The sequence below is a fragment of the Olsenella uli genome (assembly GCF_901212675.1).
Classification (GTDB): Bacteria; Actinomycetota; Coriobacteriia; order Coriobacteriales; family Atopobiaceae; genus Parolsenella; species Parolsenella uli_B.
Genome location: NZ_CAAKOQ010000041.1, coordinates 1 through 57671 on the forward strand (window position 1 = coordinate 1; position 57671 = coordinate 57671).

The 57671-nt window shown below is 67.3% G+C and carries 48 protein-coding genes, 2 tRNA genes, 1 pseudogene and 1 riboswitch (1 of these 52 running past the window's edge); of the genes and pseudogenes, 17 read left to right on the plus strand and 34 right to left on the minus strand.

Going from position 1 to position 57671, the window contains the following annotated elements; translation table 11 throughout:
• Positions 1-31: 31 nt before the first annotated feature.
• Together EFAMC1_RS06235 and EFAMC1_RS06240 are read right to left on the minus strand one after the other, a co-directional pair.
• The gene (locus tag EFAMC1_RS06235) at positions 32-754 is read right to left on the minus strand and encodes a GntR family transcriptional regulator (RefSeq protein WP_154053449.1); all 723 of its coding nucleotides are present in this window, start codon (positions 752-754) and stop codon (positions 32-34) included.
• A gap of 8 nt (positions 755-762) precedes the next feature.
• Positions 763-1554: a Cof-type HAD-IIB family hydrolase gene (locus tag EFAMC1_RS06240; RefSeq protein WP_187324584.1), complete on the minus strand. Its 792-nt coding sequence runs from the start codon at positions 1552-1554 to the stop codon at positions 763-765.
• A 187-nt stretch (positions 1555-1741) separates the two neighbouring features.
• Between EFAMC1_RS06240 and EFAMC1_RS06245 the strand changes: the two genes are divergently transcribed.
• The 8 genes and pseudogenes from EFAMC1_RS06245 (at position 1742) to EFAMC1_RS06280 (ending at position 11765) form a co-directional block, all read left to right on the plus strand.
• Positions 1742-2422, plus strand: coding sequence for a response regulator transcription factor (locus EFAMC1_RS06245; RefSeq protein WP_154053451.1), 681 nt, complete (start codon positions 1742-1744; stop codon positions 2420-2422).
• A 12-nt stretch (positions 2423-2434) separates the two neighbouring features.
• Entirely contained in the window at positions 2435-3529 is a 1095-nt protein-coding gene (locus tag EFAMC1_RS06250) for a sensor histidine kinase (protein ID WP_261981802.1), read from the plus strand.
• A 190-nt stretch (positions 3530-3719) separates the two neighbouring features.
• Positions 3720-4394 (plus strand): annotated as a pseudogene (locus tag EFAMC1_RS06255) (ABC transporter ATP-binding protein); the annotation flags it as partial.
• A 167-nt stretch (positions 4395-4561) separates the two neighbouring features.
• Positions 4562-7615 carry an ABC transporter permease gene (locus tag EFAMC1_RS06260; RefSeq protein ID WP_154053453.1) on the plus strand — a complete coding sequence of 1018 codons (3054 nt, stop codon included), beginning with the start codon at positions 4562-4564 and terminating at the stop codon, positions 7613-7615.
• Between the two features lie 190 nt (positions 7616-7805).
• Positions 7806-9518 carry an efflux RND transporter periplasmic adaptor subunit gene (locus EFAMC1_RS06265; RefSeq protein ID WP_154053454.1) on the plus strand — a complete coding sequence of 571 codons (1713 nt, stop codon included), beginning with the start codon at positions 7806-7808 and terminating at the stop codon, positions 9516-9518.
• A gap of 2 nt (positions 9519-9520) precedes the next feature.
• On the plus strand, positions 9521-10285 hold the full coding sequence (locus tag EFAMC1_RS06270) for an ABC transporter ATP-binding protein (protein ID WP_154053455.1): 765 nt from the start codon (positions 9521-9523) through the stop codon (positions 10283-10285).
• Position 10286: 1 nt separating this feature from the next.
• Positions 10287-11510, plus strand: a complete 1224-nt coding sequence (locus EFAMC1_RS06275) for an ABC transporter permease (protein WP_154053456.1) — start codon at positions 10287-10289, stop codon at positions 11508-11510.
• 102 nt (positions 11511-11612) lie between these two features.
• Positions 11613-11765, plus strand: coding sequence for a hypothetical protein (locus EFAMC1_RS06280; protein WP_187324585.1), 153 nt, complete (start codon positions 11613-11615; stop codon positions 11763-11765).
• A 182-nt stretch (positions 11766-11947) separates the two neighbouring features.
• On the opposite strand, the gene EFAMC1_RS06285 is transcribed toward EFAMC1_RS06280, so the two are convergent.
• The 4 genes from EFAMC1_RS06285 to tatA form a co-directional block, all read right to left on the minus strand.
• Positions 11948-14584 carry an ATP-dependent Clp protease ATP-binding subunit gene (locus tag EFAMC1_RS06285; RefSeq protein WP_154053457.1) on the minus strand — a complete coding sequence of 879 codons (2637 nt, stop codon included), beginning with the start codon at positions 14582-14584 and terminating at the stop codon, positions 11948-11950.
• A 129-nt stretch (positions 14585-14713) separates the two neighbouring features.
• The gene (gene lysS, locus EFAMC1_RS06290; RefSeq protein WP_154053458.1) at positions 14714-16684 is read right to left on the minus strand and encodes a lysine--tRNA ligase; all 1971 of its coding nucleotides are present in this window, start codon (positions 16682-16684) and stop codon (positions 14714-14716) included.
• Positions 16685-16851: 167 nt separating this feature from the next.
• Positions 16852-17328 carry a transcription elongation factor GreA gene (gene greA, locus EFAMC1_RS06295; protein ID WP_154053459.1) on the minus strand — a complete coding sequence of 159 codons (477 nt, stop codon included), beginning with the start codon at positions 17326-17328 and terminating at the stop codon, positions 16852-16854.
• 112 nt (positions 17329-17440) lie between these two features.
• Positions 17441-17788 carry a twin-arginine translocase TatA/TatE family subunit gene (tatA, locus tag EFAMC1_RS06300; protein WP_154053460.1) on the minus strand — a complete coding sequence of 116 codons (348 nt, stop codon included), beginning with the start codon at positions 17786-17788 and terminating at the stop codon, positions 17441-17443.
• 227 nt (positions 17789-18015) lie between these two features.
• On the opposite strand from tatA, the gene EFAMC1_RS06305 reads away from it, so the two are divergent.
• Entirely contained in the window at positions 18016-18849 is an 834-nt protein-coding gene (locus tag EFAMC1_RS06305) for a spermidine synthase (RefSeq protein WP_154053461.1), read from the plus strand.
• A 119-nt stretch (positions 18850-18968) separates the two neighbouring features.
• On the opposite strand, the gene EFAMC1_RS06310 is transcribed toward EFAMC1_RS06305, so the two are convergent.
• The 3 genes from EFAMC1_RS06310 to EFAMC1_RS06320 all read right to left on the minus strand — a co-directional run bounded on the left by EFAMC1_RS06310 (position 18969) and on the right by EFAMC1_RS06320 (position 20346).
• Positions 18969-19045, minus strand: a tRNA-Pro gene (locus EFAMC1_RS06310).
• A gap of 105 nt (positions 19046-19150) precedes the next feature.
• Positions 19151-20038, minus strand: a complete 888-nt coding sequence (locus EFAMC1_RS06315; RefSeq protein ID WP_154053462.1) for a 4-(cytidine 5'-diphospho)-2-C-methyl-D-erythritol kinase — start codon at positions 20036-20038, stop codon at positions 19151-19153.
• A gap of 8 nt (positions 20039-20046) precedes the next feature.
• Positions 20047-20346, minus strand: coding sequence for a Veg family protein (locus EFAMC1_RS06320; RefSeq protein ID WP_154053463.1), 300 nt, complete (start codon positions 20344-20346; stop codon positions 20047-20049).
• A gap of 347 nt (positions 20347-20693) precedes the next feature.
• On the opposite strand from EFAMC1_RS06320, the gene EFAMC1_RS06325 reads away from it, so the two are divergent.
• Positions 20694-22049 (plus strand): ATP-binding protein, encoded by a 1356-nt coding sequence (locus tag EFAMC1_RS06325; protein WP_154053464.1) that lies wholly within the window; start codon positions 20694-20696, stop codon positions 22047-22049.
• Positions 22050-22179: 130 nt separating this feature from the next.
• On the opposite strand, the gene nagB is transcribed toward EFAMC1_RS06325, so the two are convergent.
• The 13 genes from nagB to EFAMC1_RS06390 all read right to left on the minus strand — a co-directional run bounded on the left by nagB (position 22180) and on the right by EFAMC1_RS06390 (position 34692).
• Complete coding sequence (gene nagB, locus EFAMC1_RS06330; protein WP_154053465.1) at positions 22180-22917, minus strand: glucosamine-6-phosphate deaminase; 738 nt, start codon at positions 22915-22917, stop codon at positions 22180-22182.
• Positions 22918-23139: 222 nt separating this feature from the next.
• The gene (rdgB, locus tag EFAMC1_RS06335; RefSeq protein ID WP_154053466.1) at positions 23140-23766 is read right to left on the minus strand and encodes an RdgB/HAM1 family non-canonical purine NTP pyrophosphatase; all 627 of its coding nucleotides are present in this window, start codon (positions 23764-23766) and stop codon (positions 23140-23142) included.
• A 120-nt stretch (positions 23767-23886) separates the two neighbouring features.
• Positions 23887-24627, minus strand: coding sequence for a ribonuclease PH (gene rph / locus EFAMC1_RS06340; protein WP_154053467.1), 741 nt, complete (start codon positions 24625-24627; stop codon positions 23887-23889).
• A gap of 15 nt (positions 24628-24642) precedes the next feature.
• Positions 24643-25617: a glutamate racemase gene (murI, locus tag EFAMC1_RS06345; protein WP_154053468.1), complete on the minus strand. Its 975-nt coding sequence runs from the start codon at positions 25615-25617 to the stop codon at positions 24643-24645.
• A 113-nt stretch (positions 25618-25730) separates the two neighbouring features.
• Positions 25731-25805, minus strand: a tRNA-Val gene (locus EFAMC1_RS06350).
• A 111-nt stretch (positions 25806-25916) separates the two neighbouring features.
• On the minus strand, positions 25917-27242 hold the full coding sequence (locus EFAMC1_RS06355) for a pyrimidine-nucleoside phosphorylase (RefSeq protein ID WP_187324586.1): 1326 nt from the start codon (positions 27240-27242) through the stop codon (positions 25917-25919).
• A 113-nt stretch (positions 27243-27355) separates the two neighbouring features.
• Positions 27356-27856, minus strand: a complete 501-nt coding sequence (locus tag EFAMC1_RS06360; protein ID WP_154053469.1) for a cytidine deaminase — start codon at positions 27854-27856, stop codon at positions 27356-27358.
• 8 nt (positions 27857-27864) lie between these two features.
• Positions 27865-28785 carry an ABC transporter permease gene (locus EFAMC1_RS06365; RefSeq protein ID WP_154053470.1) on the minus strand — a complete coding sequence of 307 codons (921 nt, stop codon included), beginning with the start codon at positions 28783-28785 and terminating at the stop codon, positions 27865-27867.
• A complete protein-coding gene (locus EFAMC1_RS06370; protein WP_154053471.1) occupies positions 28775-29956 on the minus strand; it encodes an ABC transporter permease in 1182 nt (393 codons plus the stop codon). Before EFAMC1_RS06370 ends, EFAMC1_RS06365 begins: the two co-directional genes overlap by 11 nt.
• Positions 29953-31482 (minus strand): ABC transporter ATP-binding protein, encoded by a 1530-nt coding sequence (locus EFAMC1_RS06375; protein WP_154053472.1) that lies wholly within the window; start codon positions 31480-31482, stop codon positions 29953-29955. The genes EFAMC1_RS06370 and EFAMC1_RS06375 overlap by 4 nt, the downstream gene beginning before the upstream one ends.
• A gap of 90 nt (positions 31483-31572) precedes the next feature.
• The gene (locus EFAMC1_RS06380) at positions 31573-32649 is read right to left on the minus strand and encodes a BMP family protein (protein ID WP_154053473.1); all 1077 of its coding nucleotides are present in this window, start codon (positions 32647-32649) and stop codon (positions 31573-31575) included.
• A gap of 108 nt (positions 32650-32757) precedes the next feature.
• Positions 32758-33477 carry a purine-nucleoside phosphorylase gene (gene deoD, locus EFAMC1_RS06385; RefSeq protein ID WP_154053474.1) on the minus strand — a complete coding sequence of 240 codons (720 nt, stop codon included), beginning with the start codon at positions 33475-33477 and terminating at the stop codon, positions 32758-32760.
• Between the two features lie 3 nt (positions 33478-33480).
• Positions 33481-34692 (minus strand): phosphopentomutase, encoded by a 1212-nt coding sequence (locus EFAMC1_RS06390; RefSeq protein ID WP_154053475.1) that lies wholly within the window; start codon positions 34690-34692, stop codon positions 33481-33483.
• Between the two features lie 1301 nt (positions 34693-35993).
• On the opposite strand from EFAMC1_RS06390, the gene EFAMC1_RS06395 reads away from it, so the two are divergent.
• The 6 genes from EFAMC1_RS06395 (at position 35994) to EFAMC1_RS06420 (ending at position 43726) form a co-directional block, all read left to right on the plus strand.
• Positions 35994-37133, plus strand: a complete 1140-nt coding sequence (locus tag EFAMC1_RS06395) for a PfkB family carbohydrate kinase (protein WP_154053476.1) — start codon at positions 35994-35996, stop codon at positions 37131-37133.
• Between the two features lie 114 nt (positions 37134-37247).
• Positions 37248-38177 carry a pseudouridine-5'-phosphate glycosidase gene (locus EFAMC1_RS06400; RefSeq protein ID WP_154053477.1) on the plus strand — a complete coding sequence of 310 codons (930 nt, stop codon included), beginning with the start codon at positions 37248-37250 and terminating at the stop codon, positions 38175-38177.
• A gap of 136 nt (positions 38178-38313) precedes the next feature.
• Positions 38314-39819, plus strand: coding sequence for a YjjI family glycine radical enzyme (locus EFAMC1_RS06405; protein ID WP_154053478.1), 1506 nt, complete (start codon positions 38314-38316; stop codon positions 39817-39819).
• A gap of 144 nt (positions 39820-39963) precedes the next feature.
• Entirely contained in the window at positions 39964-40803 is an 840-nt protein-coding gene (locus EFAMC1_RS06410) for a YjjW family glycine radical enzyme activase (protein ID WP_154053479.1), read from the plus strand.
• A gap of 223 nt (positions 40804-41026) precedes the next feature.
• Positions 41027-42736, plus strand: a complete 1710-nt coding sequence (locus tag EFAMC1_RS06415; protein ID WP_154053480.1) for a Mur ligase family protein — start codon at positions 41027-41029, stop codon at positions 42734-42736.
• Between the two features lie 72 nt (positions 42737-42808).
• On the plus strand, positions 42809-43726 hold the full coding sequence (locus EFAMC1_RS06420) for an HAD-IIB family hydrolase (protein ID WP_154053481.1): 918 nt from the start codon (positions 42809-42811) through the stop codon (positions 43724-43726).
• A 51-nt stretch (positions 43727-43777) separates the two neighbouring features.
• Here the strand turns inward: EFAMC1_RS06420 and EFAMC1_RS06425 are convergent, their stop codons facing one another.
• From EFAMC1_RS06425 to hcp, 9 genes are all read right to left on the minus strand, one after another.
• The gene (locus EFAMC1_RS06425) at positions 43778-44212 is read right to left on the minus strand and encodes a pyridoxamine 5'-phosphate oxidase family protein (protein WP_154053482.1); all 435 of its coding nucleotides are present in this window, start codon (positions 44210-44212) and stop codon (positions 43778-43780) included.
• A 52-nt stretch (positions 44213-44264) separates the two neighbouring features.
• Positions 44265-45068, minus strand: a complete 804-nt coding sequence (locus EFAMC1_RS06430) for an energy-coupling factor transporter transmembrane component T family protein (protein WP_154053483.1) — start codon at positions 45066-45068, stop codon at positions 44265-44267.
• A complete protein-coding gene (locus EFAMC1_RS06435) occupies positions 45065-46906 on the minus strand; it encodes an energy-coupling factor transporter ATPase (RefSeq protein ID WP_261981804.1) in 1842 nt (613 codons plus the stop codon). The genes EFAMC1_RS06430 and EFAMC1_RS06435 overlap by 4 nt, the downstream gene beginning before the upstream one ends.
• A 5-nt stretch (positions 46907-46911) precedes the next feature.
• Positions 46912-47511, minus strand: a complete 600-nt coding sequence (locus tag EFAMC1_RS06440) for an ECF transporter S component (protein ID WP_261981805.1) — start codon at positions 47509-47511, stop codon at positions 46912-46914.
• A 5-nt stretch (positions 47512-47516) separates the two neighbouring features.
• Positions 47517-47710, minus strand: a riboswitch (FMN riboswitch).
• Between the two features lie 130 nt (positions 47711-47840).
• Positions 47841-49055 (minus strand): iron-containing alcohol dehydrogenase, encoded by a 1215-nt coding sequence (locus EFAMC1_RS06445; RefSeq protein WP_154053485.1) that lies wholly within the window; start codon positions 49053-49055, stop codon positions 47841-47843.
• 411 nt (positions 49056-49466) lie between these two features.
• Positions 49467-50624 (minus strand): pyridoxal phosphate-dependent aminotransferase, encoded by a 1158-nt coding sequence (locus EFAMC1_RS06450; protein ID WP_154053486.1) that lies wholly within the window; start codon positions 50622-50624, stop codon positions 49467-49469.
• A 101-nt stretch (positions 50625-50725) separates the two neighbouring features.
• The gene (locus EFAMC1_RS06455) at positions 50726-51835 is read right to left on the minus strand and encodes a glycerol dehydrogenase (RefSeq protein ID WP_154053487.1); all 1110 of its coding nucleotides are present in this window, start codon (positions 51833-51835) and stop codon (positions 50726-50728) included.
• 305 nt (positions 51836-52140) lie between these two features.
• Positions 52141-52623 (minus strand): peptide chain release factor family protein, encoded by a 483-nt coding sequence (locus tag EFAMC1_RS11460; protein WP_154053488.1) that lies wholly within the window; start codon positions 52621-52623, stop codon positions 52141-52143.
• 103 nt (positions 52624-52726) lie between these two features.
• Positions 52727-54406 (minus strand): hydroxylamine reductase, encoded by a 1680-nt coding sequence (gene hcp, locus EFAMC1_RS06465; RefSeq protein WP_261981806.1) that lies wholly within the window; start codon positions 54404-54406, stop codon positions 52727-52729.
• Between the two features lie 336 nt (positions 54407-54742).
• Between hcp and EFAMC1_RS06470 the strand changes: the two genes are divergently transcribed.
• Complete coding sequence (locus EFAMC1_RS06470) at positions 54743-55462, plus strand: Crp/Fnr family transcriptional regulator (RefSeq protein WP_222838660.1); 720 nt, start codon at positions 54743-54745, stop codon at positions 55460-55462.
• 28 nt (positions 55463-55490) lie between these two features.
• Here EFAMC1_RS06470 and EFAMC1_RS06475 read toward each other — a convergent pair whose 3' ends face one another.
• The 3 genes from EFAMC1_RS06475 to EFAMC1_RS06485 all read right to left on the minus strand — a co-directional run.
• Complete coding sequence (locus EFAMC1_RS06475; protein WP_154053489.1) at positions 55491-56003, minus strand: low molecular weight protein-tyrosine-phosphatase; 513 nt, start codon at positions 56001-56003, stop codon at positions 55491-55493.
• A 172-nt stretch (positions 56004-56175) separates the two neighbouring features.
• Positions 56176-57372, minus strand: a complete 1197-nt coding sequence (locus EFAMC1_RS06480) for a tyrosine-type recombinase/integrase (RefSeq protein WP_154053490.1) — start codon at positions 57370-57372, stop codon at positions 56176-56178.
• A gap of 107 nt (positions 57373-57479) precedes the next feature.
• Positions 57480-57671, minus strand: the 3' portion of a protein-coding gene (locus tag EFAMC1_RS06485) for a hypothetical protein (RefSeq protein WP_154053491.1). Its footprint extends 66 nt past the window's final position; only the last 192 of its 258 coding nucleotides appear in the window; its start codon lies beyond the right edge, outside the window; its stop codon occupies positions 57480-57482.

The window sequence follows — 57671 nt, forward strand, 5'->3', positions numbered from 1 at the left end:
GTGCAAAACGAACACGTCCCCAAATGACCCATTAGCGGCGCTGCTCGTCGATCTGGATCTCGAAGTAGTCCCAGCGCTTGTACATTTCGGTGTACTCGGCCACCTGGTCGCCCTCGAGCGTGGTGAGGTGGGTCTTGTAGATGCACGGTTCGTCAGCCGAGAGGCCCAGGAGCTCCGCCACGCGCGCAGGCGCCCCCTTGAGCACCCGCAGCACCTCGCTCGACGCCTCGCGCGAGAGGTGCAGCCCAAAGTCTCCCTTGAAGCGCTGGTAGATGGACTCGTAGTAGCCGGGCTTCACGTCCGGGCGGACGTAGCGCGCGGGGATGTGCGAGACGTGCATCTGGTAGGCAACGCCGTCGAAGGCGCGCACGCGCTCGATGTCGTAGTAGGCCTCGTCGTCGGCAAGGCCCAGGCGCGCCACCACGTCGTCGGAGCGCCCGTCGCCCTCGCGGCGCTCGAGGGCCACCACCCGCACGGTCTCCACGCCGTCCTTGCCCGTGAACACCTCGTTCTCGCTCAAAAGCACGCTCCGCTTCTTGCGCGAGCGCGAGACGAACGTGCCCTTGCCCTGGTAGCGCACGAGCAGCCCCTCGGAGACGAGGTCGTTCACCGCGTGGATCACGGTGATGGAGCTCGCGCCAAAGCGGTCGATGAGCTCGGTGTTGCTGTAGAACTTGTCGCCGTACTCGAACTTGCCGCTCTCGAGCTCCTCGAGCAGTGCCGTCTTGATCTGCAGGTACTTAGGCGTTCCCATGGAGCTCCCTAGATGAGGCCAAAGTGGGCAAGGGCATGGGCGATGCCGCCCTTGTCGACGTCGTCGGTGATGTAGTCTGCCGCGACCTTGGCCTCGGGCGTGCCGTTGCCCATGGCCACGCCCGTCCCCACGTACTCGAGCATCGTCGTGTCGTTGCCGCCGTCGCCAAAGGCGATGGCCTCCTCGCGCGTGAGGCCCAGGTGGTCGAGGGTGGCCTGGACGCCTCTGGACTTGCTGCTCTCGGCGGGGATCACGTCGCAGAACAGGTCGCTCCAGCGGGCGATGATGCAGTCGGGCATGAGCTCGCGCACCCGGTCGTCGCGCTCGGGCGGGACGAAGGCGCAGAACTGGTAGCAGGGTTCCTCGAGCACGCGGCCAAAGTCGCCCGCCGGGAAGGTGGTTCCCACGAGCCTCTCCAGCTCGGCAATCTTCTCGCTGTGGCGGTTCGAGATAACGCGGTCGCGCATGAGGGCGAGGGCGTCGAAGCGACCCTCGGCCACATGCGCGCAGAAGCGCTCCTTGGACGCGCGGTGCATGGGCGTCTCGTGGAAGACGCCGCCCCCGTCGTAGCAGAGCGAACCCGACAGGGTCACGTACACGTCGAACGCGTCCTCGAGCCCGGGAAAGCCACCCGTGATGCACGGCGGCAGCTGCGCGGGCGAGCGGCCGGAGGCAATGGCCAGGGTGACGCCGCGGCGGCGCAGCTCGATCAGGGCGTCGCGCGTGTCCTGCGGGATGCGGTGGCCCGTCCTGTCGCTGATGAGCGTGCCGTCTATGTCGAAGAACGCAACCTTGATCAAGATGCCTCCCGGCGCGGGTTCGTTAAAGCACTTTTTCACATAGTATACATATTTAGCTTTACCAGCAGAATTCAGCCTTGGGATCCCAATTCCTCATCCGCGCTAAGCTTCTAGTCTAGTAATAAAAAGCAATGAGCTTTCATGGACTCATTGAGGAAAGCGAGTTGAGAAAGGGACGGCTCCACTCATGCACATATTGTTCGTAGAGGACGACCCCATCATCACCTCGGCGCTCTCGGAGCTGCTCGAGGCGGAGGGCTACGACGTCGACACCTGCGCCACGCAGGACGAGGCCATCGCGCGCGCCACTGGAGCCGGCAGCCGCCCCTTTGACCTGGCGTTGCTCGACGTGACGCTCGCCCAGGGCAACGGATTCGCCGTCTGCAACGCCATCAAGCAGGCCTCCCCCAGCACGCCGGTCATCTTCCTCACCGCGTCGGGCGACGAGTTCAACACCGTGACCGGCCTCACCATGGGCGCCGACGACTACGTGGCCAAGCCCTTCCGCCCGCGCGAGCTCATGGCCCGCATCGCGGGCGTGCTCCGGCGCTCGCGCCCCGAGCAGCGAAGCATCGCGCTGGGCCCACTCGCCATCGACCCCTCGCGCGCCCGCGTCACGCGGAGCGGCGAGGAGCTCGCGCTCTCGGCCCTCGAGTACCGGCTGCTTCTGCTCTTCGCCACCAACCCCGGCAAGCTCGTGACCCGCGACATGGTGCGCGAAGCCCTCTGGGAGGACGCCGGCGCCTACATCGAGGAGAACACGCTCTCGGTCTACGTGAAGCGCCTGCGCGACAAGATCGAGGACGACCCGGCGCACCCCCGGCTCATCGTCACCGTGCGGAGCCTTGGCTACAAGAGCTGCGAGTAGGGCGGGACTGCCATGCTGTTTCGCAACAGGGAGCTGAGGCGGGCCCTGCTCGGTGCCGCTGCCGTCGTCGTGGTCGTGGCGGTTGCGGCCGGCTGGCTGGTGGGACGGGTCGTGTGGAGCGGCTCCCGCACGGAGGCGGCGCTCGTGGCCTGCGCTGCGGTGGCCGTCTGCGGGCTTGCGCTCGTGGCGCTCTTCGCGGCCGTCACGGGGCGACGCTACCGCGCGCTTGCCCGCATGGCCGAGCGCGTTGACGAGGCGCTGTACGACGACCGTGCGCCCAACCTCTCCGACATGCACGAGGGCGAGCTCGCGATCCTCGCGAGCGAGGTCGACAAGGCCCTCACGCGCCTCACCATCACGGCCGAGGAGCTCGCGGGCGAGAAGGCCTCGCTCGCAGACTCGTTGGCAGACATATCGCACCAGCTCAGAACGCCGCTCACCTCGCTTGGCCTCACACTGGGGCTTGCCCGCAAGGAGGCGGGTCCGGACGCGCACGCCCAGCTCCTGGGGCGCCTGCGCACGAGCGAGCAGCTCCTCTCCCAGGTGCAGTGGCTCGTCGAGGCCCTGCTCAAGCTCGCGCGCATCGACGCGGGCGCCGTGCGGCTGCGCCGGACGCACGTGGACGCCTCACGACTCGTCGACGCGGCAGCGGCCCCGCTCGCCATCCCCTTCGACCTCACCGACGTGCGGCTCGAGCGCCGCGTGCAGGCGGGCGCGGGCTTCACGGGCGACGAGGCGTGGTGCGCCGAGGCCCTCGAGAACGTGCTCAAGAACTGCCTCGAGCACACGCCGGCGGGCGGACGCGTGCGTGTCGAGGCAACCGAGGACGCCGTCGCCTGCCGCATCAGCGTGAGCGACACGGGCCCGGGCATCGCCGAGGCCGACCTTCCGCACGTCTTCGAGCGCTTCTACCGCGGCAGGGCGGCAGGCGCGACGGGCGCGGGGACGAGCGAGGTCAACCCCACGGGCGTGGGCATCGGCCTCTCGCTCGCGCAGAGCCTCGTCACCGCGCAGGACGGCCGCATCACGGCCGGCAACGTCCGTGACGCAGCCGGGCGCGTCACCGGCGCCCGCTTCGACCTCACCTTCTTCAAGACCGTGGTGTAGGGACGGCAATACCAGCATGCCCAGAGCCAAGGCCCGGTGGCGCGGAAAAGTGACGGGACCGTCACGGACGGGTCAGGCTGAAGCAAGGCTGAGCGTGCACTATGGTTGTCAGACCCGTAGGCGCCCAGACTCGGCGGTGTCCGGCGGGTCCCCCGACACGCCCCCAGGCCCACACCCGAAGGGACCCGCCATGGATATCCTCAGCGCAGAGCACCTCACCAAGGTCTACGGCACCGGCGAGCAGGCCGTCCGCGCCCTCGACAACGTCTCGCTCTCGATCGCAGCCGGCGAGTTCGTGGCCATCATCGGCTCGTCGGGCTCGGGCAAGTCGACGCTCATGCACCTGCTCGGCGGCGTCGACCGGCCCACCGAGGGTACCGTCTACCTCAACGGCGAGGACATCTACGCCCGTTCCGACGAGCAGCTCGCGGTGTTCCGCCGCCGCGAGGTGGGTCTCGTCTACCAGTTCTACAACCTCATCCCCGTGCTCGACGTGGAAGAGAACATGACGCTGCCGGTGCTGCTCGACGGCCGCAAGGTCAACCAGAGGCGCCTCGAGATGCTCGTTGACTCCCTGGGCCTGCGCGGCCGCGAGCACCACCTGCCCAACCAGCTCTCGGGTGGCCAGCAGCAGCGCGTGGCCATTGGGCGCGCCCTCATGAACGCGCCGGCCATCGTGCTTGCCGACGAGCCCACGGGCAACCTCGACTCCAAGAACTCCGCCGAGATCATGGCCCTCCTGCGTGCGAGCAACCGGCAGCTGGGCCAGACGCTCGTGGTCATCACGCACGACGAGGACATCGCCCTCACTGCCGATCGCGTCGTCGCCATCGAAGACGGCTGCATCGCCAGCGACGAGCGGCGCGGCGGCAGGCGCTTCGCGAGCGTGGCTGCCACGGCGCCCGCGGGCCACGCCGGCATGCCGGAGGGCCCGCGGGCCGGCTCCGAGCTGGGCGCACGCCTGCGTGCGAGTACGGCGGGCACGGCGGCAGCGCCCGCGGACGCCCCCGCCCCGCGCGAGGAGGCCTAGCCATGGGCATCCTCACCCGCTTCACGCTGCGCACGCTCGCGAGGAACCGGGCCCGCACGCTCGCCACCATCATCGGCATCGCGCTCTCGTGCACGCTCGTCACGGCCATCTTCACCACCGTCACCTCCATCGGCGGCGGTCTCCTCCAGCACACGCTCGAGGCCGACGGCTCCTGGCAGGTCACAAGCCCTCGCGTCTCGGAGGCAAAGCTCGCCCAGCTTGCCAACAACAGCCACGTCACCGACCTGGCAGTGGGCCGCGAGCTTGGCAGCGCCCAGCTCTCCGGCGACCTCGCCAACACCCTGGGCACCTTCCTCACGGTCAAGTCGCTCCCCGTTACGGCAAGGGGCGACGCCCAGGCCGTGGGCACCAGGTACACGGGAAACGTGGGCCTCGCGCAGGCCCCCGCGATCAGCGCGGGCCGGCTTCCCGAGACCGCCGACGAGATCGCGCTGCCCCAGGGCATGCGCACCCTCACGCCCTCCGGCACGGGCATCTCGGCAGACGCCCCCATCGACCTGGGCTCCACCGTGACGCTCGAACTGGGAGACCGCATCTTCACCGATGACGAGACGGGCGCCACCTCGACCCTCTCGGTCATGGACTCCCACGCCACGGCCGAGAACGGCTGGGACACGGGCACCGAGGCGCTCGAGAACCTTCGCACGCGCACCTACACCGTGGTGGGGTTCTTCGCACCCGACAACTACTCTGCGTACTTTGGCAACTACGAGGCCTCGGCCGCCGGCACGGTCGCCCTCACCGGGCCCTCGCCCGCAGGCACCGCCGAGGGCTTCGCCGCGCCCTACCTCAGCACGGACTTCACGAGCTACGACGACCTCGAGGGCTGGGCGAACACGCTGCTCGCCGGCTCGGTGGCCTCGCGCAAGGGAGGCTCTGCCGCGGGCACCTCCCAGGTCGACCCTGACTCCGCCGGCTACCTGCTGCACAACGACCTGCTCCGCTACCAGGGCATGACCGACGATCGCGCCATCTGGAGCACCCTCTGGACGCTTGCCGCCATCCTCACGGCCGTGGTGATGGTCGCCTCCGCCTCGCTCATCTACACGAGCTTCGCCATCTCGGTGACCGAGCGCATGCGCCAGTTTGGCCTGCTCTCGGGCATCGGGGCCAGCAGGCGGCAGCTGAGGCACACCGTCCTGGCCGAGGCTCTCGTGCTGGGTTGTGTGGGCATCCCGCTGGGGCTTGCCCTCGGCATCGCCGGCACGGCAGCGACCCTCTCGCTCACGCAGGACGGTTTCGCGGCAATCCTGGGCACCGAGATCGGCATCACCCTCGTGGTGCAACCGCAGGTCATCGCCCTGGCCGCGCTCATCGCCCTCGTGACCCTGCTCGTCTCGGCCTGGATACCGGCGGCGCGGGCCGGGCGCGTGAGCACCGTCGACGCCATCCGCCAGACGCGCACGGTGCGCGAGCGCGGCCTTGCGAGGCTGCTCCGCCGCTGGCGGGGGCGGGGTGGCCCCGGCAGTCGCCTCTCGCTCGCCCTCTTTGGCGTCTCGGGCCTCGTGGCGCATCGCAACCTCACGCGCTCGAGCTCGCGAGGGCGCATCGTGGTTGTGTCGCTCGCCGTCTCCGTGGCGCTCGTCATCGTCTGCGGCGCCGTGGACGCCTACCTGCAGCCCATCGCGGGCCTCACGGGCTCCGACGCAGCCCGGGAGCTCGACGCGGATATCGCCGTCTCCGCCAACGCCAAGGACGGCGACGACGCGGCCACCTTCGCGGAGCGGTTCCAGTGCTTCGCGAGCGAGGCCTCGGCCGTCGAGGGCGCCACCCAGCGCGGCACCTTCCTGTCCGGTTACACGGGCATCGTGATCCCAGCGCGCGCCCTCGACGCGGGCGCGATCGGCGAGATGAAGAACGTGAGCGGCTTCTCGGATGACTGGGCGGGAGGCGGGGGCGCCTCCGCGAGTTCCCAGTCGCCCTACGCCGAAAACGGCGACTACACGGGCTCGGCCACGGTCTACTACATCGACGACGCCAGCTGGGCCGCCTACGTGGGCGAGCTGGGGCTCGACGCCTCCCAGCTCTCAGACCCCGCCCACCCCAGGGCCATCGCGCTCAACGTGTACCGCAGCGACAACGGCCAGCGCTACCTTGACCTTGCGCCCTTCTCGGAGGCAACCACGCTCGACGCCTACCGCACCGTGGACGCAGGCCTGCCCGTACGCGACGGATACGTGCCCCTCGGCATCTTCGAGGACACGAGCGGCCAGCCCGTGGTGCGCTACTTCAAGCTCGCCGACGACAGGGGCGCCAATCTCGCACAGGACGATAACGGCTCCTTCGTCTACGAGGACGTCCCCGTGGCCGAGGCCGGCCTCACGCCCCAGCCCATCGAGGTCGCCGCGCTTGCAGACCGCGTGCCCGACGTCCTTGCCTCGGCGGGAGCCGTGGGGTCGTTTCCCTCCCTCGTCATGCCCATGAGCGCCCTCGCGAAGACGTCGCGCGCCTCGGGCGGCACCGTGAACGTCGCCCACGGCCAGCTCTACCTGGGCGCAACCGACCCGGACGCGACCGAGCGGGACGTGAACGCCCTCGCGAGCCTGACGCTGCCCAGCGGGGACGGGGCAATGCGGACCTACGTCTACAACATCGCCGCCGACCGGCAGGCCAACGTCGACGGCGGCAACCTCGTCAAGCTGTTCACACTGCTCTTCAGCGTCATCACGATGCTCATCGCACTGGCCAACGTGTTCAACACACTCACCAACTCGATCATCCTGCGCACGCGCGAGTTTGCCGTGCTCAGGAGCGCCGGCATGGGCGAGCGGGCCTTCGTGCGCATGATCGCCTACGAGTGCGTGAGCTACGCCTGGCGCGGGCTGCTCGGCGGGCTGGTCCTGGGCCTGGGCGTGTCGTGGGCCATGTGGCAATCGATGCAGTACTCGTTCGCGGGCCTTGGCATGGCCATCCCCTGGCCCTACATCGGGGCAGCCGCCGCGGGGGCGCTGCTCGTGCTGGGGCTCTCGGTGCTCTATGCCCTGCGCCGCACGCACCGGCAGAACCTCGTCGAGGCGCTGCGCATGGAGTCCTAGCGGCCACGTTCCCACGTGCAGGCGCCGGGCCATCTCTGCCACGCCGCGACCTTGCAGACAAGACTCCGCGATCCTCTGACCAGCCCCCGACGGAGCAGCGCCTTTCGCGGATTGCCCCTCCGGCCAGGGCCGCCGGACCCAAGTTATCAGATAGCCTCAAGCAACCGACCGCCGACGAGAGGGAGACCCCATGAGACTCGGCAAACGCCATCATCACGAGAGCGACCCCGCAGGCGAGCCCGTCGGCATCGAGGGCCTGAGCCTGGACGACACGAGCGACGCGGATGCGGACCAGGGCGGTGCCCCCGCCAAGGGCGACACCGCAGGCCGCGAGCTTCCCCCGGGCGTGCCCGACCTCGAGGTGCTCCATCCCAACCCCTACCTGCCGGGAGGCGTCGCTGCCATAGGCGGGGGCACGGATGCCACGACGCAGCTCGACCCCGCCGAGCAGGAGGCCTACGCCCAGCTCAAGCGCATGCGCGCCGAGCGGCGCAGGAAGCGCCTCATCAAGCGCGGCATCGCGGCCGGCATCGTCGTGGTCCTCGCGGCGGGCTTCCTCGTCTGGCGAAACGTCTCCGCCACGCAGGCCGTCCCGACGGTGCAGGTAGTGACGCAGCCGGTCACGCGCGGCCCCTTCACCTCCAAGGTCACGGGGTCGGGCTCGATCAAGCCCATCTCCTCGACCGTGGTCTCGCCCGTCATCGACGGCACCATCGAGAGCGTGAACGTGGTGACCGGCCAGCAGGTGGCCGCGGGCGACGTCCTGTTCACCATCAAGAACGACGACCTCGACCGCGCCGTCTCGGAGGCCGAGCGTACCGTGCGCAGCGCCCAGTCGGCGCTCGACCAGGCAAAGCGCGGCGTCTCCCAGGCAAACCAGCAGCTGAAGGATGCCAAGAGCACCAAGGCCACGGCCGAGAGGGCCGCCAAACAGGCGCAGTCGGCCGCAGCGTCGGCCCCCGGCGCGCAGGCGGCGCCCGTTGACACCTCGTCTGCCAAGGAGGCCGTCAGCTCCGCCGAGCAGGCCGTCTCGGCCGCCAACGAGCAGGTCGAGAGCGCCCAGACCCAGCTCGAGGCCGCCAACGACAGCCTCGCGAAGGCCAGGGAGCAGGCCGACCAGCGCACTGTGCGCGCACCCGTGGCCGGGAGCGTCATCGAGCTCAACGCGCAGCCGGGCGCCGCGCTCGGGCAGCTTGGCGCGACGGCGGCGCAGGGCGGCGGCTCCGGCGCACTCTGCCAGATCGCCGACCTCTCGCAGATGACCGTGACGGTGCAGATTGGCGAGGCGGACATCAACAAGGTGGCCGTCGACCAGAAGGGCACGGCCACGTTCTCCGCCGTCACCGGCGCCTCGCTCGAGGCCACCGTGCGCTCCATCGCCACCACGAGCTCGTCCGACGCCTCCGCAGGCTACGGCTATGGCGGGGGCGGCGGGGTGACCTACGCCGTCGACCTCGTGATTCCCGCGCCCGACCCACGCCTCAAGCCCGGCATGACGGCCGACGTGAGCATTGTCACGCAGTCGATTGACTCCGCGCTCATCGTGCCCAGCGCGGCCGTCACCGACCTGGGCGACGGGACCGGCACACTGTCCGTGGAGGACGACGCCGAGACACACGAGGGGCACGAGGTGCTCGTGAGGGTGCTTGCCACCAACGGCTCCGAGACGGCCGTCGAGCCCACGGCAGGGAGCCTGCTCGCCGAGGGCGAGAACGTCATCGTCTCGGGCGCCGAGGCAGCGAGCATCTCGGGCGGCGACGGCGCCGCGGATGCGGGCGGCTCCTCCGGCGCGTCCGGCTCCTCCGGCGCGTCCGGCTCCTCCGGCCCGTCCGGCGGCGGCTGGACCGAATACGACGAGAGCGGCAACGTGACCAGCGCCGGCGGATCGGCACAGGTGGACTAGCCATGCCCGTCATCGACATCCAGGGCATCCACCGCATCTTCGAGACGGGTGCCGGCCTCAACCACGTGCTGCGCGGCGTCACCCTCACGGTGGAGAAGGGCGAGTTCGTCGCCATCATGGGGCCATCGGGCTCGGGTAAGTCCACCCTCATGAACATCCTGGGGCTCCTCGACACGCCCACCACCGGCACCTACCGCCTCGAGGGCCTCGACGTCTCCAAGCTCTCCGATGACGACCTCTCCTTCGTGCGCGGCCGGCGCATCGGCTTCGTGTTCCAGAGCTTCAACCTGCTGCCCAGGGCCACGGCACTGCGCAACGTGATGCTGCCGCTCGCCTACGGCGGCGTGCCGCAGCGCGAGCGCGAGCCGCGCGCGGTGGCGGCCCTCTCGGCCGTGGGCCTGCCGGTCGACCACTGGGACCACAAGACCAACGAGCTCTCGGGCGGCCAGATGCAGCGCGTGGCCATCGCGCGCGCCCTCGTGTGCGACCCGGCCATCATCCTGGCCGACGAGCCCACCGGAAACCTCGACTCCCAGACGGGCGAGATGGTGCTCCAGACCTTCGAGCGGCTTCGCGACCGGGGCAAGACCATCGTGCTCATCACGCATGACCCCGGCGTGGCCGACCGCGCCGACCGTGCTGTCCACATCCTCGACGGCCGCCTCGAGGCAGGCGCCCTCACGGCCGCCACCCGCGTGGGCGGCACGCTGGCCAAGCCCGATGTGCCGACCAAGCCCTCGCTCGCCACCCTCCCGGAGGTGATGTGACATGACCCCGCGCGACCTCGCCTCCGAGACCGCGAGCGCCCTCGACGCCAACCGCGGCCGCAGCCTGCTCACGGTGCTCGGCATCGTCATCGGCATCGCCGCCGTCATCGCCATGACCTCGCTCATCGGCGGCATCCGCAACTCGCTCGTGGGCGAGCTGGGCCTCGACGCCGCCCGGCGCATCAACATCTACACCCCGTACACCATGGACGAGGACGACGTGGAGGCCCTCGCCACGGCGCTTCCCGACTACGAGTTCGTGACCGGCGCCTACATGGGCAGCATCGACGCCTCGGCGCCCGACGGGCAGCTCATGCTCACGGTCTCCGGCGGCGACGACAACTACCTCAGGGCGGACGGCATCAAGGTCGTTCGCGGCCGCGCCTGGAGCGCCGAGGAGGCCGCCGGCGCCGCCCAGGTGGCCCTCGTCACGCAGAACGTGATGCGCCAGCTCTTCGGCAACCCGGACGCCGACCCCACGGGCAAGTCCATCAAGATGGGCTCCTCGAGCTACACCATCGTGGGCGTGGTGGAGGACACCTCCATGATGAGCTCGGGTGACGGCTACGGCAACGCCTGGGTGCCGCCCAAGACCGCCAAGGACCGCCTCGGCATGGGGCGGTTTGGCCTCAACAGCGTCGTCGGCTTCGCGCGCGAGGGCGTCGACGTGGAGGCGCTCGTGGAGAGGACCAAGGCCCAGCTCGCCAAGATGGGCGGTATCCCAGAGGACCAGGTGGATGACACCATCTACGTGGGCTCGATGAAGTCCGTCATCGACTCGCTCAACAACTACATGAACTCGTTCTCGCTCATGATGGGCTCCGTTGCCGGCATATCGCTGCTGGTAGGAGGCATCGGCATCATGAACATGATGCTCACCAACGTCACCGAGCGCATCCGCGAGATCGGCCTCAGGCGCGCACTGGGCGCCACGCGCGGTGACATCACGGCGCAGTTCCTCTGGGAGTCCATCGCCATCTCCGTGGCGGGCGGCATCATCGGCGTGGCCATAGGGTACGGGGGCAGCTGGGCGCTCGCCTACCTGGCCAGCACGAGTGGCCTTCTCGGGACGATGGGGGCCTCCTCGAACGTCACGCCGGCGGTCTCGCTCGACGCAGTGGGCATCGCCACGGGCATCTGCGTACTCATCGGCCTCGTCTTTGGCTACTACCCCGCGCGCCGTGCCGCCCGGCTCGACCCGGTGGAGGCGCTCCGCTACCAGTAGAATGTCGTGCGGACATATTCGCGCATATCGAAAGGGCACTCCCATGAGGGTCTCTGCCAGAGACCAGCTCAAGGGCACCATCACGTCGGTCACGAGGGTGCCGTGAACGACATCGGAGCCATCAGCCTGGGCGCCGGCGACGCCGTCGTGAAGGCCGACATCACCAACGAGGCCATCGACGCGCTGGGGCCCAGAGACGGCATGACGGCCGTCGCCATCGTCAAGGTGACCGACGTCATCGTGGACGTGGAGTAGCGCGCCGACATCCCGGCGTTCCGGGCAACGGACTGCGGCGCGGCGCTCGTGCCGCGCATGCCTCGCGACCAGCCTCGCATACGCACGGGAAGAGGGCCTCGTCCAGCTCGGACGAAGCCCTCTTGTGTGACGCTATGTCGGCAGCCCTTTCGAGGGCCACCAAAGGCTCTTTGACCGCAGCCCTAGTCGCTCGTGGCGGCCAGGCTCGTGGCGTCCAGGCCCGCGTCGCCCGCGCCGCGCGTGGAGGCAGAGCCTGAGCCGCCGGCCGAGCCCCACGAGTGCGTGGCGCTCGGCAGCTCCATATGCTCGCGCTCCGTGCGCTCGGGGATGACACCCTTCCCCTTGGTGAAGGTCAGCTTGCCGTCCTCGCCCACGTCGACGAGCACGATGTCGCCCGCCTTCCACGTGCCCTCGAGCAGCTGCTCGGCCAGCGGGTCCTCCACGTGCGTCTGGATGGCACGACGCAGCGGGCGGGCGCCGTAGACCGGGTCGGTGCCCTCCTTGGCCAGCAGGTCCTTAGCGGCGTCCGTGAGCTCGATGGACATGCCCTGCCCGATGAGGCGGTTGCGCAGCTCGCGCACCATGAGGTCCACGATGCCGCGAATCTGGCCCTTCGAGAGTGCCTCGAACACCACGATCTCGTCCACACGGTTGAGGAACTCAGGGCGGAACAGGCGCTTGAGCTCGCCCATCGCGCGACTCTTGATCTCCTTGTCGGAGAGCTGGCCGGACCCCGCGCCAAAGCCCATCGCACCGGGTTTGGCGATCTCGCGCGCGCCCACGTTGGACGTCATGATGATGACGGTGTTGGAGAAGTCGACCTTGCGTCCCTGGCCGTCCGTGAGCCTGCCCTCGTCCAGGATCTGGAGCAGCAGGTTGAAGACGTCCGGGTGGGCCTTCTCGATCTCGTCGAAGAGCACCACGGAGTACGGACGGCGCCGCACGGCCTTGGTGAGCTCGCCGCCCTCGTCGTAGCCCACGTATCCGGGAGGGGCGCCCACGAGCTTGCTCACGGCGAACTTCTCCATGAACTCGCTCATGTCAAAGGTGATGAGCGCCTCCACGGAGCCAAAGAGGAACTCGGCGAGGCTCTTGGCCAGCTCGGTCTTGCCCACGCCCGACGGGCCCAGGAAGATGAACGAGCCGCCGGGGCGACGCGGGTCCTTGAGCGGCGAGCGGCTGCGGCGGATGGCGCGCGCCACGGCGCTCACGGCCTCGTCCTGGCCGATGACGCGCTGGTGCAGCACGCTCTCGCAGCGCAGGAGCTTGGAGGCCTCGGCCTCGGAGAGGTTGGAGACCGGCACGCCCGTGATAGAGGAGACCACGTCGGCGATGGCATCGGCGTCGACGGTCACCACGTTCGCGTCGAGGCGCTTGTGCCAGGCGTCCTCGAGCTCGCTCCTCTTGGCAACGAGCTCCTTCTCACGGTCGCGGAGCTTGGCGGCCTCCTCGAACTCCTGGGCGTCGGCCGCCTTCTGCTTGTCGGCGCGGACGCTGGCCAGCTGCTCGTCGACCTCGGCGATCTCGGGCGGCAGCACCATGTTGTGCACGCGCGTACGGGCGCCCGCCTCGTCGATGACGTCGATGGCCTTGTCCGGCAGGAAGCGGTCCTGGATGTAGCGGTCGGAGAGCGTGACGGCGGCCTCGAGTGCGGCGTCGGTGTAGCGCACGTGGTGGTGCTTCTCGTAGCGGTCCTGCAGGCCGTGGATGATGGCCAGCGTGTCGGCGATGCTGGGCTCGTTGACGTTCACCGGCTGGAAGCGGCGCTCGAGCGCGGAGTCCTTCTCGATGTGCTTGCGGTACTCGTCGGCCGTCGTGGCGCCGATGACCTGGATCTCGCCGCGCGACAGGGGCGGCTTGAGGATGCTGGCGGCGTCGATGGAGCCCTCCGCCGAGCCCGCGCCGATGATGGTGTGGATCTCGTCGATGAAGAGGATGACGTCGCCGGACTTCTGCACCTCGGCGATGACCTTCTTGAGACGGTCCTCGAACTCGCCGCGGTACTTGGAGCCGGCCACGAGCGCGGCCACGTCAAGCGTCCAGATCTGCTTGTTGCGCAGCATGTCGGGCACGGTGCCCGCCGCGATGAGCTGGGCCAGGCCCTCGACGACGGCCGTCTTGCCCACGCCCGGGTCACCCAGGATGAGCGGGTTGTTCTTCTGGCGGCGCGCCAGCACCTGCATGACGCGCTCCACCTCACGGTCGCGGCCGATCACGGGGTCGAGCTTGCCCTCGGCGGCAAGCGAGGTGAGGTTGCGGCCGTACCGCTCGAGCATGGAGGAGTCGTCCGCGGGGGCGGACTGCTGGCGGGCCGGGCCAACCGTCACGCCGTCCGGCCCGATGCGAACCTCCTGCACCTGTGGCGCGGAGTCGGCGGGCTTGTTCTTGTCGATGAGCTCGTTCACGGCGTTGCGCACCGCGTCGCCGGAGACGCCCAGGCGGCTGAGCGTCTCCATGGCCACGCCGTTGCCCTCGCGCACGATGCCCAGCAGCAGGTGCTCGGTGGAGATGTAGGTGGCGCCGCGGCTCATGGTCTCGCGGTAGGCACCCTCGAGCACGCGCTTGGCCCTGGGCGTGAAGGGGATGTGGCCGCCCGGCACGGGCTCGCTCGCGCGCTCGGTGACCTCCTTCACGGCCTCGACCGCCTCGTCGTAGGTGACGTCGAGCTTGGCCAGGGCCTGTGCGGCGATGCCGTCGCCCTCCTTGATGAGCGCGAGCAGGAGGTGCTCGGTGCCCACGTACATCTGGCCGAGGTTTCTCGCCTCGTCCTGGGCAAGGCTCATGACCTTGCGGGCCTTGTCGGTAAACTTGTCGAACATGCGGGGTTCCCCCTTATTGCAGCATGGCGGACCCCGGAGGGCCCGCCATGCTTCCTGCGTCATCGCGCGGAGCGGGCTTTCCTTGCAGGATACCCCTCTCCAAGGTAGGAATTACGCGACACCGCGTAACTAGCAGAGCTTGGCGCCGGCGGGGATGCGGTCGTCGACCATGAGCAGGTTGAGGCGCTCGTCCTCGCCCTCCTCGTGCACGGCGCTGATGAGCATGCCGCAGCTGGCAATGCCCATCATCTTGCGCGGCGGCAGGTTCACGATGGCCACGAGCGTCTTGCCCACGAGGTCCTCGGGCTCGTAGTAGGCGTGGATGCCCGAGAGGATCGTGCGATCGGAGCCCGTGCCGTCGTCGAGCGTGAACTGCAGCAGCTTCTTGCTCTTGGGCACGGCCACGCAGTCGAGCACCTTGACCACGCGGAAGTCACTCTTGCAGAAGGTGTCGAAGTCCACGAGGTCGGCGAGCTGTGGCTCCACGTGCACCTTGCTGTAGTCGATCGTGGGCAGCTTGGGCTGGAGCACGCCCGTGGCGGCACCCGTGGCCGCGGCCTCGGCGGCCTTCGCCTCGGCGGCGCCGGAGACCTGGCCGCGCTCGGGCTTCATGTGCGGGAACAGCAGCACGTCGCGGATGGACGCCTGGTTGGTGAGCAGCATCACCACGCGGTCGATGCCGATGCCGATGCCACCCGCCGGCGGCATGCCGTACTCGAGCGCGCGCACGTAGTCGGCGTCGAACTGCATGGCCTCGTCGTCGCCGGCGTCGCGCTCGGCGATCTCGGCGTGGAAGCGGTCGGCCTGGTCGACAGGGTCGTTGAGCTCGGAGAAGGCGTTGGCGTACTCGTGGCCGGCGATGACCAGCTCGAAGCGGTGCGTGAGGCGTGGGTCGTCCTCGAAGCGCTTGGCGAGCGGCGACACCTCGACCGGGTAGTCCACCACGAACGTGGGGTTCACGAGCGAGGGCTCACCGATCTCGTCATAGAGCTCGGCGATGAGCTTGCCGGTGCCCCACTCGGGCTTGACCTCGATCTTGTGGGCAGCGCAGAGCTCGCGCAGGTGCTCGATGTCGGTGTCGAGGTCGACCTCCTCGCCCAGGGCGTTGGAAACCACCTTGGTCATGGGGATGGAGGGCCAGGTGCCGGACAGGTCGATCGTGGTGCCCTGGTACTCGATCTGCTCCGAGTCGTTCACACGGGCGTTCGCGGCCTTGATGACGCCCTCGGCCAGCTGCTTCATGCCGTCGAGGTCGCTGTAGGCGCGGTAGGCCTCCATCGTGGTGAACTCGGGGTTGTGGGTCTGGTCCATGCCCTCGTTCCTGAAGATGCGGCCGATCTCGAACACGGCCTCGTAGCCGCCCACGAGCAGGCGCTTGAGCGGCAGCTCGGTGGCGATGCGCAGGAAGCACTCCTGGTCGAGCGCGTTGAAGTGCGTGATGAAGGGCTTGGCCGTGGCGCCGCCCTGGATGGTCTGGAGAACCGGCGTCTCCACCTCCATGTAGGAGTTGTCCTCCATGTAGCGGCGGAACTCGCTCACGATGGCAGAGCGCTTGCGGAACGTCTCGCGCACGTCATCGTTGACGATGAGGTCGACGTAGCGCTGGCGGTAGCGGGTCTCCTTGTCCGAGAGGCCGTGGAACTTCTCGGGCAGCGGGCGGATGGACTTGGAGAGCAGGCGCACCTTGGTGGGTGCCAGCGAGAGCTCTCCGCGACGGGTGCGCATCATGGTGCCGGTGGCCTCCACGATGTCGCCCAGGTCGAGCGCACGCAGGGCGGCCATACCGTCCTCGCCCATGTTGTCGATGCGGCAGAAGAGCTGCATCGTGGCCGTGGGGTCCTGGAGCACAACGAAGGCCACCTTGCCCTGGCCACGCTTGGCGCGGATGCGGCCGGCGACCGTGTGGACGGTGGCCTCGGGGTCGTCGCCCTCGGCAAGCTGCTCGTAGCGGGCAAGCAGCTCGTCGACGTGGGTCGTCACGTTGCTGTGCTCGGGATAGGGCTCCTGACCCGCGTCGATGAGGGCCTGGCGACGGGCGAGGCGGTGGGTGCGCTCGTCTGCCGCGGCGTCGGGCGTGGCGGCGATGTTCTGCTCGGACATGGGATGCTCCTTCGTGCGCCGGGACGGCGCGCTGGGTTGGAAACGGGGTGGGGCCCTCGCGGTGCGGCCGTCAGAGGGGACGGGCCGGGCCCGTGGGGACGCTCAAGAAAAGCGCCCCTCTCGCGCTTGGCGCGGGCGGGGCGCAGACCGTGCGGTTCGCTCGCGCCCTAGCGCGAGATCTTGGTGATGACGTAGGAGCGCGTGGCGCCAGACGGGCTCGTGACCTCCACGACGTCGCCCTTCTCGTGGCCCATGAGGGCGGCACCGACGGGGCTTTCGTTGGAGATCTTGTGCTCGAGGGAGTTGGTCTCCGTGGTGCCCACGATGGTGAAGGCGACCTTCTTGTCCTTGCCCTGCTCCTGGATCTCGACGGTGCAGCCGATGGAAACGGCGAGCGCGTGGCCGGCAGCCTCGGAGATCTTGGCGGTGGAGAGGATCTTGCGAATCTCGGCGATACGGGAGGCGTTCTTGGACTGCTCCTCCTTGGCGTCATCGTACTCGGAGTTCTCCGAGAGGTCGCCAAAGTCGCGGGCGACCTTGATGCGCTCGATGATCTCTGCCTCGTGGTCGCCCTCGCGCCAGGAAAGCTCGTCGACGAGCTTCTGGCGGCCTTCGGGGGTGAGGATAATCTCAGTCTCTGCCATGGTTCGCTTTCTGCCTCATGAGTGTATCGATAGCCTGAAGACCGGCCTCGGCGCGATGCCAAGCCCGGTCATGAAGACGCGCTCGCCGGTTGGGGCGGGCGCGCGGGTGACGCTAGTCCAGCTTGGCGCCGCACTTCTTGCAGAAGTGGTTCTCGGGCGGGTTGACGGTGCCGCACTTGCCGCAGAACTTTTCGCCGGAGGTGCTGGCGTCGGCGTCGCTGTCCGGGTCGGCGATGGGGGCGTCCTCGACGTCGGCGTCGTCGTTGTGCTCGACCACGACGTCCTTGGCCTCGGCGTCCTCACCCTTGGCGCCGTCCTGGGCCTCGTCCATGCCCTCGCGGATGCCCTTGACCGTCTTGCCAAGCGACTTGCCGAGCTTCGGGAGGTTTTTGGGGCCAAAGATGACCAGGACGATGATGAGGATGAAGATGAGCTCGGGAGCTCCAAGACCAAAAATCATGTGCGTTCCTCTCCCAGTGGCCCCAGGGGGCGTGTTCGCAATTGCGTCTGTACGCGGCCTCTGCGCCGGTGCAAGCACATGAGTATACTAGCCCCAGCGCCAAAACGCATCGGGCACATTTGCCCGATGCGGCCGCCTCCGTGCAATCTCTACCTCTGCATCATACCCACGCCCGCGCCGTCGCTCTCATGTCGATGCGCATCGTTGCCGAATCCCCAAGGAGCCGCATGGCCGTAGCCGTCCTGGCACTCGTCGCCCTCACCGTCCTTGGCGTGTGCGTGCACTTCCTGGCCATGGCCATCCTGCGCCGGCGTGGCATCACGGTCACGCGCGCCCGCTTTGGCCTCGCGCTGCTGTTCGACACCACCGACGCCGACGGCACGCCCGTGCGCATGCTCAACGTGGGCGGGGCGTTCCAGAGCGCGGCCTACATCCCCGGGAACCTGCAGGACGAGCTTGCCTGCGAGTACCAGCGCGAGCAGGGACGCATCGTCTCCGAGCTGCCGAGGCTGCGCGACGCCGTGGTGATCGGCGGGGGGGGCTTCTCGTTCCCGCGCTGGCTGGCCACGCACCTGGCGCCCGTGCGCGTCATCGCCGTAGAGGTTGACCCCAAGATCATCGAGATCGCACGCGAGAGCTTTGGCCTGGCGCGGGTGGAGCGCGAGCTGGCTGGGACCGGGCGGCTCTCCGTGGTGTGCGCGGACGGCTGGGAGTGGCTGCGCGGGCGGAAGGCGCCGGCGGACCTCATCGTGAACGAGGCGTTCACGGGGTCGCGGCCGCTGGGCCCACTTGCCACCGAGGAGGGCGCGCGGCTTGTGCACGAGCACCTGGCAGAGGAGGGCAGCTACCTCGCCACGCTGCGCTTTCCCTTGGAGGGGCGGGCGTCTCACCCGATGTACGAGACGCTGGCGGCCTTCTCGCGAGAGTTCGGCCACGTGTGGCTCGTGCCCGAATTTTCCGACGAGCCGCGCCATCGTGGCAACAACACCCTGGTAGCGAGCGATTGCGACCTCGTGGCAGCAGGCTGCACGCCCCTTGCCGGCCACGAGTGGCAAGGCTAGGGTCGGCGGTTCCGTCTCATTCGCGGGCAGCCCGCCTCAAGCGCCACAAGTCGAGGCAGCACGTCGCACGGCAACAAAAAGAGGCCGCCGGAACTTGTCCGACGGCCTCTTCGCATCCATGGTCGGGTTGACTGGATTTGAACCAGCGACCTCTCGGTCCCGAACCGAGCGCTCTACCAAGCTGAGCCACAACCCGAAGCGAATGAGAATAATAGCAGACTTGCCGCCCTACGCCAACAACTTTCTTTCTTCCGTATGATTTGTCACATGGGACCGGTCGAAACCGGGCCCATGTGACAAATCATACGGAAGAAAGTGTGACAGTGGACCAGGAGCGCCAGCCGCGGGAACGGGCGGCGGCGGCAATGCGGTCGGCGTCCTCCACGCTCTCGCAGAGGGCGAAAGAACACGCGCCCGAGCCTGTGACCTGCGATCCCAGCACGCCATCCTGCCTCGCAAGCCACGCGGCGGCCCTTCCCACCTCGCCGCAGAGCGAGCAGGCCGCAGGAGCCAGGTTGTTGCGAAGCTCGCGGGCCATGGCACGCATGTCGCCCAAGGCAAGCGCCTCGCACACGCGCTTGTAACCAGCAGGCGCCTCGCCCATGCGGTCGAACTCGGCATAGGCCTCGGGCGTGGAGCCACCCTCCGCCGCGGGCATCACGAGCGCAAGCGGTGCCTCGAAGCCGGGAAACGTGCGCTCGAGCCTGTCTCCCGCTCCGCGATACAGGCCGGGCATGGGGTCGAGGAAGAAGGCGACGTCGGCACCCACCCGCCGGGCCACGCCAATCACGCGCTCGTCGAGCACGTCGGTGCCCCAGCGCAGCGCGAGAAGCCGCAGCACGGCGCCCGCATCGGCAGACGAGCCGCCCAGACCGGCCCGCTCGGGAATGGACGCCCGCACGTCGATGCGCACGCACGGCTCGACGCCCAGCTCGCGCGCCAAAAGCGTAGCCGCGCGCCATACGGTGGTCTCCTCGGGCGTCACCTCGAGCGCCGGCGAGTGGCGCACCTCGAGCGCTGGCGCGTCGGTGACCTCGATGGTGTCAAAGAGGGCGACGGGCACCATCACGGAGTCGACGCGGTGGTAGCCACGCGCGTCGCGCCCGAAGTGAACGCCGAGGTAGAGATTGACCTTGCAGGGGGTCTCGAGCACCTGGATGCCAGAGACGCGTGAGGAGGCGCCGGCCACGCAGATGCCTAGTCGAGGGGCTCTGCGGGGGCGCAGTCGAAGAGGCGCTCGCCCGTCTCGTTGTCGAAGAGCTCGACGGTGCCCGTGAGCACATCAACGTACTGATAGCTCTGGCGAGCCGTGCGACCGCGGCGCTCGTCGACCTCCACCACGAACAGCGACGGGTGGGCCTGGACGAGGGTACCCGTGCGCTCCACGATGCGCGAGCGGCCCATGTTGGCCTTCACCTTGATGCGCTCGCCCTGCATGCCTTCGAGCTTCTCGCGAATCTCGTCGACCTTGTTGACTGCCGGAACTTCGTTCTCCATGCCACGCTCTCTATCCCGACCGCAGCCATGCGGGCCCACCCGACCGGGCAGGCTCGTGCACATGGGCAGAATGCGGCCATCGTGTATTCATGCGAACGAACATCGTACTGTGCCGCAAGACGTCCCACAAGGCCCGGCAAGGGGAATGCACAATGACAACCAATTCCAAGCCCTCGGGGCTCGACCTCGAGCGCGCCGATTGCGCGCGGGCACTGTCGTAAAACGTTGCAGAGATGACCGAATTCTTTCGGAAAACGTTGCAGCAGGTCGCATAGAATACGAGAAAACGTTGCAGCAACATGCCTTATACTCAGCTATAACGTTACAAATACCTGGTAGGAGCCTATATGCTGCAACGGAAGGAACTCAAGGCCCTCGAGGCTTGGAAAGACGCCCCTTCGCACAAGGCGCTCATGCTTACTGGCGCACGTCAGATCGGCAAGACCACCCTTGTTCGGGAGTTTGCCAAAAGGCACTATGGCTCCTTTGCGGAGCTCAACTTCCTCTTGGACCCGGCAGCGTCATCCGTCTTTGATGGGTCGCTCGACGCGGATACGCTTGTCGCCAACCTCACCGCATATCTCAGGCAGCCGCTCAAACCCAAGGAGACGCTCGTTCTACTCGATGAGATACAGGAGTGCCCCCGCGCCCGGACGGCCATTAAGTTCCTCGTCGAAGACGGGCGGTTCGACTACATCGAAACCGGTTCCCTGCTGGGCGTACGCAACAGGGAGGTTCCCTCCTATCCCGTCGGCTTTGAAGAGCAGCGACACATGTACCCGTTGGACTTCGAGGAGTTCTGCCTCGCAGCCGGCGTACAGCCACAGACCATAGACTTCCTGCGCTCGCATTACGAGGACCGCACCCCCGTCTCGGAGTCCGTCCATGCGACCATGATGCAGCTGTTCCTGGCGTATGTCGTCATAGGAGGCATGCCCGAAGTGGTCCAGCGCTTTGTCGACACGAGCGACGTCGCCCAGGCCCTGAAGATCCAGCGTGACATCCTCGACCTCTATCGTCAGGACATTGCCAAATACGCCGCCGAAAGGGACAAGACGAAGGTACGGGCGATCTTTGACGCCATACCCTCGCAACTCGACGACAGGAATCGAAGGTTCGTCCTCGCCGACCTCGCCAAGTCGGCACGACAGAATCGTTATGAGAGCAGTTTCCTTTGGCTCACGGACGCGGGCGTCGCACTCCCTTGCTACAACGTAACCTCCCCCGTCGCTCCGCTTGCCGCCAGTGAGAAGCGCAATCTCTTCAAGCTGTTCCTCAATGACGTGGGCCTACTGTGCGCAAGCTCCCTCGAAAACGTCCAGTTCGACATCCTGCAGGGCAACCTCGACGTCAACCTGGGAAGCATCGCCGAGAACGTGATAGCGCAGGAGCTTGTCGCGCATGGGTTTTGGCTGCACTACTTTAACGGCAAGCGAACGGGCGAGGTTGACTTCGTCGTTCAGTCCGGACGCACCTGCCTGCCCATCGAGGTCAAGTCCGGAGCGGACTGGCAGAGGCACCCCGCCATCAACAACCTCTTGGCCACGGAGGAATGGGGCCTCGAGGAGGGCGTCGTGCTTTGCAAGGGCAATGTTGAGAAAGACGGCAAGATCACGTACCTGCCGCTCTACATGGTCATGTTCCTCGAACCTGAGGGCCTGCCCGCATCCATGCCATTCAAGGTCGACCTCTCCAGGCTTTGACGGGGAGGGCCGCGCGAACACGGCGGACTCATCTCGTTCGACACACAAAAGACGGGCGGCCGAAACCCGAAGGTTCCGACCGCCCGATTGCCCTTGTGGGCGCATATGCCAAGCGACTCGGCAGGATTCGTTAGTACAGGCCCTCGCACAGCGACAGCGCCTCGTCGTCGGCGACCACGACGCAGTTGGCGTGCAGCTGCAGGATCGAGGCCGGGCAGCTCGGGGCAACCGGGCCAAAGCACATGTCATGGACGGCCTGGGCCTTGTTCTTGCCGTTGGCGACCATGAGGACCATGCGCGCGTTCATGATGGTCTGCACGCCCATCGTGTAGGCCTGGCGCGGCACGTCCTCCTCCTTCTCGAACAGGCGGCTGTTGGCCTCGATGGTGCTCTCCGTGAGGTCGACGCAGTGCGTGCCCTTGGAGAACGCGTCGGCCGGCTCGTTGAAGCCGATGTGGCCGTTGCGGCCGATGCCAAGGAGCTGCAGGTCGGGATAGCCGGCGTCGGCGACCATCTTGTCGTAGGCCTTGCAGGCGGCCTCGGCGTCGGGATTGGCACCGTCGGGCACGTGCGTGTTGGCCAGGTCGATGTTGATGCCGGAGAAGAACTCCTTGTTCATGAAGTAGTGGTAGCTCTGCGGGTCCTCGTGGGTGAGGCCGCGGTACTCGTCGAGGTTGTAGGTCTTGACCTGCGAGAAGTCGACGTCGCCCTTCTTGTACCAGTCGATGAGCTGGTGGTAGGCCCCGATGGGCGTGGTGCCGGTGGCAAGGCCCAGCACGCAGTCGGGCTTGAGGATGACCTGGGCAGAGATGATGTTGGCGGCCTTGCGGCTCATGTCCGCATAGTCCTTGGCGTGGATGATCTTCATGGCGCGTCCCTTCTCTGAGACACCGGAGGCGTCTTGCCCCGGCGTGCGGCCCGCGTCGGCCGCAACCAACGTGTGGCGGCCACCTGGGCGAGGTCGCGCAGCTATAAAGTTATGTCCCGTCGTGTCGGGGCCCCAGCCCGTCCACGCCGACCCGGAACCTCGCCCCGAGCACCCCCATTCTAGCGTCGGCCGGGGGTGCCGGGAAGTGGTCGGGAAAAGCCCTTACACGAGCTGGCGGGCGAGGTCCTGCAGCGCGTGGAAACGGTGCGAGATGGCGTTCTTCTCCTCGGGCTCGAGGTCGGCCATGGAGCGGCCGGGGGTGTCGTCGGGCCAGAACAGCGGGTCGTAGCCAAAGCCGTGCGTGCCCTCGGGCTCGTAGCCGATCTTGCCATGGCAGTCGCCCTCGCCGGTGAGGATGGTACCGTCCGGACGCAGCAGCACCACGCTGGAGTGGAAGTGCGCACCGCGCTTGTCCTCGGGCACGTCGGCCATCTCGCGCATCATCTTGGCATTGTTGCGCGCGTCGTCACCGTGCACGCCGGCCCAGCGCGCACTCATGATGCCCGGCTCGCCGCCGAGCGCGTCGACCACGAGACCCGAGTCGTCCGCGACGGACGTGAGGCCCGTCTCGTCGAGGGCAGCCTGCGCCTTGATGATGGCGTTCTCGGTGAAGGTGTCGCCGTTCTCCACCGGGTCGGGGAAGTCTCCCAGCTCGCCCAGGGCGTAGAACGTGGTGCCGGGCATGACCGGCTTGAGGATGGCCTCGATCTCGGTCACCTTGTGGGCGTTGCCCGTGGCGACGACGACGGTGGTCGCGGGGTCGAGCGTCTTGTAGTCAACCTTTGGCATGGCGGTTCCCTTCGTTGCATGGGTTGTCTTGTGTCGTGTTTGGATGGCGGACGGCTTGGGCGAGGCGGACGCCGGGCGAGCGAGACACAACGACACGCATGCCCGCCAAGCGGCCCGGACTTACGCCGAGAAGCCCGTGACCTCGTCCTGGAGCGCGCAGAGCCGCTTGATGGCGGCCTCGCCCATGTCGAGCAGCTCGTCGAGCTGGCCGCGGGAGAGCGTGGAGCGCTCGCCGGTTCCCTGGACCTCCACGATGCCGCCCTCGCCCGTCCCCACGAGGTTGAGGTCCACGTCGGCGTGGCTGTCCTCGGGATAGTCGAGGTCGAGCAGGGGGACGCCGCCCACGATGCCGGCCGAGATGGCCGCCACCTGGCCGGTGAGCGGCAGGCGCCTCATCTTGCCAAGCTCCACGAAGCGCATGAGCGCGTCGTGCAGGGCCACCCAGCCGCCCGTGACGCTGGCCGTGCGGGTGCCGCCGTCGGCCTGGATTACGTCGCAGTCGACCGTGACGGTGAACTCGCCCAGGTGGTCGAGGTCGCACACGGCGCGCAGGCTCCGTCCCACAAGGCGCTCGATCTCCATGGAGCGGCCCTTGCGCCCCTTGTACTCGCGCTTGGTGCGCGTGGAGGTGGAGGCGGGTAGCATCGCGTACTCGGCCGTCACCCAGCCCTTGCGCGTGGCGCGGCGCCAGGCGGGCACGCCCTCCTCGACGGTCGCCGTGCACATGACGCGCGTGTCGCCAAACTCGGCCAGGCACGACCCGTGCGCGTTCTTCATGACGTCGCGCGTGAGGGTGACCTTGCGCATCTGGTCCGCCGCGCGGCCGGCGGGACGGCGCTCCGGAATCTCGATGTCTGCCATATGGCTCCTGCCTTCCTACTCGTCGGCCAGGGCCTCGAGGGTCTCGAGCTCTATGTGCTCGATCGAGTCGAGCGGGTGGCCAAAGATGAACTTGCCCGCGACGGCAAACGACGTGATGTCGTCCGAGGTGGTGGCGAAGCGGTACTTGGGCTCGCCGCCGGCTCCCAGGTCCGGCGCCTCGGGGTCCGCGAGCTCTCCCCTGCGGGCCAAGATCTCGCTCACCTCGCGCGCGCACTCCTCGGCCGAGCTCACCGTGCGCACGCCCGGGCCCAGCGCCTCGCCGATCTCGTGGGCGAGCAGCGGGAAGTGTGTGCAGCCCAGGACCACCGTGTCGACGCCCTTGCCCAGAAGCGGCGCCACGTTGGCGCATGCCAGCTCGCGCACCTCGGACGTGTCGAAGACGCCCTTGTTGGCCATCCAGTCCTCGTGCAGGTGCGCCCCGCTCGCAAGCTCGCGCTCCACGTAGTCGACGAAGCTGCCGGCCGCGCTCTGCGACACCTGGACGCCCGCGTCGAGGTTGTGGATGGCGCGCTCGTAGGCGCCCGACGCCACGGTGCCCGCCGTGGCGAGCACGCCCACCCTGCGGGTGCGCGTGGCTTGGATCGCGGCGCGCGCACCCGGCTCGATGACACCGATGACCGGCACCTTGAGGGCCTTCTGGATGACGTCGAGGCCGGCCGCCGTGGCCGTGTTGCAGGCGATGACCACGAGCTTGACGTCGTGGCTCTCGAGCCAGCGGCCCACCTGGCGCACAAAGAGGCGCACCTCGGCCTGGGGGCGCGGGCCATAGGGGCAGCGCTTGGTGTCGCCCACGTAGTAGATGGGCTCGGCGGGCAGGCGGCGCGCGATGGCGCGCGCGACCGTGAGGCCGCCCAGGCCGGAGTCGAAGATGCCGATGGGCTTGCTGCTGATGGGGTCGATGCCCTCGGAGGCGGACGGGAGGACGGCGGCGGTTGGGTCGAAGCCGTCTGTTGGCACGTTCGATGACATGTGTCTCCGCCTCCGTTGCGGCGCGGAAGTGCCGCGCCCGATCCCCTGCGCGCCCGCCCCGTGCGGGAGCGCCATGAGAAGGGCCGGAGACGCGCTCCGGCCCGTGATGGCATTGGTGGGCGATGAGGGATTCGAACCCCCGACCTTAGGCGTGTAAAGCCCCTGCGCTACCACTGCGCCAATCGCCCGCGAGCATGGGAATCTTATCACATGAGAAAGTGATGCCACCCACCCGCGGCGCCGCGGGGCCGGCCTGCCCGGGAAGCGTCGCCGCCCGGACGCGACAAACGCCGGACGCCCTACCCGAGGCGCTCCACGCCGTCGCGCGAGACGCGGGCGAAGAAATGCGGGATGGGGGCCGGGGCCTCGTCGCTGATGTCGTAGGCGCCGCGCAGGATGCGCTCGCCCTCGTCGAGCCTGTCCTCAGTGGCGGCATAGAGCGTGGCCACGAGGTCGCCGGGCTCGAGGTGGGAGCCCGTCTTGGCCGCGAGCGCGATGCCCGCCGCCATGTCGATGCTGTCCTCCTTGGTGGCGCGGCCGGCGCCCAGGGCCACGCTCGCGATGCCGCAGCGCTCGGTGTTCATCGCAAAGACGTAGCCCGCCTTGGTGGCGCGCACCTCGCGCGAGCACGCCGGCTGCGCAAAGAGGGAGTAGTCGTCGAGCGCGCGGGCGTCGCCGCCCTGGGCCGCGACCATCTCGCGCAGCTTGGCGAGGCCCTCGCCGTTGGCTATCTGGCCCCGGGCCGCCACGCGGCACTCCTCGAGCGTTCCCCGCCCGGCGAGGTAGAGCATGTTGGCCGCGAGCTCCACGCAGGTCTCGGTGACGTCCTCGGGCGCCGTGCCCTTGAGCGTGTCGCACGCCTCCTGAACCTCGAGCGCGTTGCCGATGGCGTTGCCCAGGGGCCGGCCCATGTCGGTGATGAGGGCCACGGTGGTGCGACCCACCTCCTCGCCCAGCTCCACCATGCACTCCGCGAGCCTGATGGCGTCCTCGGGCGTCTTCATGAAGGCGCCGCTGCCGCACTTCACGTCGAGCAGGATCTTGTCGGCACCGGCCGCGATCTTCTTGCTCATGATGCTCGAGGCAATGAGCGGGATGGAGTCGACGGTGGCCGTGACGTCGCGCAGGGCGTAGAGCTTCTTGTCGGCCGGTACGAGGTTGCCCGTCTGGCCGATGACCGCACAGCCCACGGTGTTCACGATGTCGAAGAACCGCTGCATGTCGATGTCGACCGTGAGCCCCGGAATCGACTCGAGCTTGTCGAGCGTACCGCCCGTGTGACCTAGGCCGCGGCCGCTCATCTTGGCCACCGGCACGCCCAGCGACGCCACGATGGGCGCCAGCACGAGCGTGGTCTTGTCGCCCACGCCGCCGGTGGAGTGCTTGTCCACCTTGACGCCCTTGATGGCCGAGAGGTCGACCATGTCGCCCGAGTGGGCCATGTCCATGGTGAGCGTCGCCGTCTCGTGGGCGTTCATGCCCTCGTAGAAGATGGCCATGAGAAGGGCCGACGCCTGGTAGTCGGGAACGGTGCCGTCCACGTAGCCCTTGATGAAGAAGCTGATCTCCTCGTCGGTGAGCGTGCCGCCGTCGCGCTTCTTCTCGATGATGTCGTACATCCGCATGGTTGCGCCTTTCTCGCGCTGGGGGCGACTGGCGCCCGGGGCCTGCCGGGCTCCAGCCGCATATACGAGACGGGCCGCCCCGCAAGGCGGCCCGCATTCCCTCGTGCTGATGCCTAGTGGCTGTGCCCGCAGGCGGCCTTGGGGGCTGGCCTGCCCAGGTCCTCCGGGCCAAAGCCCATCGGCAGAATGTCGCGCAGGAGGTAGGTCCTCCACTCGCTGCCCGTGCGCCCCAGCACCACCTGGAAGGTGTCCGGGTCGCAGAGCTCGCGCATGACCTGGCGGCACACGCCGCAGGGCGCGCACCACTCACTCACGGGCCTGCCTTCCGGGCCGCCCACCACGGCGATGGCCACGAAGTCACGCACGCCCTCGCTCACGGCCTTGAAGAAGGCCGTGCGCTCGGCGCAGTTGCTGGGCGTGTAGGCCGCGTTCTCGATGTTGCAGCCGTGCCACACCCTGCCCGAGGCGTCGAGCAGCGCCGCGCCCACCGCAAAGTGCGAGTAGGGCACGTAGGCGCCCTCGCGGGCCTCGATGGCCGCGGCCACGAGCGCCCGCTCGTCTGCGGGCCGTGCGGCCCCGGTCGTCTCGGCCGCGTCCTCTGCCGTCCTTGCCATGGCGCCTCCTACCTGCTTCCCTTGACGTAGGGCACGCCGTCGGCCTTGGGCGCCACGGAGCTTCCCACGAACAGGATGAGCGTGAGAATGGTGATGACGTAGGGCAGCATCGAGAGGATCTGCGACGGGATGGGGAAGCTGCCGCCACCCAGCATGATCACGAGCGCCTGCGTGAAGCCGAAGAGCATGCAGGCGCCGTAGGTTCCCACGGGCTTCCACTTGCCGAAGATCACCGCGGCAAGGGCGATGAAGCCCTGGCCGGCGATGGAGGTCTGCGTGAACTGCGACACGATGGCGAGCGTCACCGAGGCGCCGCCAAAGCCGGCGAGCAGGCCGGAGACCAGCACGCAGGCGTAACGGGTGCGGTAGACGTTGATGCCGAGCGTATCGGCTGCGGCGGGGTGCTCGCCCACGGCGCGGATGCGCAGGCCCCACTTGGTGCGGTACAGCACGAACCACAGGATCACCGTGGCGACGAGCGCCAGGATGACCGTGATGTCGACGTTGAGGTTCGCGAACGGCGTGCCGGCGAGGCCGGTGGCGCCAAAGATGCGCGGCAGCGTGGTGACCGGCTGCGACATCGCGGCGCCCTCGAACATGTTGCGACAGGCGAAGAGCGCGATGCCGGGAGCCAGGAGGTTGATGGCCACGCCGGAGACCGTCTGGTCGGCGGCGAAGGTGACGGAGGCCAGGGCGTGCAGCAGCGCCACGAGCGCGCCACACACGCCGGCGAACAGGAAGCCCAGCCAGGGGTTGCCCGTGACCCAGCTGCCCGCCACGCCCGCGAAGGCGCCCACGGTCATCATACCCTCGATGCCGATGTTGGTGACGCCCGAGCGCTCGGAGATGACGCCTCCCAGCGCGCCGAAGACGAGCGGCGTGGAGTACGTGAGGGTGATGGCGACGAGCATGATGAGGCTATTGAGCATCGTCATCCTCCTTTCCGGCGGAAGCCGCGGCGGCCTTGGCGGCCTCCTCGGCCTGGAGCTTGCGCTTGCGCTCGATGCGCTCGGCCAGCATGGGCACGATACCGCCCAGCGCCATGAAGAACACGATGGTGCCAATCATGATGTTGATGATCTCGGTGGGGGCGCCCATAACCTGCTGGACCGACTGGCCGCCGTAGATGAGGCCGGCGAACAGGAACGACGCCGGGATGCAGCCGATGGGCGAGCAGCCCGCGATGAAGGCAACCGACAGGCCGTTGAAGCCGTTGTTCTCGAAGGCGGCCAGCGTGGAGATGGAGTGCGGCGAGGTACCCGTGATGGTAAGGGCGCCGGCAAGGCCGCAGAGCGCGCCCGAGATGACCATGCAGAGCACGACGTTCTTCTCGACGCTGATGCCGGCGAACTGGGCCGCGTCCTTGTTGAGACCCACGGCGCGGATCTCGTAGCCCACCTTAGTGCGCGTGAGCAGCCACCAGATGAAGACGGCCGCGACGATGGCGACGATGATGCCCACGTTCATGTCGGTCTTGACCAGCATCTCCCTGAACCAGGGGATGCCCGCGAGCGCGTTCATGCCCTCCTTGGAGACCTTCCAGTTGGGCAGCAACATCGTGAAGCTCGAGTCGTTCACCGGGATGGTGGCCGTGGAGTTGGCCTTGTGGAAGAGGTCGGTCTGCACCACGAAGTTGTTGAGGTAGAGGGCGATCCAGTTGAACATGATGCTGGTGATGACCTCATGGATGCCGAAGCGCGCCTTGAGCCAGCCCACGAGGCCGCCCAGCACGGCGCCACCCAGCATGCCCACCAAGATGACGATGGGAATCTGCAGCGGGGCAGGCAGGTTGATCTGCGAGCCCACCACCACGGCAAGGACGGTACCGGCGATGTACTGGCCCTCGCCGCCGATGTTGAAGAGGCCCGCCTTGTAGGCGAAGGCCACTGCGCTGCCCGTGAGCAGAAGCGGCGTCGCCTTGATGATGACGTTCGAGATGTACTTGGGCTTGCCGAAGGCGCCGTTGAACAGCGCCGCGAACGAGCCGATCGGGTCGTAGCCGGCGCTGGCCAGGATGACGGCGGCCACGCAGAAGCCAAAGAGTATGGCGATGACGGCCGAGGCGATCGGCTTCTTCAAGATCTTTGCTACCGGACTCATCTGCTACCACCTCCCGCCATGAGCAGGCCAATCTGCTGCTCGTCAACCTCGCCCTGCTTGAAGGAGCCCACGATCTTGCCCTCCGAGATGACCTCGATGCGGTCGGACACGCTCATGACCTCGTCGAGCTCGAGCGAGATGAGCAGAATCGCGGCGCCGCGGTCGCGCTCGCGCACGAGCGACTTGTGCACGAACTCGATGGCGCCCACGTCGAGGCCGCGGGTGGGCTGGATGGCGATGAGCAGGTCGGGCTCGCGCGAGACCTCGCGCGCGATGATGGCCTTCTGCTGGTTGCCACCCGACAGGTCGCCCGCGTGGATGTTCTCGCAGTTGTCCGGGCGGATGTCGTACTCCTTGATGAGGTCCTGCGTGTACTTGGTCATGGCCTGGTAGTCGAGGCGGATGCCCGTGCCGAAGCGCGCCTCGTCGTGGATGTCGAGCACCATGTTCTCGGCGACCGTGAACGGCAGCACCATGCCCCAGCGATGACGGTCGGACGGGATGGTGGCCACCGAGTGGTCGAGCACGTTCTTGATCGAGGTGTTCTGGACCTCGGCGCCCTTGATGGAGATGGTGCCCGACTCGGCCTTGGCCAGGCCGTCGATGGCATAGGCGAGCTCGGTCTGGCCATTGCCGTCGATGCCCGCGATGCCCACGATCTCGCCCGAGCGGACCTCGAGGTCAAGCCCCTTGACCTGCTCGATGCCGCGCTCGTCCTTGACGTGCAGGCCATGCACGGCCAGCACCACGTCGCCGGGGGTGGCGGGCTTCTTGTCGACCTTGAAGCTCACGTGGCGTCCCACCATCTTGGAGGCGAGCTCCTCCTCGCTCGAACTCGCCACGTCGACCGTGCCCATGTAGACGCCGCGGCGGATGATCGTGCACTCGTCGGCCGAGCTCATGATCTCCTTGAGCTTGTGGGTGATGATGATGATCGTCTTGCCCTTGTTCACGAGGTCATGCATGATCTCGATGAGCTTGTCGATCTCCTGCGGGGTGAGCACGGCCGTGGGCTCGTCAAGGATCAGCGTGTCGGCGCCGCGGTAGAGCACCTTGAGGATCTCGACGCGCTGCTGCATGCCCACGGAGATGTCCTCGATCTTGGCGTCGAGGTCGATGTCGAAGCCGTACTCGTCCGCGATCTGGGCCACCTTGGCGCGCGCCGCCTTGGGATCGAGGATGCCGGGGGCGCCGCACACCTCGTCGCCCAGCACGATGTTCTCGGTGACGGTGAAGTTCTCCACAAGCATGAAGTGCTGGTGCACCATGCCGATGCCGTGCGTGATGGCATCGGTCGGGCTCTGGATGTCCACCTTCTCGCCGTTGAGGAAGATGTCACCCTCGTCCGCCTGGTACAGGCCGTAGAGCACGTTCATGAGCGTGCTCTTGCCCGCGCCGTTCTCGCCCAGGATGGCATGGATGGACTGCTTCCTCACGTCGAGGTTGACGCCGTCGAGCGCCCGAAACGTGCCGAACACCTTGGTGATGCCGTGCATCTGGACCGCGTAGTCGGAACTGACCTCCATGTGCCACCTCCCTCTCTTAGCATGTGTCGGGGGACGCCCCTGGGAGCGTCCCCCGACGTAGTGGGAATATGTGCTTGCCGGCTTCCGAGCCTACGCCTTGAAGGAAGCCAGGTCGCTCTCGTTGGCGGGCGGCTTGATCTCGCCGCTCTTGATCTTGTCCTCAAGGGCGATGGCGTCGTTGTAGATCTCGTCGCCCATGATGCTGTGCTCCTCGGGAATGCCCACGCAGTCCTCCGTGGCGCCCAGGCTCACGTTGGTGCCACCCTCGATCTTGCCGCTCTGGAGCTGCGTGGAGACGTCGATGACGGCGGTGTTGACGCGCTTGAGCGCGGAGGTGATCACGTTTTCGGGAGCGAGGTAGGCCTGGTCGCGGTCGACGCCGATGGCGTACTTGCCGGCGTCCTTGGCGGCCTGGATGACGCCCGTGCCCACGCCGCCGGCCGCGTGGAAGACCACGTCGCAGCCGTCGGAGAACATCTTCTGGGCGATGGACTTGCCCTTGGCGGAGTCGGAGAAGGACTCGGCGTACTGGCTCTGGACCTCGACGTTCAGGCCCTTCTCGGAGTTGGCGTACTGGACGCCGGCCTTGTAGCCAAACTCGAACTGGTCGATGACGTCAGACGAGATACCGCCCACGAAGCCGACCTTGCCCGTCTTGCTGAAGCGGGCCGCGATGTAGCCCACCATGAAGGACGGCTCCTGCGCGCGGAACGTCACGCCGGTGATGTTGGCGGCGCCGGTGGGGTTGGCATTGTCGATGATGGCGAACTGGACGTCCGGGTTGGACTTGGCGCAGTTGCCCACGGCCTCGGCCATGGCAAAGCCGATGCCCCAGATCAGGTTGGAGCCGTCGTCGACCGCCTTGTCGAGGTTGGTGGCGTAGTCGCTCTCCTGCTTGGACTCCATGTAGCTGACGTCCCAGCCGTTGTCGGACTGGAGCTTCTGCAGACCCTCCCACGCGCTCTGGTTGAACGACTGATCGTTGACGCCGCCGGTGTCGGTGACCATCTCGATCTTGTAGCTGGCGCCGGACGCGGAGCCCGAGGTGGCAGCGGCGTCGCCGCCCGAGTTGCCGCCGCCACCGCAGCCCACGAGGCCGAGGCCGGCAACCGCTGCCAGGGCACCCATGCCCTTGATGAAGCCACGACGGGAGATGTTGCTCTTCATTGGTACGCTTCCTTTCCCTTGCGACCCGGCCTTCCGCACCGGGCCACCCTCGAGGCGGACTTCCGCCCCCTTATCAAACGGGCCGCACGGCCCGCCTCGTGCACATGCCTATGATGACACCGCGACCTCCAGGGCGACCTCCATCATTTGGGTGAACGACGTCTGTCGGTCCTCGGCCGGTAGTCCCTCGCCCGAGAGCGGCAGGTCCGACACGGTGAGCAGGCACAGCGCGTGCTTGCGCGCGCGGATGGCGTTGAGGTAGAGCGCCACGGACTCCATCTCCACCGCGAGCACGCCCATCGACGCCCAGCGCTCGTTGACCGTCTCGTCGTCGTTGTAGAAGACGTCCGAGGACAGCACGTTGCCAACCTTGTAGTCGTAGCCCAGGCGCTCGGCGGACTCGACGGCCTTGCGCAGGAGGCCAAAGTCGGCGATGGGGGCCAGCGTGCCCGGCATGCGGAACTGCGCGGCAAAGTTGGAGTCGGTGCAGGCGCCCATACCGATCACAAGGTCGCGCAGCCGGACGTCGGGCGCGAGGCCGCCGGCCGTGCCGATGCGAATGATGTTGTTCACGTCGTAGAAGTTGAAGAGCTCGTAGGAGTAGATGCCGATGGACGGCACTCCCATGCCCGAGCCCATGACCGAGACGGGCTTGCCCTTGTAGGTGCCCGTGAAGCCCAGCATGTTGCGCACCTGGTTGAAGCAGGTGACGTCCTCGAGGTAGGTGTCAGCCACGTACTTGGCGCGCAGCGGGTCGCCGGGCATGAGGACGGTCTTGGCGATCTGGCCCTCGGTCGCCTGGTTGTGGGGAGTGGGAGTCGCTGCCATGGCCTAGGCCTCCAGGATCTCGTCAAGGTGTGAGGTGCCGACGCCGAGCGCGGGCGCGCTCAGGTAGTCGAGGATGGTCGCCGAGATGTCGGCGAAGGTGGGACGGGTGCCCAGGTTGGTGCCGGCCTTGACGCGCGGGCCCGCGATGACCCAGGGCACGTACTCGCGCGAGTGGTCGGTGGAGGGGGTCACGGGGTCGCAGCCGTGGTCGGCACTGATCATGAGCAGGTCGTCCTCGCGAAGGCCGGCCAGCAGCTCTGGAAGCTTGCTGTCGAAGTAGGAGATGGCCCTGGCGTAGCCCACGGCGTCGTTGCGGTGGCCGTAGACCATGTCGGTGTCCACCAGGTTGGTGAAGCACAGACCGTGGAAGTCGCGCGCGGTGCGCTCGATGGTCTTGTCGATGCCCTCGGGGTTGCCGGAGGTGAAGACGTAGTCGGTCATGCCGCGGTGGGCGAAGATGTCGTAGATCTTGCCCACGGACAGCACGTCGTAGCCGTGCTCCTTGAGCTGGTCGAGCATGGTGGTGCCGGTAGGCTCGAGCGAGAAGTCGTGGCGGCGCGGGGTGCGCTTGAAGTTACTCGCATCGGTGCCCACGAAGGGGCGCGCAATGACGCGGGCCACACCGTGGTCGCCGGTGAGGATCTTGCGGGCGATGCGGCAGTACTCGTAGAGCTGCTCCACGGGCACGAGGTCCTCGTGGGCGGCGATCTGGAACACGCTGTCGGCCGAGGTGTAGACGATGAGGTCGCCGGTCTTGAGCTGCTCCTCGCCATAGGCCTTGATGACCTCGGTGCCCGAGTAGGGCCTGTTGCAGAGCACACCGCGCCCGGTCTGGCGCTCGAACTCCTCGATGACCTCGGGCGGGAAGCCGTTGGGGTAGGTGGGGAAGCGCTTGGGCGAGATGACGCCCGCCATCTCCCAGTGGCCCACGGTGGTGTCCTTGCCGGCCGACTTCTCGCGCAGACGGGCGAAGGCGCCCTCCGGGTGCGCGACGGGGGCGAGGTCGACGTCATAGGGGCTCTCGAGCGCGCCGTCGATGTTGAGCAGGCCGAGGCGCGTCAGGTTGGGGATGTCGAGGTACCCGCTCGTGGCGCAGGCGCACAGGGTGTTGCTTGGCTCGTCGTCGAAGTCCGGCCAGTCCGGCTCGGAGCCGATGCCGAAGCTATCGAGCACGACGAGGAAGACCCGTCGGTTGGTTCGCGAGGACTCGCTCATGTGGAGCCGCTCCTTCCTGGGGCGTACGTGTCCGCCAGTGCCGGTTGGCCCGGGTTCCGCAACGCTGCAGCGTAGGGTGGGTGGGATTGCGGCACTGGCTTGCTGGTCGCCTTGCGTTCTTAAGAAAAGTTTAGCCGACTGTCCCGATATTTCCATTCTGAAGACACTATTGCATCCAAGACGTAACGAACAGGCAGCATATCGTTGGCCCCCGCGAGCGGTGGCGAGAATCCCGCGAATGGTATGCGGCCTTTCAACTTCTGTTGATAATGCGAGCGCGCGCCATGCACGGCGTGCCGGCGTGCGTTTGGGAAGGTGCCCGGCAGGCGCGTGCTCCGCATCTGGGCGCACGGCCGATGCGCCCGGCCCGCCCCGCGGCCCCGCACGCGCATGCGAAGCGCACCTTAACCTCGCGCTCAACATCATCCAATGTCGTTCCCGCAAGCTCGCACGCGCATGCGAAGCGCACCCATCCGAAACACGCCACCCATCATGCGAGCACACGCATGCCCGCAGCCGTCACAACCACGGATCACTCCTCATTGAACGTAGCGTTTTCGGACACGTGACGTCACAAAACCCCAGTTGGCAGAAAGCCGCTTGTCCAAAAACGCTACAGTCACACATTCATGGGATTATGGACCTCACCCTTCTGCCGAACGTAGCTTTTTCGGACAAGCAGACCCGCAAAACTCCAGTTGGTTGAAGACCTCTTGTCCGAAACTGCTACAGTCGCGCATCCTCGGGGGCCCGGCCCCTACCGAGCGTAGCGTTTTTGGACAGGCGGCCTTGCAAAACCGCAGTTGGCGGAGAGCGCCTTGTCCGAAAACGCTACGTTCGGGGTGTTGGGGTCTGTGATGGGTGTCGGCTGCTCGGCGGCAATCAGCCGAAACACGCACGCAACCGAATCGCGCACGGGCGAGGGGCTTATCACGGGCGAGGGGCTAATCACGGGCGAGGGGTTTATCGAAGCGGACGCGGGCACAACCGCATGCCTTCACTGCCGTTTACCTGCGAATTCACCCTTTCTCCAGAGAGTGCTTTACGCCGCCCCACTCCCCTCGTATAATGCCTGTAGTAAAGAAATGATTATGGTTCTAAATCTTTGTTGATGTCGTTTCGACGCGGAGGCTGGGGCGCGGGGCCGTCAGGCACGAAGACCAGACCCCGACCGCGAAAGCCGGGCATCGGGCCAGCCACAATGACCGGTCACCCAACCCAGCACGCACACCAGACGACAGACCCCGACAAGGGACCAGGACAGACCCGCGGGCCCAGGGCACAGCCGGAACGGAGGCAGGATGGTCACCGAGCGCGAACGCCAAATCCTCGAGTGGATTCGCGAGGACCCCTCCATCAGCCAGAAGGAGATCGCGGAGCGGGCGAACATCTCGCGCTCCTCGGTGGCGGTCCACATCTCCAACCTCATCCGGAAGGGGGCCATCCTGGGCCGCCAGTACGTCCTGTCCGAGTCGCCCTACGCGGTGGTGGTGGGCGGTGCCAACATGGACATCGCCGGCAAGCCCTCCGAGCCGCTCGTGGCCCACGACTCCAACCCGGGCACGGTGCGTCTCTCCGCAGGCGGCGCCGGGCGAAACATCGCCCACAACATGGCCCTGCTCGGGTGCGACGTGAAGCTCATCTCGGCCTTTGGCGACGACGCACACGCCCGCGAGCTCATGGACGGCTGCCGGAACGCCGGCATCGACGCGCGCGGCTCGCTCGTGATCCCGGGTGCCACCACGTCCACCTACCTCTTCATCATGAACGAGGACGGCGACATGGAGCTCGCCATCTCCGACATGGCCATCTACGACCAGCTGCTCCCCGCCCACCTCGAGCGCAAGCTCGACATCATCGAGAACGCGGCCCTCTGCGTGGTGGACACCAACATCCCCGCCGAGAGCCTGCGCTGGCTTGCCGACAACGTCTCCGTGCCGCTCTTCTGCGACCCGGTCTCCACCGTCAAGGCCACCAAGCTCGACGGCATCGTGGGAAAGCTCCACACCCTGAAGCCCAACCGCCTCGAGGCCGAGGTGCTCTCGGGCGTCCCCATCACCGACGAGGCGTCGCTCGGGCGAGCCGCCAAGGCCCTGCTCGACACGGGCCTTAAGCAGGTCTTCATCTCGCTCGACGCGCGCGGGCTCTACTGCGCCAACCACGAGCGCGCCGAGCTCCTCCCCATCATCAGGAGCCAGGTGACCAACGCCACCGGCGCGGGCGACTCCATGATGGCCGCCATCGCCTGGGCCTTCCTCGGCGGCGAGGACCTCGAGGGCCAGGGGCTCGCGGGGCTCGCCACCTCGTCGATCTGCGTAGAGTCGCCGGCGACCATCAACACCAACATCTGCGCCGACGCCGTCCGCAAGCGCATGGCGCAGGCAGATGCGGCGACCACGTTGCCCTCCCCCGCCACGCCCATGGCGGCCGCGGCCTCGTAGGCAGCCGGGCGCCCCGGCCAGCTGCCCCGGCGCCCACCAAACCAGGTTCCACTCGCGCGTCGCACGCTGGCGCGCGCCCGTACGTCAAGGACAGCACGACACGAAAGGACACACATGAAGGAGCTCAACAAGTACCTCGACATCGCCCCCGAGGTCAAGGAGGCCCTCGACGCCGGCAAACCCGTCGTCGCCCTCGAGTCCACGATCATCTCGCACGGCATGCCCTACCCGCAGAACGTCGAGACGGCCCTCAAGGTCGAGCAGATCATCCGCGAGAACGGCGCCACGCCGGCCACTATCGCCGTCATCGGTGGGCGTCTGCGCGCGGGCCTCTCCAAGGACGAGATCGACTACCTTGGCAAGAAGGGCCACGACGTCACCAAGGTGTCCCGTCGCGACCTCGCCGTGGTGTGCGCGCGCGGCATGGACGGCGCCACGACCGTGACCACCACGATGATCATCGCCCACATGGCCGGCATCGAGGTCTTCGCCACGGGCGGCATCGGCGGCGTGCACCGCGGTGCCGAGAAGACCATGGACATCTCCGCCGACCTCGAGGAGCTCGCCAACACGCCGGTCATGGTCATCTGCGCCGGCGCCAAGTCCATCCTCGACCTGGGCCTCACCCTCGAGTACCTCGAGACCCACGGCGTGCCCGTGCTGGGCTACCAGACCTCCGAGCTGCCCGCGTTCTACACGCGCCACTCCGGCTTTGGCGTCGACTACGAGGTCGACTCGCCCGAGGACCTCGCCAAGATCTTCCACGCCAAGCGCGAGATGGGCCTGCGTGGCGGCGTGCTCGTGGGCAACCCCATCCCCGAGCAGTATTCGATGGACAAGGCCGTGATCGACAAGGCCATCGACGAGGCCATCGCCGAGGCCAACGAGAAGGGCATCCACGGCAAGGAGACCACGCCGTTCCTGCTTGCCAAGGTGGCCGAGATCACCGGCGGCGACTCGCTCGAGTCCAACATCGAGCTCGTCTTCAACAACGTGCGCCTGAGCGCCAAGACCGCCGTGGCCCTGCGCAACATCGAGGACTAGCCGAGGGACGGCCGGCACCCGCCGCGCCGGTTGCGGCATCGTCATCGACCGTGCGGGCCTGGGGCGGCTCGACGCGGAGCTCAGGCACGAGCTTGAGTCGAACCTGCCGCATGGCACGAGAGAGAAGGAGTAGCCCATGGCCACGCCCGAAGACGTGACGAGCATCGTCACCTCGAGGAAGCTCACCTACAAGCAGAAGAAGCTGCACCTGGCCCAGAGTGCCGAGAACAGCGTGAGTCCCATCAAGACCACCAAGCGCTTCGACTACTTCTTCGAGAACCACGCACTCGACGACATGAGCGAGGGCAACGCGCCCTACCGGCCGCGCTACATCCTGCCCGACTACGAGCGCTTCGTCGAGAACGGCTCCAAGTTCCTCAAGCTCGATGCCCCCAAGGACCTCGACGACCTGCTCTGGGGCCTTGCGATGGTCTACGACAACGTGCCGTCGGTCACGAGCCGCCCGGTCTCGGTGGGTCAGCTCGACCGCATGATCGACCCCTTCCTCGCGGGCGTCTCCGACGAGGAGGCAAAGGCCAAGCTCACGCGCTTCCTCACCTACATCGACCGCACGGTGGCCTCCGGCTACTGCCACGCCAACATCGGCCCGGAGGAGACCCGCGCCGGCAACCTGTTGCTCGAGGTCGAGGCCGAGGTCCAGAACGCCGTGCCCAACTTCACGATGAAGTACGAGGCGGGCGTGACCCCCGATGACTACGCACGCAAGGCCATCCGCTGCGCTATGAGGTGCGCCAACCCCGCGTTTGCCAACCACGCCATCCACAAGCACACCTACGAGGGCGACTACCAGGTCGTGAGCTGCTATAACGTGCTGCCCTACGGTGGCGGCGCCTATTGCCTCGACCGCCTGCTGCTGCCCGGCATGGCCAAGCTTGCGACGAGCGTCGACGACTTCATGGACAACGTCCTGCCCGAGGCGACGCTCGAGCTGTGCAACTACATCAACCAGCGCATCAGGTTCGAGGTCGAGGAGTCCGGGTTCTTCGACACGGATTGGCTCGTCACCGACGGCCTCGTGCACCGCGACCGCTTCGTGGCCATGTTCGGCCTTGCCGGCATGAGCGAGTGCGTGGCCACCCTGCTGAACCTGCACAACGGGCGCGCCTACGGCACCGACCCCGAGGCCAACGCCCTGGCCGACCGCATCTGCGCGAAGGTCTACGACCTGGTCAACGGCTTTGACGCGGTGTACTCCGAGGCCGCGGTCGGGCGCTTCACCCTGCACGCGCAGGCCGGCTTCGGCGACCAGATGGGCGTCACACCGGGCGTGCGCATCAAGGTGGGCGACGAGCCCAAGGTCTTCTACGACCACATCCGCCAGGCCGCGAGCCTGCACAAGTACTTCAACGCCGGCGTCTCCGACATCTTCCCCGTCGAGCCCACGGCCGAGGGGAATCCCGACGCCATCCTCGACGTCATCAAGGCGGCGTTCGCCATCGGCGACAAGTACCTCTCGTTCTACTCGTCCGACTCCGACCTGGTGCGCATCACGGGCTTCCTCGTGAAGCGCTCCGAGATCGAGAAGTACGCGCGCGGCGAGGTGGTGCTGGCCGACACGTCGCATGACGGCGAGGGCAACTGGCGGGCGAACGACCTCGGCGACCGGACGGTGCGCCTGTAGGTCGTCGTCAGAAGGGCGGGCAGGGCGTACTCCCAGCTCAGACAGCTCCGCTTGGTGCGGAGAACTCGCTGGGCCCGTACGCCCCGCCCGCCTGACGCGGTTACGAGGCTGGGCTTCTCTTTTTTCTTGTTGGGAGTTCCTTGGATGTCTGCGCATGTGCCGGTGAACAATGTCATTCCGTTCTCCTTGGTGGACGGGCCGGGTGCGCGGTGCTCCATCTTCTTGCAGGGGTGCAACATCCGCTGCGCCTACTGCCATAACCCCGAGACGCAGCGGCTTTGCGTAGCTTGTGGCGAGTGCGTCCGGGCGTGTCCGGCGCACGCGCTCGCCATCGACGCCGGGGCGGTGACCTGGGACGCGGACGCCTGCTGCGCGTGCGACACGTGCATCGGGACGTGCCGCCACCGCTCGAGCCCGCGCATCCGCCACCTCAGCGCCGAGGAACTGTATGCCGAGGTACGCGGCTTCATGCCCTTCATCCGCGGCGTCACCACTTCGGGCGGCGAGTGCATGCTCTACCCGGAGTTCCTGCGCGAGCTGTTTGCCCTTTGCAAGGGTGTGGGCCTGGGTTGCCTCATCGACTCGAACGGCACCATCGACTTCGCCCAGCACGAGGAGCTGCTCTCGCTTGCCGACGGCGTGATGCTTGACGTGAAGGCCTGGGACGACGACTGGTTCGTGCGGCTCACCGGCACCGACGGGGTGATGGTGCGCAAGAACCTCGCCCAGCTCAGCGAGGCCGGCAAGCTTGCCGAGGCGCGCGTCATCGTGACGGATGGCTGGAACGACCCGGAGGACGCCGTGCGCGGCATCGCGGCCACCGTGGGCAGTCGCGTGGGCTCCACGCGACTGCGTCTCATGCGCTTCAGGCACTTTGGCGTGCGCGGCGAGATGGCGAACGCCCCCTCGCCCACGGACGAGCGCATGGCTTCCATCGAGCGCGAGGCCCGAGGCCTTGGCTTTGGCGAGGTCGTCGTCTCGTAGCCAATGAGGCTGTTGATGGCTTGCAAGGCCTCAGGCTACGACCCGAATGGCGTTGGGCAGCCACGTGCGAGGTGCGTTGCAACGGAGTGATCGGCCGCAGGTGACAGCCGATAGCCCACGAGGCATCGTCGGGCGACCGCAAGGCGCCATCCGGAGCGAACAACCGCCAGCCCGCAGCCCGCAGCCCTCACCCCCGCAATCGCCCGCGCGTATACTGGTGTCCATGAACACTCAGCCTGAAGTCGCCTGTCCCGCCGGCGCAGCCACCAGTCCCAGCCACCAGCCACACACGAGCCTCTCCAAGCTCGTCGAGCTCCTCGACGAGCGCGGCATCCTCGCGGGCGAGCGCGAGCTCGCGGCCGACACGCCCGTGACCGGCGCCGCCTGCGACTCGCGCTTCGTGCAGCCGGGCAACGTCTTCTTCTGCAAGGGACGCGCCTTCAAGCCTGCCTACCTCGCGTCCGCGCTCGAGAAGGGTGCCGTGGCCTACGTCTGCGAGCCTGCCCGCCTGAACGAGCTTGCCCAGGTGGCGCAGGGTGCACCCGCCATCGTCACGAGCGACATGCGCACCGCGATGGCCCTCGTCTCCGCCGCAGCGTTCGGCCACCCCGACCGCGCGCTTCCCCAGGTGGGCATCACGGGCACCAAGGGCAAGTCGACCTCGGCCTACATGCTCAGATACATCATCGACGCCGCAAACGGACGCAAGACCTGCGGCGTCATCGGATCCATCGACACCTACGACGGCATCGAGGACGCCGAGTCGACCAACACCACGCCCGAGGCCCCCGACCTCTGGCGCCACCTCGCCAACGCACGTGACGCCCGCCTCGACGCCATGGTGATGGAGATCTCGAGCCAAGCGCTCAAGTACGACCGCTCACTGGGCGTCGAGCTCGACGTCGCCGCCTTCCTGAACATCGGCACCGACCACATCTCGCCCGTCGAGCACCCCACGTTCGAGGATTACTTCGCAAGCAAGCTCAAGATCTTCCGCCAGGGTCGCGCCGCCGTGGTGAACCTCGGCAGCTCCCACATCGAGCGCATCCTGAGCTCGGCGCAGGGCGAGAACTTCGAGGGCAAGGTGCCCACGCTCGTGGCCGTCTCCGCGCAGGGCCCCGACCCGGTCGAGTGCGGCAGCTGCGACATGGCCTTCCCCGACATCTGGGCCACCGACGTGCGCCCCGAGGGGTCGCGCCTCACGTTCGTGGCACATGGCTCGGTAGGCTCTGCCAACGGCTCAAGCACCAAGGTTGCCGCCACGACCGACGAGGCCTGGCAGCTCCCGGTCACCATCAACTTCCCGGGGCTCTTCAACGTGGAGAACGCGCTCGTGGCCATCGCCTGCGCCAAGCTCCTCGGCATCTCGAACGAGCATGTCGCCGCAGGTCTGGCGGCCTGCCGCGTGCCCGGCCGCATGGAGCTCGTGGGCAGTCCCGACGACCAGGTGGCCTGTGTGGTGGACTATGCCCACAACACCCTCTCCTACCAGAGCTTCTTTGCCTCGATGGCCAAGGAGTTCCCGGGCAGGCGCATCGTGGCGCTCATCGGTGCCCCGGGCGGCAAGGCCTACGAGCGGCGCGTGGAGCTCCCGCGCGAGGCGGCGCGGTGGGCCAGCCACATCGTGGCCACCGAGGAGGACCCGGCCCACGACTCCAACGAGGACGTCTGCCGTGAGATGGACGACAACGTTCCCGCAGGCGCCACGCTTGCCGACGGCACGCCCGTGACGCACGAGTACGTGCTCGACCGCCAAAAGGCCGTGGCCCGCTGCCTCGACGTGGCGCTCTCCTACGGCCAGCCCGCCCTTGTGTGCCTGCTCGGCAAGGGCGACGAGACCCTCATCCACCGAGGCGACCGCTTCGAGCCCATGATTCCCGACGCCGAGGCCTTCCGCCAGGCAGCCGCCGCACGCGGGCTCAGGCTCAGCTAGCCCCCAGCTCGTACCCACGCGGCCGCCGGGCGGGCGGCCGCAGCCATGTCAGCCCGCGCCCAAGGAGGCCCCATGCCCACCAGCCACCCCACGTTCCCGACGCGTCCAACCGGCGAGCTTGCGGAGCGCCTGCGCAAGGTGCGCTACGTCATCACCGACGCCGACGGCACCATGTTCACCGGCGCCAAGGCGACGGTGAACACCGCCGGCGAGCCGTCGGCCGAGCTCGTCGAGACGCTCGTGGAGCTCACGAAGGCGGGCGTGGGCGTCATCCCTTGCACCGGGCGCAACCGCGCCATGATCCAGGAGGACGCGCGCGTGCTGGGCTTTCCCGGCTGGATCGCCGAGATGGGCGGCGTGCTCTGCACCCGCCAGTCGAGCAACCCTGAGTGGCACTACTTCACGGGCACGATGCCCTACGACGAGGCGAGCGGCAAGACCCCGCATGATGTCATCTGCGAGACGGGCGTCATCGACGAGGTGCTCGCGCGCTGGCCGGGACACCTCGAGACCTACCACGATAACGGCATCGGCTTCGAGTATCGCGAGGTCACGGTGGCGCTGCGCGGCGACGCCCCCGAGGACGACATCCAGGACATGCTCGACCACTCGGGCCTGCCGCTTTATCTTTCGGACAACGGCATGGTCAACCACATCTCGGGCGCGAGCGAACTCGTCTGCGACCACGCGCACCCCGAGGGCATCCACACCTACCACATAACGCCCGCCGGCGTGAGCAAGGGCTCGGGCATCCTGCGCTTCATCGAGCTTGCCGGCCTCGAGCCCGACGAAGTGCTTGGCGCCGGGGACTCCCCCGCCGACTGCGTGATTGCCGACGCCGTGGGCACGTTCCTGTTCATGTGCAACGGCCTTGGGCACGAACGCGCCAAGGAGGAGCTGGCCGCCCGCGACAACATCCTCATCTCCACCAAGCGCGCGACCGACGGCTGGGTGGCCGCCATGCGGGGGCTACTCGCGGCGAAGGAGTAGCTGAAGGTCCGGCGCCCGGCCTCCGCGGTCTTCAAGGACGTGCGCCCTCGCCTACAGTTTGATGGGAATCCACTGTTCGTGGTCGCAGATCCAGGCCTCGGTCTCCTCGACCTTGGGGAAGGCGAGGGTCGGGTCGTCGGGCCCGTCGTAGTGCTCGCCCAGGCCCTCGAGGTGCTCGAAGCCGGCGCGCCGCACCTCGTCGCTCACGGGCGCGCGAAGGTCCACGCGACCGCGCAGCACGAGCCAACCATGGCCCGGCCACCACGACGTGGCCTCGAACCAGGGGTTCTCCTCGAGCTCGTCCCACACGTCCTTGGTCGTCGCGGTGCAGAGCCTGAGCGCCCCGTCCTCGATCGCCGCGTACGAGAAGGGCCGCACGTGCGGCCGGTGGTCCACGCTCGTGGCGAGGTACCAGGCGCGCACCGACGTGAGGTAGCGGAGCACGAGCTCGAGGCCCTCTTCCTGGGGATGATTCGTCGCTGGCATGCCAGCCTCCATCTCTGTCGAAGTCGAACGGGCGGCACCGAGCGCGCCAACGCTACCCGGCCAGTACGTTTGCCGCCACCACGGCCGCGAGCAGCACCACCATGACGGCGCAGCCCACGGCGTCGCGACGCGCAAGGCGCAGCGGATGCAGCTTGGTGCGTCCCTGCTCGCCATGGTAGCAGCGGGCGTCCATCGCGGCCGCCAGCGTCTCCGCGTGGCGGAACACGCTCGCGAACATCGGCACCGCCACCGACGAGAGCGCCCGCACGCCGCGCAGCGGGCTGCCCGAGAGCCGCGCGCCGCGCGAGAGCTGCGCCGCATACGTCGCGCGCATCTCCCCCGCGAGCTGGGGCATGAACCTGAGTGCGATGCCCAGCATCATGCCAAGCTCGTGCGCCGGCACGCCCACGCGCGCAAGCGGGGCAAGCAGGTGCTCGAAGGCAGTCGTGAGGTCGAGCGCGGTGGTCGTGAGGGTTACGAGCGACATGCCCGCCATCATCGCCGTGAGGCGCACGACCGTGGAGAGGCACGAGCGCAGGCTGCCCTCGCTTATCTGGAAGACGCCCCACGACCACAGCGTCTCGCCGGCCTGGTCGGTGAACAGCCTGAGCACGCACACGAGCACAACGATGGGAAGCATGGGCGCAAGCGATCGCAGCGCACGGCCGGCCGGTATGCCCGCCACGCGGTACAGCGCGACGACAAAGAGCGCGAGCACGGCAAGCGCCACCGGTGCCTGCCCCACGAGCGACACGATGAGGAAGCAGAGTCCAAGCGCGAGCTTGGCGCGCGGGTCCATCCGATGCAGTGGGCTGTCGCCAGGCCAGTAGCTGCCAAAGGAGAAGGCGTCCGTCATGCAACCTCCCCCAGCATCGGAGCGAGCGCCCTGGCAAGCGAGGCCACCGAATAGAGGCGCCCCTCGGCAAGGGGCACGCCCCGGGCGCGCAGGGCCTCCGCCATTCGCTGGGCACTTGGCACACCAAGACCAATGCGCTGCAGGTCAGAACCTTTAAGGAAGACCTCATTGGGCGTTCCCTCGAGCGCGACGGAGCCCTCGTTCATGATGACGAGGCGCGAGCAGAGGCTCGCAAGGTCGTCCATGTCGTGCGACACCATCACCACGGTGAGGCCCTCCTCGTGCAGCCGCGCGATGAGCGAGAGGAACGAGCGCCTCGACGCCGGATCGAGGCCGGCCGCCGGCTCGTCGAGCACGAGCACCTCGGGCTCCATCGCGAGCACGCCGGCAAACGCGACCCGGCGCTGCTGGCCGCCCGAGAGGTCGAACGGACTCTTCTCGCGCACAATGGCCGGGTCGAGCCCAACCTGGCGAAGCGAGCGCTCGGCGCGCCGGGCCACCTCCGCCTCGTCGCAGCCGAGGTTCCGCGGGCCAAACGCGACGTCGTCGAAGACGGTCTGCGCAAAGAGCTGGCGCTCGGGGTACTGGAAGACCACGCCGACACGCGCGACCACGTCCGCCGAGGCGCCCTTGCGAGCAAGGTCCTCGCCAAACGCGCACACCGTACCCCGCGTGGGATGCGCGAGACCGTTCATCTGCTGCACGAGCGTCGACTTGCCCGACCCCGTGTGCCCCGCGATGCCGAGGAACTCGCCGCGGCGCACCTCGAGGCTCACGTCGCTCAGCGCCCAGACGGCGTCCGGGTCGTTGCCCCAGGCTGCCCTGCCCCGCCGCGAGAGGCGGCCGTGCAGGAGGCGCCCGTGCTCCTTGGGAGGCTTGTAGCTGAACCAGACGTGGTCGAAGCTGATGAGCGCGGAGGATGGGTCAGCTGGGCCAGCCGTGGAACCTGCAGACTCCCCGCCAGCGGCGATATCATGCCCAGCAGCGACGATGCCACTCCGGGCAGCCCTCGTCGCGAGCTGCTCCACGAGCTCGTCCTCGCGCACGCGGGGCTCCACGCCGCGCACGCCCTCCTCGCGCAGCGCAAGCGCGAGACGACATGCCGGCGGCACCTCGAGCCCCAGCTCGTCGAGCTCGTCTGCGCGGGTCAGGACCTCCTGCGGGGTCCCCTCCATGCGAATGCGGCCAGCGTCGAGCACGACGACGTAGTCGGCCTCGGCCGCCTCGGCCATGATGTGGGTCACCATAACGACGGTCATGCCCCGCCCGTTGAGCTCCCGGACGACCTTCATGAGGCCGTCGCGCCCGCGCGGGTCGAGCATGGCCGACGCCTCGTCCAGCACGAGCACCTCGGGGTCCATCGCAAGCGCCCCCGCAATGGCGACGCGCTGCTTCTGGCCACCGGAGAGCGCGTTGGTCTCGTGCCGCTCGAAACCCGTGAGCCCCACCTGCACGAGCGAGCGCCGCACGCGGGCGCCCAGTTCCTCCGTCGGCACGCCCAGGTTCTCGGGGCCAAACGCCACGTCGTCCTCGACGAGCGTGGCCACGAGCTGGTCGTCCGGGTTCTGGAACACCATGCCCACGCGCGAGCGCACGTCGTAGACGTACTCGGGATCCGACGTGTCGAGGCCGTCGACCGCAACGCTGCCCGAGTCGGGGACCAGAAGCGCGTCGAGGTGCTTCGCGAGCGTGGACTTGCCCGAGCCGTTACCGCCAAGCACGCACGTGAGGCTGCCGCGAGGAACGGAGAGGCTCACGCCGTCGAGCGCGAGCCTCTGCCGGTCGTACGTGAACGTGACGTCCCCGCAGGAGATGATGGTCTTGGGACCTGGCGCCACTCGCATTACTCCTTGCCCTGGACCTGGTCCTTCTCCGGGGTGATGGAGTTGGAGATCGCCTTGTAGACGCCCAGCGTGATGAGCGAGTTGAGGAACGTCTTGAGGAGGTTGAACGGAATGAGCGCCGGGACCACGAGCGGCAGCACCGCGTCGGGCGTGCCGTACCAGAAGGCCACGCCGATGGTGAGGTTGGCGACGACGGAGGCAACCGTGGCCACAACCATCGAGAGGACGAGGCCGCCGATGGCCGCCTTGTACGTGCGGCTCCGCGCGTAGATGATGGCCGCCGGCAGGATGTAGCCGAGCGTGGCGACGATGTTCATGAGCGAGCCGACCCACCCGCCGGTCAGAAGGCCGTGGAGCACGGTGATGAGCACGCCCACCGCGACGCCGGGGCCCGCGCCAAAGGCGAAGCCCGCCACCATGGCCGGGACGAGTGACGGGTCGTACGTGAGGAACGCCGCAGCCGGGAAGATCGGGAGTGCCACGAACGAGAAGATGGCACCGACGGCAACGAGGAGCGCCATGGTCACGAGTTGCCTCGTGCTCCACCTGTTCGTGTTCTCGACGTGGATGTGTGCGGACTGCGCAGACTGTTCAGACATGAGATCACCTGCCTCTTCCATCCGGACTTTGACCGTTGGTCCCGGACTCGAACCGGGTCAACCCTGCTGCGCGCCAGCGCAGACGGGCTCGCGGACTCGCCGGTTCCCGCACCACGTCCCTTTGACGTGGGCCCGCGGGCCCTGTGCCCGCGTCCGACCTACCGCCAGTGAGGAATTTCACCTCGCCCTGAAACAGCAACGCGGATGATAGCACTCCGCGCGGGCACGCACAAAGAGAAAGGGAGCCGAGGCCACGTGGCCCCGGCTCCCTGCCGAGTCTTGCATGTCGGGCGGCACGGCCGCCCGCGGTGCGCGTTGGCGCGGCTGGCCTAGAAGTCAGGCTGCTCGTCCTTGTAGACGCACTCGAGCAGCTTCTCCATCTCCTCCTGCGTCGGCTGGCGCGGGTTCTCGGGGGTGCAGGCGTCGAGCAGCGCGTTCTTGGCGACCTCGGACTTCTTGGCCTCGAACTCGTCGTAGTCGATGATCGAGGCGTCGGACTTGACGCCGCCCTCGCCGTAGTTCTTGATGCCCTGCGGGATGTTGAGCTGGTCGTTCATGTGTCTGATCTCCTGAATCAGGTTGTCGATCAGCTGGTCGTCCGTGGTGCCCGGAAGGTGCAGAACCTCCTTGGCGACGTAGGCGTAGCGCTCGTGGGCACGGGCGTCCTTGGAGTTGAACTGGATGACCTTGCCAAGGTACATGGCGTTGGCGCAGCCGTGGATGATGTGGCCACCGGAGAACGCGGCACCCGTCTTGTGCGCCATGGAGTGCACGATGCCAAGCAGGCCAGAGGAGAAGGCGATGCCGGCGATGCACTGGGCCTCGTGCATGTGCTGGCGAGCCTCGTGGTCACCGGCGTAGCTCTTGGGCAGCCACTCGTGAATCTCGCGGATGCCGTGCAGGGCGTTGGCGTCGGTGAACATGGAGGCGTACGTGGAGACGTAGGCCTCGATGCAGTGGGTCAGCGCGTCCATGCCGGTGTGCGCGCAGAGCTTCTGCGGCATGGAGTAGGTGAGCTCGGGGTCGACGATGGCGACGTCCGGGGTGATGTTGAAGTCGGCCAACGGGTACTTGATGCCCTTCTGGTAGTCCGTGATGACGGAGAACGCGGTGACCTCGGTGGCCGTGCCGGACGTCGAGGAGATGGCGCAGAACTGGGCCTTCTTGCGCAGCTCCGGGAAGCTGAACGGCTGGATGATGTTGTCGAAGGACTCGTCGGGGTACTCGTAGAAGACCCACATGGCCTTGGCGGCGTCAATCGGCGAGCCACCGCCGATGGCGATGATCCAGTCGGGCTGGAACTCCTGCATGGCCTTGGCGCCCTTCATGACCGTCTCGATCGACGGGTCGGACTCGACGCCCTCGAACAGGCTGACCTCGAAGCCAGCGTCCTCGAGGTCCTTCTGGACGTCCTGCAGGAAGCCGCCGCGGCGCATGCTGTGACCGCCGGAGACGATGATGGCCTTCTTGCCCTTGAGGTTCTTGACCTCGTGACGAGCACCCTCGCCAAAGTACAGGTCACGCGGGTTGGTGAAACGTCCCATACGAGTTCCTCCACATCATTTGCGCCGGCAGCTAGGCCGACGAACTACCGGCGGCATATACCGTCAGCTCCCCGTTTGGCAGCCCCCTGTGGACGTGCCAGAAGCGCGCCGGCTCACATTGCCCTGTCGCCTTGCTTCGCTCTAAATTGTATCCAGCGTGTTACAGACGCAGACGACCCAATCCGCAAGCGTGGAAAACCGACCGCCTACAGAATTTCATGAGCTCTTGATTTACACGAGCGGTTGATCTTGCTCTGGTGGACATCTTGTCTCTCTAAGACATATGTCGCGAGACGGGCCGGCATCCTGGGTACGTACGCCAGCCGACGTGTGGCCTTACGCATGGGGGCGCCGAGCGAGCAGTCCCGCGCGACGCCCCCCGTAGTCCCCTCTTCCGGTTCCGCGACGGCCCTAGAGGTTGGCCTGCGCGATCGCCGCGACCGCCTGGCGCAGTACCTCGGGCGGCTGCACGAGCGCGATGCGCACGAAGCCCTCGCCGCCGGGGCCAAAGCTCGCGCCCGGCGTCACGATGACGCCCGCCCTCTCCATGAGCTCGAGCACGAAGGCCATGGAGTCCGTGCGACCGTGCGGCAGGCGCGCCCACACGAACATGGAGCCGTGCGCGTTGGGCCGCTCCCAGCCAATCGACTCGAGCCCGTCGCAGAGGGCGTCGCGCCGCTCCTGGTAGAGGTGCCCCTGGTCGACCACCTGGTCGCGCGGGCCCGTGAGTGCCGCGATGGCCGCGTGCTGGATGGGCAGGAACATGCCGTAGTCGAGCTGGCTGCGCAGCTTGTAGGTGGCAGCCACCACGTCCGGCCTGCCCACGAGGAAGCTGATGCGGGCGCCCGTGACGTTGAACGACTTGGAGAGGCTGAAGAACTCGACACCCACCTCGTCGGCACCGGGGTTGTTGAAGAAGCTGTGGCCCTCGACCCCGTCGAAGATGATGTCGCTGTAGGCGTTGTCGTGAACGATCAGCAGGTCATGGGCACGGGCGAACTCGACGATCTGGGCGTAGACCTCCGGCGTGCCCACCGAGCCCACCGGGTTTGCCGGCAGCGACACCACCATGTACTTGGCACGGTCGGCCACCTCGGGGTCGATGCCGTCCACGTAGGGCAGGAAGTCGTGCTCGGCCGAGAGCGGGTAGAAGGCAAGCTTGGCCCCGACCATCACGGCCGAGGAGCGAAACAGCGGGTAGCACGGGTCGGGGACGAGCACCGTGTCGCCCTCGTCGAGCAGCGCCAGCGCCAGGCGGCTCATGCCCTCCTGCGTGCCGTCGACGCTCATGACCATGTCGGGCGTGACAGTGACGCCGAAGCGGCTCTGGTAGTAGGAGCAGACGGCGTCCTTGAGCTCGGGAAGGTCCGAGATGGCATACTTCCAGTCGTTGGGGTCCTTCGCGGACGCCACGAGCGCGTCCATCACGTGCGCCGGCGGCTCGAAGTCCGGCGTGCCCACCGAGAGGTCGATGACCGTGCGATCCTGGGCCTCGAGCTCGTGCCTGCGGTGGTTGAGCGAGGCGAAGACCTCGTCGCCAAACTTGTCGAGTCGCTTCGAGAACTGCATGCGTGCCTCCGGGAAGAAAGGGGCGCCCCGCCTGCACGGCGAGGCGCCCGCATACGTGAATGGGCGTAATTGTACGACAGCGCGCGGACCTGGCCGAGCCGCTAGCAGCCCTCGGTGTTGTCACCCAGCACCTGGTGGCCCAGGGCGTCGGCAAGCACGATGGCGTCATAGAGCTCGTCGGGCGTGACGTCGCCGGCCATGTTGTGGATGGTCTCGCCCTCCACGCAGGAGTTCTTGGCGATGGTGCGGACCTGCTCGTCGGCGGTGACGCCGATCTCGTCGAGCGTCACCGGCAGGCCCACGGACAGGCAGAAGTCCTGGACCTCCTTGAACTCGGCCGACGGGGCCTGCTCGACGAGCAGCTGCACGAGCGTACCGAACGCGACGCAGTTGCCGTGCGGGGCCGAGTGGCCGCCCAGCGAGGTGAGGCCGTTGTAGAAGGAGTGGGCCACGGCCAGGCCACCGTTGTCGGCGCCCACGCCGGACAGGTACACGTTGGCCTCGATGACGGCATCGAGCTCGGGAGTCACGACGTGCTTCTCGGCCGCGACGAGCGCCTGCGTGCCGTACTCGCGAAGCGTCTTGTAGCAGAGCTCGCAGAGCGCCATGGCGGAGCGGGTGATGCCGCCGAACTCAAGGGACAGCGAGTGCGTGCGGTCGCAGGCACGGGCCTCGAAGTAGGTGCCCAGGGCATCGCCCATGCCGGCCACGAGGAACGAGACGGGCGCATGGGCGATGACGTCGGAGTCGATGATGACGGCCTCGGGGTTCTTGGGATAGAAGAGATACTTGTCGAACGAGCCGTCGTCGTTGTAGATCACAGACAGGCCGGTGCAGGGAGCGTCGGTGGCCGCGACGGTCGGCACGATGACCACCGGCAGCTTCTCGTAGTAGGCCGTGGCCTTGGCCGTGTCGCCGGCGGAGCCGCCACCCACGCCAACCACGACGTCGATGCCCTCGTCGGCGACGATCTTGCGCATCTTCTCGATCTCGCCGTTGGACGAGATGCCGCCGAAGATCTCGTAGCGACGCGTGGCGCCGGAGTCGCCGAAGCTCTTCTCGATCTTGTCGTGCGTGGCCTTGTAGCCGCTGTGCGAGCAGACGAACAGCCACTTCTTGCCGAGGAAGCCCAGCTCCTTCTCGAACTGGAGCAGGGCGTCCTTGCCCTGGACGTACTTCTGCGGAGCGCGCATGAGCTTGAGTGCTGCCATAAAGACTCTCCCTTTGTCGTGGTCAAACCCCGGGCCAAGGCAGGCCCACCCCCTGTGGCCCCATCCAAGGAGCGAGGGTACCCATATGAGAAAGGTGACCGCCATCGAACGGTCGTCTTCTGCGAACGGTAGGTTTTTGCGTGCGAGCGGTACTTCTTGGAAAAGTGCTTGACAATGGGGCGTCGGAGCGGCGCGTATTGGGATGTCGCGACCGGTCCGCAACCCTGGAGCCCCTCTCGGCCCGCTCGTGGCCCTAGGCCGTCTCCAGGCCCGCCCGTAGTCCTGAGCCGTCCCCCGGGCCACCCCTACTCGAAGTCCCGCCTCGATCGAAGGGCCTTGCGCTCGCCGCGGATGTGCTTCGCCTTGAGCCGGCGCTCCTTCGAGCCCTTGGTAGGCTTGGTCTTCTTGCGTGGACGAGGCGGGTGGGCCCTCCGGGCGAATATGTCGTGGAGCTTGGCCAAGCAGGTCTGTCGGTTCTGCAGCTGGCTGCGCGACTCGCGCGACACCACCGTGACGCCCGAGGGCACGTGGCGCATGCGCACGGCCGAGTCGGTCGTGTTGACGCCCTGGCCTCCCGGGCCCGTGGCACGGAAGACGTCCGTCACGCAGTCGCGGTAGATGCGCTCCGGCGACTGCTTGGCAAGCTCCGCGTACTCGCGCCAGCTGAGCTGCGGCGCAGTGGCCTTGTGCGTGGCCTCCCTCGCAGTACCCGGCGCACCCGCGCCTGACGCCGCCCCGCCGGCAGACGCCCTGCCGCCCACGGCCCCGCGTCCTCTTGCCTCGCCCATAGGCACCTCCCTTGCTCCCTACCGAGAGATTGTAGGGAGGTGCCTATGGGATGGTCTCGTCAATCGACGCGAGGCCTCGCGGCACGCGCCCGCCTCTGGAGGGCTAGGCGAGGGCCGCCGCCATGTCGGCCTCGGGGGTTGTCGTCGGGCGGATGCCGTAGGCGTCGACAAGCGTCTGGAGCACGCCCGGGGAGACGAAGGCGGGCAGCGTCGGGCCGAGGAAGATGCCCTTGATGCCGAGGTGCAGCAGCGTGAGCAGGATGGCGACCGCCTTCTGCTCGTACCAGGAGAGCACGAGCGTGAGCGGCAGGTCGTTCACGCCGCAGCCGAAGGCCTCGGCAAGTGCCGTCGCCACCACGAGCGCGCTGTAGGCGTCGTTGCACTGACCCATGTCGAGCAGGCGCGGAAGGCCCGTGTCGCCCAGCTCGCCGAGGTCGAGGTCGTTGAAGCGGAACTTGCCACAGGCCAGCGTGAGCACGATCGTGTCGGCGGGCGTGTTGCGCACGAAGTCCGTGTAGTAGTTGCGGCCGGGCTTGGGGCCGTCGCAACCGCCCACGAGGAAGATGTGGCGGAGCTTGCCGGCGCGGACGGCCTCGACCACCTTGTCGGCCACGCCAAGCACCGCGTCGTGCCCGAATCCCGTCGTGACGCTGCGACCGCCGTTCATGCCCTCCTGCTGGTGGAACTCGCCATATCCGCCCAGCTCGAGGGCCTTATCGATCACGGCTGAGAAGTCCTTGCGCCCATCCGCGGCCGCCTCGACGTGCGCACAGCCCTCGAAGCGCACCACGCCCGTCGTGAACACGCGGTCCTTGTAGCTGCCCCTGGGCGGCATGAGGCAGTTCGTGGTGAACAGTACGGGGGCCGGGATGGCGTCGAACTCGCGACGCTGGTTCTGCCAAGCCGTGCCGAAGTTGCCCTTGAGCTGCGGATGGGCCTTGAGCAGCGGATAGGCGTGGGCGGGCAGCATCTCGCCGTGCGTGTAGACGTTGACGCCGCGGCCGTCGGTCTGCTCAAGCAGCTGCTCGAGGTCGCGCAGGTCGTGGCCGGTCACGACGATGAACGGGCCGGGCTCGATGCCAAGCTCGACGCACGTGGGAACCGGCTTGCCGTACGTGCCGGTGTTAGCGCCGTCGAGCAGGGCCATGCAGGAGAAGTTCTGCTCGCCCACCTCGAGCACGAGCGGCAACAGCTCGGAGGCGCCGGCATCGCTGCCGATTCCCGCGAGGGCGCGGCAGAAGAAGGAGGCGAGCTTGGGGTCGCGATAGTCGAGCACGGCCGCGTGGTGCGCGTAGGCCGCCATGCCGCGGATGCCGAACAGGACGAGCGACTTGAGCGAGCGCACATCCTCGGGCGCGTTCCAGAGCTCGTCCATGTCGTAGTCAGCGACCGCGACGCCGCGCTCGCTCGCGATGGAATCACGCTCGGCGTGGATGCGGTCGGTGAGTGCGCGGACGGCCGTAGGCTCGAAGTCGACGTTGGTCACGCAGGTGAACAGGCCGTCGAGCACGAGGTCGGACACGCGCCGGGAGGGCGCCTGGTCGCCGAGCGCGCGAGCGAGGCCAACGAGCGCGCCGGTGAGCTCGTCCTGCTCGCGCGCCGTGAGCGCCGACTTGCCGCACACGCCAGCGCTCGTGCAGCCGCCGCAGCCAGCCGTCTGTTCGCACTGGAAGCAGAACATCTTGCGGGCCTGGGCGGCCACCGCCTCGAGAACCCCCTCGTTTCCGACGGCACCCTCGCCGCTCGCGACGGTACGGCCCGAACCCATCTTGTCCTCGGTCATGTCTCTCCTCTCCTCACAGGCGCCCCCGCGCCCTGATCTGTCCGCAGTCCCCCGCGTCTCTCTCGTCGTGGGTGCCGCGCGTCCTTGTCTGCCGTGCGGAGGAAAGGCTATAGTCCCGATGACAAGTTGTCGGTTGTATCTACAACATCCGGGCCAGCTCTTCGAAATCGGGGAAACCGAACTCGTAAACGGAGAAGGCCGGAACTGGTTCGGGAAGAGGCCGAACCCACAAAGGGCAGAGGGTCAGCGCGAGGCTGGAAGGAGAGCCGGTCTCGCTCGGCACGAGGCCCGTCCGTCTGGAATTCGCATCGTGCACGACTCGGAGGGAGCGCCGCCATGGAGAGGGTCTCGCTGGACACGCTGGATTTCGACGACCTCGCGATCATGCCGCTCTTCCAGGGGGTCACGCCCGATGGGGTCCGTGCGCTCCTCGCCTGGCTCAACTCCCGGGCAGACTCGTTTGCCGAGGGGGAGGCCGTCATGCACCGGGGCGAGCAGGTCTCGGAGCTTGGACTCGTCATGACCGGCTCGGTCACGGTCGAGTCGACGGACCCCCGGGGCAGCCGGACGCTGCTCGCCCGCGTGGGACCCCGCCGCGTCTTTGCGGAGGCCTACGCCTGCGTGCCCGACGAGCCCCTCATGGTCGACGTCATCGCCACAGAGCCCACGAGGGTGCTGTTCGTCGACGTCGCCCGCATCATGGGCGGAGGCCCCGGCGTGCGGGCGCAGGCCCCGGCGCCCGACATCGACCGAACCCTGACGACCGTCTCGCGAAACCTGCTTCGCACGCTTGCCCACCAGAGCCTCCTGCTCGCGCGACGCGCCGCGAACACGACGCCCAAGACCATCCGGGGCAAGGTGCTGTCCTACCTCTCCGACCAGGCACTTCACGCCGGCGCCACGTCATTTCGGATCCCGCTCAACCGTCAGCGGCTCGCCGACTACCTCGGGGTCGACCGCAGCGCCCTCTCCGCCGAGCTCTCGCGCATGCGAGCCGACGGCCTCATCGACTATCGGCTCGACTCGTTCAGGCTGCTCCGGGACCCGTCCAGGTGAGGACAACGGCACCGGAAGAGGCCCGTCTCTATGAGAGCGCGGCGAGCAGCCCCCGGCAGCCGGCAAGCACGTCGCGGTACGTGTCGTCGAAGTTGCCGGTATACCACGGATCGGCAACGTCTCTGACCCGGCCGCGACGGTCCCGGGCGGCGGGCCTGAGGCCAGAGTCGTCCGCAGCATAGGAGAGCAGCTTGACGCACTTACCCTCCGAGTCGTCGAGGCCGCCCGCCGAGTTCTGGCCCAGGATGCGGGCGAGGCCCCACGCGTTCTCCTCGTCCATGTAGACGATAAGGTCCCAGCTTCCGTACTCGTCGCGCCTCATCTGGCGGGCGCGGTGGCTGCCTGCGGGGATCCCCTCCTCACCCAGCTTGCGCACCGTGCCCGGATGGGGTGGGTTGCCCAGCTCCTCGCGGCTCGTTGCCGCAGAGTCGACAACGAACTCGTCAGCACGGCCCACGCGCCGCACGAGCTCCTCGAGCACGAACTGCGCCATCGTGGATCGGCAGATGTTGCCGTGGCATACGAACATGATTCTGTGCATCCCTGGATTTCCTTTCAAATATCAGGGTTTCCGCAGGTGATAAACGCTGTTCGTATATCATCGCCCAGTCGCGGAATCCCGAATCGACTCGTGCATGAGCGGATATTTTCCGCCGCAAAAGTTGTAAATTCGGTTGTAAACCTCGCGGATTTACAACTTCGTACACTTTAGCTTACGCGGCACCATCCGTCATGCGGAGCATGTCGCCCCTCACGTCCTCGAATCCAAGGTGGGTGTACGTGTTGTATGTCACGCTAATGTCCGAGTGCCCCATGATGTACTTAAGCTTCGCGGGGTCCATCCCCTTGCGAGCCATCTTGGAGCAGAACGTGTGTCGGCAGACATGCGGGGTAATCTTGGGAAGCTCTTTCTTGTAGATGCTATTGTGCTTGCGGAGGGAGAGCTGGAAGCACTTCTCCCAGTGCATCGCAACCTTCGGCATGCCGTTTTTGTCCAGAAGCAGGAATCCGCTTACCCCGTCAACGACGGGCTCGACAGGCGGGTTGGCACGCTTTTGAAGGATTGCCTTGAAGCATTCTTTGACTTCCTCGGACATGGGCACGTATCGCTCGCCGCTTTTCGTTTTTGGACGCTCGATGTAGTACTTCATATCGCTGCCCCTCTGCAGCTGCTTGTTGACGCGGATGCCTCCGTTTTCGAAATCGAGGTCAGATTTTGTGAGGCCGCAGAACTCCGAGATGCGCAGCCCCGTGTTGAAGAGGATGTAGAACGCTTCGTAATATTGCGAGTAATGCTTATCTCCCTTGATGAAATCGAGGAACCTGCGCTCGTCCTGTGGGGACAAGGCCTCGCGCGCAATGGAGTCGTTAACGAGCACGGTGGCGAGCTCGAAGTTGAACGGGTTGCGCCTGATGAGGTCGTCTTCCTCCGCAAGCTGGAAAGCTGGGCGAAGTACTCCTCGAATGCAGTGAATCGCGCTGTAGCTTTTCCCGAGTTCGCCTTGAAGATAGATGAGCCAATTCTTCGCGTCGAGCGTCGTTATATCGCCGATTTTCCTGCTTCCGAACTCGTCCTTGGCGAGAAAGTTCATAACCGTCTTATAGCCCGCGCGCGTAGTCGGGCGCACCGCCGTCTTGGTCGCAACGTACTTTTCAACCAATTCGAGAACGGTCATCCCGCTTGGTGCAACACGGTCAAACAGATCGCGTTGCACCTGCTTCTCAATTTCGCGGAGGCACAGCCCCGACTTTTTGCCCTTGGGAGGGAGGTCGTGCGTGGTGAGCGTCCACGAGTACTTGTACTTCGTCTTGCCTTTCGCGTCTTTGAACTTGAAATAGTACTGGCCGTTTGGACGCTGCCCCTCTCCTTGGCGAAGGATGCGCCCCTTGCTGTCTTTCCTCGTGGGCACTCTTGTCACCTCCTCTCTTTATGGATGCGCCCCGATGCTGCTTCATTAGTGCATCGGGGCGCATAATTGCTAGTGGTACGGGCTACGTTGAATGACTTTCAAGATTCCTAGGGACGATTCTTGTTCCAATGCATCTTGTTCCAATAAAGCAGGTCGCCCACGAAGTAATAACGACGCGAGGAGTCGCCGTTCAAGCTAAGGAACGTGGGACCAACGCCGTCCACTCTGTCTACCATTAGCTGCAGAAGCCTGTTTGTTCCGAGAAACTTCTTTGCCTCATTTTCATCAACGACCCACAT

Coding starts and splice junctions, on each gene's coding strand:
- EFAMC1_RS06470 (WP_222838660.1), top strand. CDS start 54,743: ATGGAGAGGGTCTCGCTGGACACGCTGGATTTCGACGACCTCGCGATC.
- EFAMC1_RS11460 (WP_154053488.1), bottom strand. CDS start 52,623: ATGGGCGAGGCAAGAGGACGCGGGGCCGTGGGCGGCAGGGCGTCTGCC.
- EFAMC1_RS06250 (WP_261981802.1), top strand. CDS start 2,435: ATGCTGTTTCGCAACAGGGAGCTGAGGCGGGCCCTGCTCGGTGCCGCT.
- EFAMC1_RS06275 (WP_154053456.1), top strand. CDS start 10,287: ATGACCCCGCGCGACCTCGCCTCCGAGACCGCGAGCGCCCTCGACGCC.
- EFAMC1_RS06415 (WP_154053480.1), top strand. CDS start 41,027: ATGAACACTCAGCCTGAAGTCGCCTGTCCCGCCGGCGCAGCCACCAGT.
- EFAMC1_RS06305 (WP_154053461.1), top strand. CDS start 18,016: ATGGCCGTAGCCGTCCTGGCACTCGTCGCCCTCACCGTCCTTGGCGTG.
- EFAMC1_RS06405 (WP_154053478.1), top strand. CDS start 38,314: ATGGCCACGCCCGAAGACGTGACGAGCATCGTCACCTCGAGGAAGCTC.
- EFAMC1_RS06455 (WP_154053487.1), bottom strand. CDS start 51,835: ATGGCAGCACTCAAGCTCATGCGCGCTCCGCAGAAGTACGTCCAGGGC.
- tatA (WP_154053460.1), bottom strand. CDS start 17,788: ATGATTTTTGGTCTTGGAGCTCCCGAGCTCATCTTCATCCTCATCATC.
- EFAMC1_RS06420 (WP_154053481.1), top strand. CDS start 42,809: ATGCCCACCAGCCACCCCACGTTCCCGACGCGTCCAACCGGCGAGCTT.
- EFAMC1_RS06445 (WP_154053485.1), bottom strand. CDS start 49,055: ATGGGACGTTTCACCAACCCGCGTGACCTGTACTTTGGCGAGGGTGCT.
- EFAMC1_RS06270 (WP_154053455.1), top strand. CDS start 9,521: ATGCCCGTCATCGACATCCAGGGCATCCACCGCATCTTCGAGACGGGT.
- EFAMC1_RS06440 (WP_261981805.1), bottom strand. CDS start 47,511: ATGTCTGAACAGTCTGCGCAGTCCGCACACATCCACGTCGAGAACACG.
- EFAMC1_RS06425 (WP_154053482.1), bottom strand. CDS start 44,212: ATGCCAGCGACGAATCATCCCCAGGAAGAGGGCCTCGAGCTCGTGCTC.
- EFAMC1_RS06375 (WP_154053472.1), bottom strand. CDS start 31,482: ATGGAGGTCAGTTCCGACTACGCGGTCCAGATGCACGGCATCACCAAG.
- greA (WP_154053459.1), bottom strand. CDS start 17,328: ATGGCAGAGACTGAGATTATCCTCACCCCCGAAGGCCGCCAGAAGCTC.
- EFAMC1_RS06430 (WP_154053483.1), bottom strand. CDS start 45,068: ATGACGGACGCCTTCTCCTTTGGCAGCTACTGGCCTGGCGACAGCCCA.
- nagB (WP_154053465.1), bottom strand. CDS start 22,917: ATGAAGATCATCCACGCCAAGGACTATGCGGACATGAGCCGCAAGGCC.
- lysS (WP_154053458.1), bottom strand. CDS start 16,684: ATGTCCGAGCAGAACATCGCCGCCACGCCCGACGCCGCGGCAGACGAG.
- EFAMC1_RS06365 (WP_154053470.1), bottom strand. CDS start 28,785: ATGCTCAATAGCCTCATCATGCTCGTCGCCATCACCCTCACGTACTCC.
- EFAMC1_RS06400 (WP_154053477.1), top strand. CDS start 37,248: ATGAAGGAGCTCAACAAGTACCTCGACATCGCCCCCGAGGTCAAGGAG.
- rdgB (WP_154053466.1), bottom strand. CDS start 23,766: ATGCCAAAGGTTGACTACAAGACGCTCGACCCCGCGACCACCGTCGTC.
- deoD (WP_154053474.1), bottom strand. CDS start 33,477: ATGGCAGCGACTCCCACTCCCCACAACCAGGCGACCGAGGGCCAGATC.
- hcp (WP_261981806.1), bottom strand. CDS start 54,406: ATGACCGAGGACAAGATGGGTTCGGGCCGTACCGTCGCGAGCGGCGAG.
- EFAMC1_RS06235 (WP_154053449.1), bottom strand. CDS start 754: ATGGGAACGCCTAAGTACCTGCAGATCAAGACGGCACTGCTCGAGGAG.
- EFAMC1_RS06390 (WP_154053475.1), bottom strand. CDS start 34,692: ATGAGCGAGTCCTCGCGAACCAACCGACGGGTCTTCCTCGTCGTGCTC.
- EFAMC1_RS06325 (WP_154053464.1), top strand. CDS start 20,694: ATGCTGCAACGGAAGGAACTCAAGGCCCTCGAGGCTTGGAAAGACGCC.
- EFAMC1_RS06450 (WP_154053486.1), bottom strand. CDS start 50,624: ATGCAGTTCTCGAAGCGACTCGACAAGTTTGGCGACGAGGTCTTCGCC.
- EFAMC1_RS06475 (WP_154053489.1), bottom strand. CDS start 56,003: ATGCACAGAATCATGTTCGTATGCCACGGCAACATCTGCCGATCCACG.
- murI (WP_154053468.1), bottom strand. CDS start 25,617: ATGTCATCGAACGTGCCAACAGACGGCTTCGACCCAACCGCCGCCGTC.
- EFAMC1_RS06380 (WP_154053473.1), bottom strand. CDS start 32,649: ATGAAGAGCAACATCTCCCGTCGTGGCTTCATCAAGGGCATGGGTGCC.
- EFAMC1_RS06370 (WP_154053471.1), bottom strand. CDS start 29,956: ATGAGTCCGGTAGCAAAGATCTTGAAGAAGCCGATCGCCTCGGCCGTC.
- EFAMC1_RS06285 (WP_154053457.1), bottom strand. CDS start 14,584: ATGTTCGACAAGTTTACCGACAAGGCCCGCAAGGTCATGAGCCTTGCC.
- EFAMC1_RS06360 (WP_154053469.1), bottom strand. CDS start 27,856: ATGGCAAGGACGGCAGAGGACGCGGCCGAGACGACCGGGGCCGCACGG.
- EFAMC1_RS06410 (WP_154053479.1), top strand. CDS start 39,964: ATGTCTGCGCATGTGCCGGTGAACAATGTCATTCCGTTCTCCTTGGTG.
- EFAMC1_RS06260 (WP_154053453.1), top strand. CDS start 4,562: ATGGGCATCCTCACCCGCTTCACGCTGCGCACGCTCGCGAGGAACCGG.
- EFAMC1_RS06265 (WP_154053454.1), top strand. CDS start 7,806: ATGAGACTCGGCAAACGCCATCATCACGAGAGCGACCCCGCAGGCGAG.
- EFAMC1_RS06320 (WP_154053463.1), bottom strand. CDS start 20,346: ATGGAGAACGAAGTTCCGGCAGTCAACAAGGTCGACGAGATTCGCGAG.
- EFAMC1_RS06245 (WP_154053451.1), top strand. CDS start 1,742: ATGCACATATTGTTCGTAGAGGACGACCCCATCATCACCTCGGCGCTC.
- EFAMC1_RS06355 (WP_187324586.1), bottom strand. CDS start 27,242: ATGCGGATGTACGACATCATCGAGAAGAAGCGCGACGGCGGCACGCTC.
- EFAMC1_RS06395 (WP_154053476.1), top strand. CDS start 35,994: ATGGTCACCGAGCGCGAACGCCAAATCCTCGAGTGGATTCGCGAGGAC.
- rph (WP_154053467.1), bottom strand. CDS start 24,627: ATGGCAGACATCGAGATTCCGGAGCGCCGTCCCGCCGGCCGCGCGGCG.